Origin of the sequence: Nocardioides bigeumensis, from assembly GCF_039531755.1 — a bacterium.
GTDB classification, from domain to species: Bacteria; Actinomycetota; Actinomycetes; order Propionibacteriales; family Nocardioidaceae; genus Nocardioides; species Nocardioides bigeumensis.
Genome location: NZ_BAAAQQ010000013.1, coordinates 112,391 through 169,340 on the forward strand (window position 1 = coordinate 112,391; position 56,950 = coordinate 169,340).

51 protein-coding genes and 3 pseudogenes (2 of these 54 cut by a window edge) are annotated in these 56,950 nt (G+C 69.4%); 18 read left to right on the forward strand and 36 right to left on the reverse strand.

Annotated elements, in window-relative coordinates; all coding sequences use genetic code 11:
- The 4 genes from sqr to ABD295_RS14830 form a co-directional block, all read right to left on the reverse strand.
- Positions 1-401: the start of a type III sulfide quinone reductase, selenoprotein subtype gene (gene sqr, locus ABD295_RS14815; RefSeq protein ID WP_344304552.1), read on the reverse strand. The gene continues 883 nt to the left of window position 1, outside the view; 401 of the gene's 1,284 nt are visible here — the first part of the coding sequence; it begins with the start codon at positions 399-401; the stop codon falls past the left edge of the window.
- A 104-nt stretch (positions 402-505) separates the two neighbouring features.
- Entirely contained in the window at positions 506-1,714 is a 1,209-nt protein-coding gene (locus ABD295_RS14820) for a glycine-rich protein (protein ID WP_344304553.1), read from the reverse strand.
- 1,489 nt (positions 1,715-3,203) lie between these two features.
- On the reverse strand, positions 3,204-3,593 hold the full coding sequence (locus ABD295_RS21240) for an RsiG family protein (protein WP_425574084.1): 390 nt from the start codon (positions 3,591-3,593) through the stop codon (positions 3,204-3,206).
- A 144-nt stretch (positions 3,594-3,737) separates the two neighbouring features.
- Positions 3,738-5,828, reverse strand: coding sequence for a diguanylate cyclase (locus ABD295_RS14830; protein ID WP_344304555.1), 2,091 nt, complete (start codon positions 5,826-5,828; stop codon positions 3,738-3,740).
- A gap of 12 nt (positions 5,829-5,840) precedes the next feature.
- Here ABD295_RS14830 and ABD295_RS14835 point away from each other — a divergent pair, with 12 nt between their 5' ends.
- Complete coding sequence (locus ABD295_RS14835) at positions 5,841-6,461, forward strand: FliA/WhiG family RNA polymerase sigma factor (RefSeq protein WP_344304556.1); 621 nt, start codon at positions 5,841-5,843, stop codon at positions 6,459-6,461.
- Positions 6,462-6,468: 7 nt separating this feature from the next.
- On the opposite strand, the gene ABD295_RS14840 is transcribed toward ABD295_RS14835, so the two are convergent.
- The 6 genes from ABD295_RS14840 to ABD295_RS14865 form a co-directional block, all read right to left on the reverse strand.
- Complete coding sequence (locus ABD295_RS14840) at positions 6,469-7,005, reverse strand: hypothetical protein (protein WP_344304557.1); 537 nt, start codon at positions 7,003-7,005, stop codon at positions 6,469-6,471.
- 37 nt (positions 7,006-7,042) lie between these two features.
- On the reverse strand, positions 7,043-8,083 hold the full coding sequence (locus ABD295_RS14845; protein ID WP_344304558.1) for a COG1361 family protein: 1,041 nt from the start codon (positions 8,081-8,083) through the stop codon (positions 7,043-7,045).
- A gap of 10 nt (positions 8,084-8,093) precedes the next feature.
- The gene (locus tag ABD295_RS14850; RefSeq protein WP_344304559.1) at positions 8,094-8,615 is read right to left on the reverse strand and encodes a hypothetical protein; all 522 of its coding nucleotides are present in this window, start codon (positions 8,613-8,615) and stop codon (positions 8,094-8,096) included.
- Positions 8,616-8,790: 175 nt separating this feature from the next.
- On the reverse strand, positions 8,791-9,201 hold the full coding sequence (locus ABD295_RS14855; protein WP_344304560.1) for an ATP-binding protein: 411 nt from the start codon (positions 9,199-9,201) through the stop codon (positions 8,791-8,793).
- The gene (locus ABD295_RS14860) at positions 9,191-9,523 is read right to left on the reverse strand and encodes an STAS domain-containing protein (RefSeq protein ID WP_344304561.1); all 333 of its coding nucleotides are present in this window, start codon (positions 9,521-9,523) and stop codon (positions 9,191-9,193) included. The genes ABD295_RS14855 and ABD295_RS14860 overlap by 11 nt, the downstream gene beginning before the upstream one ends.
- A gap of 88 nt (positions 9,524-9,611) precedes the next feature.
- Positions 9,612-10,970 (reverse strand): PP2C family protein-serine/threonine phosphatase, encoded by a 1,359-nt coding sequence (locus ABD295_RS14865; protein ID WP_344304562.1) that lies wholly within the window; start codon positions 10,968-10,970, stop codon positions 9,612-9,614.
- Positions 10,971-11,330: 360 nt separating this feature from the next.
- Here ABD295_RS14865 and ABD295_RS14870 point away from each other — a divergent pair.
- The 3 genes and pseudogenes from ABD295_RS14870 to ABD295_RS14880 form a co-directional block, all read left to right on the forward strand.
- Positions 11,331-11,663, forward strand: a pseudogene (locus tag ABD295_RS14870) (PAS domain S-box protein); the annotation flags it as partial.
- The gene (locus ABD295_RS14875) at positions 11,637-14,165 is read left to right on the forward strand and encodes a sensor domain-containing protein (protein WP_344305453.1); all 2,529 of its coding nucleotides are present in this window, start codon (positions 11,637-11,639) and stop codon (positions 14,163-14,165) included. The pseudogene ABD295_RS14870 and the gene ABD295_RS14875, both read left to right, overlap by 27 nt.
- A gap of 25 nt (positions 14,166-14,190) precedes the next feature.
- Positions 14,191-14,565 (forward strand): hypothetical protein, encoded by a 375-nt coding sequence (locus tag ABD295_RS14880; protein ID WP_344304563.1) that lies wholly within the window; start codon positions 14,191-14,193, stop codon positions 14,563-14,565.
- 78 nt (positions 14,566-14,643) lie between these two features.
- Here the strand turns inward: ABD295_RS14880 and ABD295_RS14885 are convergent, their stop codons facing one another.
- From ABD295_RS14885 to ABD295_RS14900, 4 genes are all read right to left on the reverse strand, one after another.
- Positions 14,644-15,840, reverse strand: a complete 1,197-nt coding sequence (locus tag ABD295_RS14885) for a hypothetical protein (protein WP_344304564.1) — start codon at positions 15,838-15,840, stop codon at positions 14,644-14,646.
- 242 nt (positions 15,841-16,082) lie between these two features.
- A complete protein-coding gene (locus tag ABD295_RS14890) occupies positions 16,083-16,628 on the reverse strand; it encodes a hypothetical protein (protein WP_344304565.1) in 546 nt (181 codons plus the stop codon).
- Positions 16,629-16,677: 49 nt separating this feature from the next.
- On the reverse strand, positions 16,678-17,112 hold the full coding sequence (locus ABD295_RS14895) for a hypothetical protein (RefSeq protein WP_344304566.1): 435 nt from the start codon (positions 17,110-17,112) through the stop codon (positions 16,678-16,680).
- 160 nt (positions 17,113-17,272) lie between these two features.
- On the reverse strand, positions 17,273-17,764 hold the full coding sequence (locus ABD295_RS14900; RefSeq protein ID WP_344304568.1) for an RNA polymerase sigma factor: 492 nt from the start codon (positions 17,762-17,764) through the stop codon (positions 17,273-17,275).
- Positions 17,765-17,904: 140 nt separating this feature from the next.
- Here ABD295_RS14900 and ABD295_RS14905 point away from each other — a divergent pair, with 140 nt between their 5' ends.
- Positions 17,905-18,522 (forward strand): TetR/AcrR family transcriptional regulator, encoded by a 618-nt coding sequence (locus tag ABD295_RS14905; protein WP_344304569.1) that lies wholly within the window; start codon positions 17,905-17,907, stop codon positions 18,520-18,522.
- Positions 18,523-18,535: 13 nt separating this feature from the next.
- On the opposite strand, the gene ABD295_RS14910 is transcribed toward ABD295_RS14905, so the two are convergent.
- A complete protein-coding gene (locus ABD295_RS14910; RefSeq protein ID WP_344304570.1) occupies positions 18,536-19,162 on the reverse strand; it encodes a trimeric intracellular cation channel family protein in 627 nt (208 codons plus the stop codon).
- A gap of 102 nt (positions 19,163-19,264) precedes the next feature.
- On the opposite strand from ABD295_RS14910, the gene ABD295_RS14915 reads away from it, so the two are divergent.
- Positions 19,265-19,465: a universal stress protein gene (locus tag ABD295_RS14915; protein ID WP_344304571.1), complete on the forward strand. Its 201-nt coding sequence runs from the start codon at positions 19,265-19,267 to the stop codon at positions 19,463-19,465.
- Between the two features lie 376 nt (positions 19,466-19,841).
- Here the strand turns inward: ABD295_RS14915 and ABD295_RS14920 are convergent, their stop codons facing one another.
- From ABD295_RS14920 to ABD295_RS21250, 12 genes and pseudogenes are all read right to left on the reverse strand, one after another.
- On the reverse strand, positions 19,842-20,177 hold the full coding sequence (locus ABD295_RS14920) for a TraR/DksA family transcriptional regulator (protein ID WP_344304573.1): 336 nt from the start codon (positions 20,175-20,177) through the stop codon (positions 19,842-19,844).
- A 403-nt stretch (positions 20,178-20,580) separates the two neighbouring features.
- Positions 20,581-20,736 carry a hypothetical protein gene (locus ABD295_RS14925; protein ID WP_344304574.1) on the reverse strand — a complete coding sequence of 52 codons (156 nt, stop codon included), beginning with the start codon at positions 20,734-20,736 and terminating at the stop codon, positions 20,581-20,583.
- 127 nt (positions 20,737-20,863) lie between these two features.
- Positions 20,864-21,403, reverse strand: a complete 540-nt coding sequence (locus ABD295_RS14930; protein ID WP_344304575.1) for a hypothetical protein — start codon at positions 21,401-21,403, stop codon at positions 20,864-20,866.
- 299 nt (positions 21,404-21,702) lie between these two features.
- Complete coding sequence (locus ABD295_RS14935; RefSeq protein WP_344304576.1) at positions 21,703-22,848, reverse strand: cytochrome P450; 1,146 nt, start codon at positions 22,846-22,848, stop codon at positions 21,703-21,705.
- A gap of 11 nt (positions 22,849-22,859) precedes the next feature.
- Positions 22,860-23,366: a CBS domain-containing protein gene (locus ABD295_RS14940; protein WP_344304577.1), complete on the reverse strand. Its 507-nt coding sequence runs from the start codon at positions 23,364-23,366 to the stop codon at positions 22,860-22,862.
- Complete coding sequence (narI, locus tag ABD295_RS14945; RefSeq protein WP_344304579.1) at positions 23,363-24,091, reverse strand: respiratory nitrate reductase subunit gamma; 729 nt, start codon at positions 24,089-24,091, stop codon at positions 23,363-23,365. Before narI ends, ABD295_RS14940 begins: the two co-directional genes overlap by 4 nt.
- 2 nt (positions 24,092-24,093) lie before the next feature.
- Complete coding sequence (gene narJ / locus ABD295_RS14950) at positions 24,094-24,819, reverse strand: nitrate reductase molybdenum cofactor assembly chaperone (RefSeq protein WP_344304580.1); 726 nt, start codon at positions 24,817-24,819, stop codon at positions 24,094-24,096.
- Entirely contained in the window at positions 24,816-26,489 is a 1,674-nt protein-coding gene (narH, locus tag ABD295_RS14955; protein ID WP_344304581.1) for a nitrate reductase subunit beta, read from the reverse strand. The genes narJ and narH overlap by 4 nt, the downstream gene beginning before the upstream one ends.
- Positions 26,489-30,169 (reverse strand): nitrate reductase subunit alpha, encoded by a 3,681-nt coding sequence (locus ABD295_RS14960; RefSeq protein WP_344305454.1) that lies wholly within the window; start codon positions 30,167-30,169, stop codon positions 26,489-26,491. Before ABD295_RS14960 ends, narH begins: the two co-directional genes overlap by 1 nt.
- Positions 30,170-30,280: 111 nt before the next feature.
- On the reverse strand, positions 30,281-31,552 hold the full coding sequence (locus tag ABD295_RS14965; RefSeq protein WP_344304582.1) for a nitrate/nitrite transporter: 1,272 nt from the start codon (positions 31,550-31,552) through the stop codon (positions 30,281-30,283).
- A 73-nt stretch (positions 31,553-31,625) separates the two neighbouring features.
- Positions 31,626-31,889: pseudogene (locus tag ABD295_RS21245) on the reverse strand (DUF2249 domain-containing protein); the annotation flags it as partial.
- A 129-nt stretch (positions 31,890-32,018) separates the two neighbouring features.
- Positions 32,019-32,429, reverse strand: a pseudogene (locus ABD295_RS21250) (hemerythrin domain-containing protein); the annotation flags it as partial.
- Positions 32,430-32,524: 95 nt separating this feature from the next.
- Here ABD295_RS21250 and ABD295_RS14975 point away from each other — a divergent pair.
- From ABD295_RS14975 to ABD295_RS14985, 3 genes are all read left to right on the forward strand, one after another.
- A complete protein-coding gene (locus tag ABD295_RS14975; RefSeq protein ID WP_344304584.1) occupies positions 32,525-33,208 on the forward strand; it encodes a helix-turn-helix transcriptional regulator in 684 nt (227 codons plus the stop codon).
- Positions 33,209-33,294: 86 nt separating this feature from the next.
- A complete protein-coding gene (locus ABD295_RS14980; RefSeq protein ID WP_344304585.1) occupies positions 33,295-34,419 on the forward strand; it encodes a hypothetical protein in 1,125 nt (374 codons plus the stop codon).
- Positions 34,416-37,148, forward strand: coding sequence for a multicopper oxidase domain-containing protein (locus ABD295_RS14985; RefSeq protein ID WP_344304586.1), 2,733 nt, complete (start codon positions 34,416-34,418; stop codon positions 37,146-37,148). The genes ABD295_RS14980 and ABD295_RS14985 overlap by 4 nt, the downstream gene beginning before the upstream one ends.
- On the opposite strand, the gene ABD295_RS14990 is transcribed toward ABD295_RS14985, so the two are convergent.
- The 3 genes from ABD295_RS14990 to ABD295_RS15000 all read right to left on the reverse strand — a co-directional run bounded on the left by ABD295_RS14990 (position 37,138) and on the right by ABD295_RS15000 (position 42,022).
- Positions 37,138-38,220 (reverse strand): tellurite resistance/C4-dicarboxylate transporter family protein, encoded by a 1,083-nt coding sequence (locus ABD295_RS14990; RefSeq protein WP_344304587.1) that lies wholly within the window; start codon positions 38,218-38,220, stop codon positions 37,138-37,140. The two genes, ABD295_RS14985 and ABD295_RS14990, sit on opposite strands and share 11 nt — an antisense overlap.
- A gap of 824 nt (positions 38,221-39,044) precedes the next feature.
- Positions 39,045-39,506, reverse strand: coding sequence for a hypothetical protein (locus ABD295_RS14995; RefSeq protein ID WP_344304588.1), 462 nt, complete (start codon positions 39,504-39,506; stop codon positions 39,045-39,047).
- The gene (locus ABD295_RS15000) at positions 39,506-42,022 is read right to left on the reverse strand and encodes a molybdopterin oxidoreductase family protein (RefSeq protein ID WP_344304589.1); all 2,517 of its coding nucleotides are present in this window, start codon (positions 42,020-42,022) and stop codon (positions 39,506-39,508) included. Before ABD295_RS15000 ends, ABD295_RS14995 begins: the two co-directional genes overlap by 1 nt.
- A gap of 145 nt (positions 42,023-42,167) precedes the next feature.
- On the opposite strand from ABD295_RS15000, the gene ABD295_RS15005 reads away from it, so the two are divergent.
- From ABD295_RS15005 to ABD295_RS15015, 3 genes are read left to right on the forward strand one after another with little or no spacing between them, the layout of a single operon-like run.
- Entirely contained in the window at positions 42,168-42,635 is a 468-nt protein-coding gene (locus ABD295_RS15005; RefSeq protein ID WP_344304590.1) for a MarR family winged helix-turn-helix transcriptional regulator, read from the forward strand.
- Complete coding sequence (locus tag ABD295_RS15010; RefSeq protein ID WP_344304591.1) at positions 42,632-43,693, forward strand: glucose 1-dehydrogenase; 1,062 nt, start codon at positions 42,632-42,634, stop codon at positions 43,691-43,693. The genes ABD295_RS15005 and ABD295_RS15010 overlap by 4 nt, the downstream gene beginning before the upstream one ends.
- Positions 43,693-44,379 (forward strand): ZIP family metal transporter, encoded by a 687-nt coding sequence (locus ABD295_RS15015; RefSeq protein WP_344304592.1) that lies wholly within the window; start codon positions 43,693-43,695, stop codon positions 44,377-44,379. The genes ABD295_RS15010 and ABD295_RS15015 overlap by 1 nt, the downstream gene beginning before the upstream one ends.
- Positions 44,380-44,744: 365 nt before the next feature.
- Here the strand turns inward: ABD295_RS15015 and ychF are convergent, their stop codons facing one another.
- Entirely contained in the window at positions 44,745-45,821 is a 1,077-nt protein-coding gene (gene ychF / locus ABD295_RS15020; RefSeq protein ID WP_344304593.1) for a redox-regulated ATPase YchF, read from the reverse strand.
- 41 nt (positions 45,822-45,862) lie between these two features.
- Between ychF and ABD295_RS15025 the strand changes: the two genes are divergently transcribed.
- Complete coding sequence (locus ABD295_RS15025) at positions 45,863-46,366, forward strand: PH domain-containing protein (RefSeq protein WP_344304594.1); 504 nt, start codon at positions 45,863-45,865, stop codon at positions 46,364-46,366.
- Between the two features lie 20 nt (positions 46,367-46,386).
- Positions 46,387-47,913 carry a PH domain-containing protein gene (locus ABD295_RS15030; protein WP_344304595.1) on the forward strand — a complete coding sequence of 509 codons (1,527 nt, stop codon included), beginning with the start codon at positions 46,387-46,389 and terminating at the stop codon, positions 47,911-47,913.
- A 1-nt stretch (position 47,914) separates the two neighbouring features.
- On the opposite strand, the gene ABD295_RS15035 is transcribed toward ABD295_RS15030, so the two are convergent.
- The 5 genes from ABD295_RS15035 to ABD295_RS15055 all read right to left on the reverse strand — a co-directional run bounded on the left by ABD295_RS15035 (position 47,915) and on the right by ABD295_RS15055 (position 53,263).
- Entirely contained in the window at positions 47,915-48,727 is an 813-nt protein-coding gene (locus tag ABD295_RS15035) for a matrixin family metalloprotease (protein ID WP_344304596.1), read from the reverse strand.
- Positions 48,728-48,989: 262 nt separating this feature from the next.
- The gene (locus ABD295_RS15040) at positions 48,990-49,826 is read right to left on the reverse strand and encodes a M57 family metalloprotease (protein WP_344304597.1); all 837 of its coding nucleotides are present in this window, start codon (positions 49,824-49,826) and stop codon (positions 48,990-48,992) included.
- 258 nt (positions 49,827-50,084) lie between these two features.
- On the reverse strand, positions 50,085-51,152 hold the full coding sequence (locus ABD295_RS15045; RefSeq protein ID WP_344304598.1) for a beta propeller repeat protein: 1,068 nt from the start codon (positions 51,150-51,152) through the stop codon (positions 50,085-50,087).
- Positions 51,153-51,195: 43 nt separating this feature from the next.
- Positions 51,196-52,503 carry a calcium-binding protein gene (locus ABD295_RS15050; RefSeq protein WP_344304599.1) on the reverse strand — a complete coding sequence of 436 codons (1,308 nt, stop codon included), beginning with the start codon at positions 52,501-52,503 and terminating at the stop codon, positions 51,196-51,198.
- A 76-nt stretch (positions 52,504-52,579) separates the two neighbouring features.
- Positions 52,580-53,263 carry an O-methyltransferase gene (locus ABD295_RS15055; RefSeq protein WP_344304600.1) on the reverse strand — a complete coding sequence of 228 codons (684 nt, stop codon included), beginning with the start codon at positions 53,261-53,263 and terminating at the stop codon, positions 52,580-52,582.
- 48 nt (positions 53,264-53,311) lie between these two features.
- On the opposite strand from ABD295_RS15055, the gene ABD295_RS15060 reads away from it, so the two are divergent.
- From ABD295_RS15060 to ABD295_RS15075, 4 genes are all read left to right on the forward strand, one after another.
- A complete protein-coding gene (locus tag ABD295_RS15060; RefSeq protein WP_344304601.1) occupies positions 53,312-54,094 on the forward strand; it encodes an exodeoxyribonuclease III in 783 nt (260 codons plus the stop codon).
- Positions 54,084-55,604, forward strand: a complete 1,521-nt coding sequence (locus tag ABD295_RS15065; RefSeq protein ID WP_344304602.1) for a glycosyltransferase 87 family protein — start codon at positions 54,084-54,086, stop codon at positions 55,602-55,604. The genes ABD295_RS15060 and ABD295_RS15065 overlap by 11 nt, the downstream gene beginning before the upstream one ends.
- Before the next feature lie 90 nt (positions 55,605-55,694).
- A complete protein-coding gene (locus tag ABD295_RS15070; RefSeq protein ID WP_344304603.1) occupies positions 55,695-56,639 on the forward strand; it encodes a glycosyltransferase in 945 nt (314 codons plus the stop codon).
- Positions 56,629-56,950, forward strand: the beginning of a protein-coding gene (locus ABD295_RS15075; RefSeq protein WP_344304604.1) for a sulfotransferase. It continues 455 nt past the right edge of the window; only the first 322 of its 777 coding nucleotides appear in the window; it begins with the start codon at positions 56,629-56,631; its stop codon lies beyond the right edge, outside the window. Before ABD295_RS15070 ends, ABD295_RS15075 begins: the two co-directional genes overlap by 11 nt.

Consider the following 56,950-nt stretch of genomic DNA (forward strand, 5'->3'; position numbering starts at 1 on the left):
ATGCTGCGGCGCCACTCCGGACCCAGCATGCCGGGCGTCTGGTCGGGTCGCGGCGTGGTGCCGGTGGCGATGATCAGCTGGTCGTAGGGCAGCCGCTGGCCACCCTCGAGGACGACTGCGTTCTCCTCCGGTTCCACCTTGTCGACCGTGCCGATGACGAAGTCCACCCCATCGGGGAGGAACACGTGGCGCGACCTGACCACCTGGTCGTGGGAGTACCCGCCGAAGGGCACGAACAAGTACCCGGGCTGGTAGTGGTGCTCGTCGTCCCGGTCGACGACGGTGATCTGCCAGTCAGCACGATCAAGACGGTGCCGAAGCTTGTTGGCGATCATGGTCCCGGCCGTGCCGGCGCCCAGGATGACGATGTTCTTCCTGACGCTCTCGTGTGTTCCGCTCACACTTCGAAGCTAAACCCCGGGGGGTATTCGCAGACAGTGTCCAAGGTCCCACCCAGCCGGGACCAGTGCAGTCGCCTGGCACCTCAAGCAGCAGCGTCCGAGCGTCAGCGGCGAACGCGGAAGTGCACGCGCTCACGATCGCGCTGGCCAACGGTGTCGATCGCCACCAGGGTCAGCCGGTAGCGGCCGGGACGTAGCTTGGCGGGGTTGAGGTCCCGACGAAGGCGGTAGGAACCCGCACCGGTAGGCGCTGTGCCTCGCACGGCGTCGTACCGTCCGCAGACCTCGCCCTGGCAGACCTGACGGAGGCGGACGCGCACATCCACGGCCTCGGAGACCCGCCAGCGCAGCGTGACCTTGGTCCGCCTGTCGCTCGTGAACTTCCCGGGCTTGACCCGAACCTCGCTCAGCGCCGGAGCCGGGTCCTCAGGAGTCCCCTGTTGCACGATCGCGGCGAAGGTAGCCGTGACGGCACGCGCCTCGTCCAGTCGCATGGTGCACGGACCGGTGCCGGAGCAGTCGCCCGACCAGCCTGAGAAGGTCGCGCCGGAGGCGGGCGTGGCCGTCAGGGTGACGTCGGTGTTCTGGTCGAACATGGCGGTGCACCTGGTCCCGCAGTCGATTCCAGCGGGTGCGGACGTGACCGAACCCGCCCCCACGCGCGAGACGGTGAGCTTCTCCGAGGGCGTGAAGGTGACCGTCACCTGACCTTGGGCGGAGCGGACGCCGGTCTCGAAGAGCGTTCCGGCCGGACCGTGGCTGGAGCCGCCGCCGGCGGCTGCGCTGATCGCACCGGCACCGCCGTACCAGCCGCCGCCACCGCCGGAGGACGACACCATGCCGGCCTCGGAGTCGCGGCCGCCGCCCTGCCCGGCCAGGCCGTCCAGGGTGTTGTCGGTCGAGTTCTGCCCACCGGCGTCCGCGGTCGCGCCGCCGCCAGGGGTGCCGGTGCAAGGGCTACCGGAGGCGCCGTCCTCACCGGTCTCGCCGCCGTTGCCGCCCCAGTTGTCCGGGCCGAAGCACAGCGACGCAGCCCCGCCGCCGCCGCCGGCGACCAGGACGCGGTCGGCCAGGCCGAGGCCCCCGATGCGTACGTCGCTAGCCCCGCCGCCGGAGTGCCAGCCGTCACCGCCGCCGTTGAAGCTCGAGGGGATCCCTGGATGCTCGCCGGCGCCGCCAACGACGATGGTGATGACGTCGCCGGGGATCAGCGACAGGGTGGCGGTGGCGCGGCCGCCGAGTCCACCGTTGCCCTCGCCCCCACCCTGGGCGCCGTATAGATCGAAGGTCGCTTCGATCACTCCGTCGGGCACGGTCCACGACTGATTCGATCCGGTGTGATCGAAGGTCACGACTTGAGGCGTCGGAGCCACCGGCACCGCAGGGGAGGGCGCAGCGCTGACCAGGGTGATCCCGGCGCCGAGAAGGCTGGCTGCGAGCACGGTGTGAAGAGGTCGAGAGGGTGACACAGAGGCTCCTAGGTCGTGGTGGTGTCGCCCTGTGCCGCGGGTCTTGCTCGAGGACCGCTGATCGAGTGACGGAGCCCCGAAGGCAGTGGCCGGCATGGGCGGATGCAATTGCCTTTCGGAGCGGATGGACCGGGGGTCCGTCCGCAGTGACTCTCGGACTGGTCTTCGGCCGCGGGAGTCAGCGACTTGAGACGCTCGGCCGACGGGTTTCATCCATGCGTCCACTCCTGCCCTGGTCCGCGCCGGCTCCCCACACTCGACCGAGGCGATCTGCGCAGGCCCTCAAGTGGGCCTGTCGGACGACCGATGAGCAAGCCTGTGAGGTAGGCGGGAACTGACACTCTCCGATCTTGCATCCCGGAGGCAGAAGCCCAACCCATGACGGCCTCTGCCTCCGGGGCCCCGACTTGGCTCGGGATGGTTGGCTTCGTGCCACTCCAGGATCGGTGACGGCGAAGCCAGACCTCCTGTCACACCGGCGGCGCTGAGGTGGCTCAGCGTCACGCACGCCTCCGGGCGGCCACTCACCCGTTGCGTCGAGAAATCGAACCCGGCCCCCAGGTGGACGTCGGCTCGGCGACGTCCGGTCCTGGGGGCCGGGTGGGTTCGTTCGAGGACCTACGCCAATAGACACTCGAGAAACTCCCCCCTCTTGCACGAGGGCATCGGCTGTCCGAGGTGACGCCTTGAGGGCCAGCGCGTTCGCGGTCGTCACCGACAGCGACCTGCGGCGTCCTGATAGCTGGTCGCGCGCGAGCAGACAGATCCGGGAGACGCGGTGGACACCGCCTCGAGGACGAGAGTCCGAGGCGGGCCCGACGGGGGGCGGGCCCGCCTCCGAGGCGGAGCCTGCTGCGGGGGGCAGCTGAGGATCCTCTTCGGGATGGAGGTCGGGGGGAACCTGCCATTCTGGATCTCACCGAGCTCTTCGGAAGGCGTGCGGCACGACTTGAGGCTGCCGGTCGAATTGTCGAACGAGTGCCGCGGCTATCCGAGGTTGCCTCGGAGATGAGAGTCGGAGGCGGGCCCGACGGGGGGTACGGGCCCAGCCTCCGAGGCGGACCCTGCTGTTGACAGCTGAGGATCCTCTTCGAGATGGAGGTCGGGGGGAACCTGCCATCCTGAATCTCACCGAGTTCTTCGGCCTCCGCGCGGCACGACTTGAGGCTGCCGGCCGAATTGTCGAACAAGTGCCGTGCTTCGGTGCCACCCCAGCGGGAGGAGGACCAGTGCCGCTGCGGGATCTGCGGCTCATCTGTGGCCTGACCTCGAGACTCTGTGCTTGCCACGCTGCTCCCGCGCATCTGGCCAGGTAGGCGGACACCTGGCACTGTCAAGCGGAGGATGTCGTCTGCATCCTCGGGTAGCGCGGCCCACAGCTCGCACAGCTCGTCCAGATCCGGAAGGTCCCGAAGATCCATCTCCGCCTGGAGACGTGCATCAAGGAGCGCCGCGACCGGCCCGAGCCGGTGTCTCCCAACGCACGGACGAGGTCGTGCACGCTGAGCTCCTGCCCGGTCGTCACCTGCGCTTGGAGGACGTCGACGCGGCCGTGCACGAGCCGACGCCAGCAAGAGACGCGGTCCTCTTCGGCGCTGAGGGCCTCGCGGAAGACCCGGAGCTCAGCGAGCCCCAGCCCGCACAAGCCAGCTGACGTCACCGCCGACAGCACCGGGGGCGGCGTCGAGCGCCATGCTGTCCACGGTCCATGTGTCTGACTCACCTAGTGCCCGAGAGGGTGTGGTCGAAGTGCGCCGTCGGAGTCGAGACCGATGGTGCACGAGATCTCTTCCGGTCGGGGCCCGCAGGAGGCACCTCGACCCCGATCCCGTGCTGTCCTCGGTTGGTCGAGGCGACCAGTTGAGGGCTATTCGGATCGAAGTTGATCCCCGGGTCCCTGGCCCGCTTGGGCGCGAGCCAGCCTCGCGCCGATCGAGCGCAGCATGTCGGCGGCACACGGAGCAGCTGCGGTCAGGGCGTCAGCAAGCGCGTCGTACACGTCGCGGATCGCTCGAAGGTCTTCGCCCTGCTTGCCTGCGGCACGAACCTGACTCTCGACAAGGTCTCCCAGCACGGAAGCATCGTCACAGGCAACAGCCGCCGCGGCATGCCGGGCAACCCAGTCGAGGGCCTCGAGTGCGTCGTGACGCTGGCTCGAGGACGGCGCCGTCTGTTGACGCGAGCACCATAGCTCCACCGCGTCCTGCATGAGTTCCGGCGGCGGCCGTTCCAAGAGGATCGCTTCGTCATCGAGGGGTGCCGGGTCGGCGCCGAGATCCGGCACCCCACCCTCGTGCACGTACCTGGCCAGCTCGCTGACCTCGCGAAGCATCAGGCTCGCACCAAGCCTCTGGGCCCGATGTTGACTCGTGCCCCAGGCCGCACCGCCGACGATGACACGGATGCCGACTGCGCGCGCCTGCAGGATGCATCGATGGGCGCCAATGAGGTTGGTGGCCACGGTCACCGACAGTCCCAGCACAGCTGGCGTCAGGATGCGCAGACTTGCGCCCAGGTCGGCTGCGGGCATGCTTCCGCCCAGGACGACGATGTCCAGATCGGCGGACCTGGCGAGCTGAGCGGCCATCCGGACCGGCATCGAGTGCATCTCCCCTTCCGCGCAGGCCATGACGACACGGACCGCTGTCGGCGAACGTGGTGGTGGGGGCGAGAGCAGCGTCAACGCCTGCTCGGCGACCAGGGTCGCTGCATGCTCCTCGGCGATGCCCCAGTCACCGGTCGCCCAGCCGGCTCCGACGGCGCTCTGGGCTCGGCCGATGACGCCTTGCACAAGCGCCTGCTGGGACATCCCTTGCTCGGCACCTCGCGACAGGGCCCTGGAGGACTGAAGCGTGTCGGCGTTGACCAAACCCTTGAAGTAGGCCTCGAAGGTCTCGTTCACGAGCGAGCCGGACACCTGGCTCTCGTCGCTGTCGCGAGCGATCTCCACCCCCAGGCCACTCCGCTTCGCTCGGTACATCGCGCGGTCGGCCGCAGCCGCGGCTTGCGTGGGGCCGGCCTCGCCCACTGCGGCGACGCCGATCGAGACGCTGCTGATGTGTTGCTCGGCCTGCGCCCACGCCGCTGCCAGCCCGCTCATCCTGCGGTAGGCGGCGGAGATCTCGACGTCGCCCTCGATGATGACCAGGAACTCGTCTCCGCCGGCCCTGGCCACGAAGTCTCCCGGTCTGGTCCCGTCGCGGAGGTGCTTGCCGAACCGGCGCAACGTCGCGTCGCCCGCCAGGTGCCCGTACCGCTCGTTGATCCTCTTGAAACCATCGAGGTCCAGGATGCACACGACGGCGCCACTCTTCGCGGCTCCGAGTCGGGCAGCGATCCTGCCCTGGCTCACGACGCCGGTCAATGCGTCCTTCGCCCGGCCGGCGGCCATCTCGTCGGCGCGATCAGACGCGAGGGCAGCATCTCGGAGCAGTGCTGGGAGGTGCTCGACGATCGGGGCTCGCGACGGTGTCAGGGTCACGACATGCATGGGCTCGCCGACGCCCAGAGACACGTCGTCGGTCGGCTGGTCCGACGTCTCTGATGCGCCGTCTGGGGCCGCTGGCACCACCTCACCATCGAGCTCCGCGATCACGGCGTGCAAGATCTCGACCGTCTCCTCGCGGCTGGTGACCCGGAGAAACGCGCGGGTCGCGTTGAGAACGGCGAGCACAGCGTCTGGGTCGCTGAGCAGGTGGGAGTCGACAGGCCCGACGGGCTGGTGTCCGGAACGCGCCATGGGTCTCCCCTTCTCGTGAGATGGATCCACTGCCATCCTCGGTCGGGGCAGACTCAGAGTTGAGGTCCGCCGGAGAGCAGCCGCTGCTACGGTCGCAACAGGCGACCAACACGCGCCTCTCGGAGGATCTTCATGGACGTGGACAGCGACGTCGCTGACGTCTGGCGCCGGTTCAAGGCCACAGGTGACCGACACTTGCGGGACCGTCTGGTGGTCCATTACTCACCGCTGGTGAAGTACGTCGTCGGACGGGTGCGCGCCGGCCTGCCTGCCAGCGTGGATCAGGACGACCTCATCTCCGACGGGATGATGGGGCTGTTGGACGCGATCGACAAGTTCGACCTCGACCGCGGCCTCCTCTTCCAGACCTACGCCGTCCCTCGCGTGCGCGGAGCGATCGTCGACGGCCTGCGCTCCTCGGACTGGGTTCCCCGCCTCGTCCGCGAGAAGCTGCGTGACATCAACCTGGCCACGGCCACGCTCGAGCAGCGTCTGCACCGGAGGCCCCACGAGTCCGAGGTCGCCGACGAGCTCGGCATCGAGGTCAAGGAGCTCCGCAAGTGGTACAGCCAGAGCTCCTACGCCACGCTCGGGAGCTTCGACTCCGAGGGCGCGGACGATGAGGGGCTCCGAGCGACCGAGGGCCTGCCCGGGGAGCCCGAGGGTCTGCCGGCCGGTGTCCTGACGGCGATCCGGGACCTCCCCGAACGCGACCAGATCGTGATGGCCCTCTACTACTGGGAGCGCCTCTCGTTGGCCGAGATCGGTCAGGTCCTCGCTGTCAGCGAATCCCGGGTCAGTCAGCTGATGACGCGGGCGACCCTCGAAGTGCGACGGCGCCTCGTCGCCTGACCAACGGTCAAGAGACCGAATGGGTGATGGACCCGGCGTAGACACCGGCAGCCATCCCGGCGCCGATCGCGATGCTGATGGTCGGGTTCCAGCTCGCGGAGTTGTCGCCGGTGACTCCCGTGGCAGTCACGACCGGCGAGACCCCGGTCAGGTTGACGGGGTCGTTGGCGGCGTACGTCGCGGTGCCGGTCTTGTCGATCGTGCCCACGGTGTAGCCGACCGACGCGGCACCGATGGCTGGGCCGGACGGAGGGGTGAAGGCGGTCGAGATCGCCGTGGCCGTCCAGCCCGAGCCGGGCGGGGCACCGCGGGAGTCGGTGACCTGCACCAGGCCGAGCTGGCCGCTCACGGTGATCGCTCCCACCTCGTTGGACCGGGAAGCGATGCTTCCCGCGTCGGCCGGCGCGGTGATCGACAGGCCCCCGCCCACCAGCGTGATGCTGGCCTGGCTGATCGCCGTCTGGTCCGCGGTCGCGGCCGGGACGGACGCCAGGCTGAGCACGAGCGCGGTGAGCAGGATGAGGGGGACTCTGCGGTGGCTCATTGGTGACCTTCGTGAGGCGGGTGGACGAGGGCGCGGACTACACGTACGACGGCTCCTGCTCGAGCCCTGGCTCGTGCCTCGACGTGGAGACCGTGCTCCGCCGGCGGCGCCGACGCGAGGCCAGCCACGCCAGGACGAGCAGCACGAGGGCTGCGATTGCGCCACCGATCCACCACCACGGCCTCGAGTCGTCGGCGACGGCGACCGTCGGACCGGTGCCCGAGGTCGGGAAGGTCAAGGAAGCGTGGGCCTTCTCCGTGAGAAGACCGCTGGTCAGGGAGAGACGGGCATCCCATGGCCCGTTAGGCAGCTGCCCGTCCAGCTCGATGGTCACCGGCTCGACATCTCCCACGGCCAACGTCGTGCCCAGGCGGGCAGGGAACGGTCCGGCCGTCAGGCCGGCGGGCCCGTCGGCGAGCTTCAGCTCGCCATGGAGGTCCAGCGCGCGGCCGCCGGTGTTGCGGACCGTCGCTTGGACGACCGGGCTGCCGGTCGCGTCGCGCATCGCCGTGAAGGACTCGATCTCGAACGCAGAGGCGGGTGCGCCGCCCGGGCCGACGGAGAGGTAGACGCGGATGCCGACCCGGCTGACCTGGGTGATGCCGCCGCCGCCCTCGTCGCCGGAGCTCACCTGGGCCCACAGCACGGCGTACTGCTCACCGGGCGGTGCGTCGGACGGGACGTCGATCGTGACCTCGACCATCGATGTGGCCCCGTCGCGCAGGCGGAGGCTGGTGTCGCTGAGCGTGGTCCAGGTGGAGAGCTCGTTGGGGGTGTCGCCCTCGAGCCCCACGAACGAGCCGGCCTTGATCTCGGCCGCGGCTGCGTAGACCGCGATCGCGGACGCCTTGCCGGTGTCGTTGGAGACCTCGATGCGCCGCTCGATGGTCGTCCCCGGGTGGACGTGGTCGATGATGTAGACCCGCGCCCGCGGGTCGTCACGGGTGGCGACGGGCGCGTCCACGAGCCTGATCCCGACCCCTGCGGGATCGGGCTGGAGGGGGGAGCTGCCGATCGCACCGGCGGCCGGGAGCAGAAGCCCGGCCACCAGTGCGATCAGGATGAGCAGTCGACGCATGGAGAGTGACTCAGACGACCGAGGTGGTGACGGTGCCGGTGTAAGCACCCGCGAGGGCGCTTGCCGGCAGGGCCACCGTCAGGGTCGGGGTGTACGACGCGGTGTTGTTGCCGCTGGCCGAGGCCCCCGCGGCCACCGGAGCGACCGCCGTGATGGATGTGGTGCCTGCCGAGGTGGGAGTGACCGTGCCGGTGGACCCGGTGGCGGCACCGGAGTTGTAGGAGACTCCGGTGGAGACCGACCCGGCGCCGTCGACGAAGGTCGTCGAGGCGGCGGACATGACCCAGCCTGCGGTGCTGCCTCGGGTGTCGCTGACCCCGACAGCGCCGAGGGAGCCCGAGACCGAAGCGGCACCGGGGGCGCCGTCGGTCAGCGCTGCGCCGGCTGCGGCGGTGACGTCGAGGCTGCCGCCCTCGAGGGTGAACGTGGCCGTGGTGTCGCCCGTGTCAGCTGCCATGGCAGCCCCGGCGGGGAGGAGGGCGAGCACGGTGCTGGCGAGAACCAGGCTGCCGAGAGTGCGAGTGATCTTCATGGAGAGGTGTCCTGCTTTCTTGGGGGGGACCGATGGACATCGGCTTCGAGCGCCGGATTCGTGCCCGGCGCATGAGCTGACGGGCAACCGCTCCCCGTCTCTGGTGGCACTGTCGGCTGCACGTCCACCTCCCTTGAGAACGGCAGGCAGTGGACCAGACCAGACGTGCCGCGGCTCAGGAGAGCGTGCGCGCCATCCGCCAGCGGTTCGTCCCATGGATCCGCTCATGGACCAGGAAGTCCAGGACGCGCGATGCGAGTGCCAGGCCGCGGCCCCGCTCGGTCAGGCCCACTGGCATGTCGGGAACGCCTTCCCCCTTGGCCACGTAGGCCACCCCGTCGTCGGCGAGGACCGCCTCGATCCGGTCAGGCAGCACGGACAGGGTAAAGGTCCACTTGACCTGCCCCCTCGGACGGGCGTGCTCCACGACGTTGCCGGCGATCTCGATGACGGCGGTCTCGAACAACATCAGGTCGGAGTCGGAGACATGGGGGTGTTCCTCGCCGATGCTCTCGATCAGGTCGTGCAGCTCGTCGAGCCCCTCGGGGACGGCGAGCCCGAAGACGGTGTAGGTCTCACCAGCCATCGGAGGCCTCCGCGACGGACCGGTGGGGGGTGAGGACGCGGTCGAGGTTGGTCAGGTTGAGGACCGTGCGCACCTGCTCGGACGCGCCGGCGATCCTGAGGTCACCACCGGCGAGGCGCGCCACCTTGAGACCAGCGACCAGCGCGCCCAGCCCGGACGAGTCGACGAACGAGGTGTTCGTGAGGTCGACCACCACGCGCGAGGATCCCCCCTCCACCGTCGTGCCGACCGCGTCGCGCAGCGCGCGGGCCGAGGTCATGTTGAGACGCCCGGCGCAGGACAGCACCACCACCTGCCCTTGCATGCGCTTCTCGAGGTTCATCAGGCCACCAGCTCCTTCATCGGTTCCGTGCAGATCGGAAAACCGCCCCCTGGGTGACGACCACGTCGACGCTCACCCGGGATCCGTGTCACGAGGCGTCCCGTCGGACCACGAAGACGGTGATGTCGTCGTCGAGCGGCCCCTCCCCGCCGATCACGGCGAGCCGGTCCACCATCTCCTGGGCATCGCGGCCTTCGGCGCACAGCGCGACCCCTGCCTGGACCGCGCTCCAGACGTCGGGGAACAGGTCCAAGATCCCGTCACTGACCATGAGCAGCGTGTCGCCGACCTCGAGACGGTCCTGGTGGACTTGCCAGCGGTCACCCGGCACGGCACCGAGCGGGAGGTCCCGTGACGTGAGCATCCGGATCTCGCCACCGGCCTGGACGACCAGAGCGAGACCGTGCCCCGCGTCGACGTACTCCAGATCGCCCGTCGCCGGGAACAAGCGGGCAGCGAACATGGTGACGAAGGTCCCGGTGTGGCTGAGGTCCTCGTCCATGCTCGCAGCCGTCAGACCGACCGTCTCGCCGAGCCCGTTGAAGCGAGCCATCCCCCGCATCACCGCACGGACCCCTGCTGCGACCACGGCCGCGGTGAGTCCCTTGCCCATCACGTCGGCGAGCACCACTTGGACCGTCCCGCCGGGGAGTGCCTGCCAGTCGAAGAAGTCTCCTCCGACGTTGCGTGCCGGAGCAGTGCGACCTGCGAGCTCGTAGCCCGGAACGACGATCGGGTACGCGGGCAGCAGGCGGCGCTGCACCTCACGGGCCTGGGCCTGGTCGGAGTCGTGGATCAGCTCCTTCTCGACCCAGTCGGCGAGATCACGCAGCAGTCGTGACTCGTCCTCACTGACCTCACGAGGCTCGTCGTCGAAGACGCACAACGCCCCCACCGGAGTCCCGCCCGGGCCCGCGAGCGGCTCCCCGGCGTAGAACCTGAGGTGCGGGTCCCCGGTGACGGACGGCTTCATGGAGAACCGTGGGTCCAGCCGAGCATCCGGCACCACGAGAGAGGTGTCGTGCTGCACGGTCCAGTCACAGAACGAGTCGGACCTGGGCAGCTCGACAGCCGGCGTCCCCACGATGGCCAAGCTGGTCTGGGTCGTATCGTCGAGGAGGTTGACGGCGGCCATCTTGACGCCGAAGGCGCGTTGGGCGAGCTGGACCAAGCGGTGGAAGCGATCGTCTGCCGGATGGCTCGAAGCACGCAGCGCGTCGACCAGGAGGCGGTCAGCCTGCCTCGGAGGGCCAGTCGCACTCCCCTCGCCTGCCAGGACGTCCGAGACTGCCGGCACTGACGACGCTGCGAGGCCACCGGCAGACGCGCTCGACCCGGGCCCCCCGAGGGGGGTCTCGGCCTGGATGCGACTCATGGCAGTTGCCTTCGGCTGGAGGACCTGGTGGTGGGCTGTCACCCGCCAACGACGCCCGCGCGGGAACGTCATGTCATTCCTCGGGTGCGGGGACGACGTACTTGAGGTGTGCGCCCCATCGACCGATCGGTCGAACGGCCGACAAGGTCGGGGAGGCTTCGGCTGGCGGCAGCCTAGGCTTGAGGGAAGCTCTCAAGAACGCAACGAATCCATGCCCCCGGACGCTCAAGTGACGCCGAAGGGCGACCGATGACAGATGTGGCGGGTTGGGCCTCACGATCGGCGCCGCCGGACGTGGGGCGTCAGTCCGGACCTGCCCTCCCCGCACCCCCGCTTGCCTGCCGACCGTTTGGAGTACCTGATGCGTGTTCTCGTGGCCACTCGCGCCCGGCCGGCAGTTGGTGACACCACACGTCGGACCAGGCCCGGCGGCGCACGATGGTGAGCGAGGCGCGCGACATCTCGTGGACCGCGAACGAGCGTGGTCTGATCGAGTCCGTGTCGCCGGGCGCACGGGCTCATCTCGGCCAGCGCAAGGCAGGGCCCGTCCACCAGCCGGTCTTCGACCTCGTGCACCCCGGAGACCTACCCGCCTTCCGGAAACGGTGGACCAGCGTCAGCGGCGGCGTGGTGACCCGGGAGAGTCTTCAGTGTCGTCTGCTGCACACGAACCTGGGGTGGACCTGGATGCAGGTGACGCTGACGGACATGCGCGACAACCCTCACGTCCACGCACTGGTGTGCCACGCCCTGGAGATCACCTCAGCGCATCAGGTCACCGCGATCGAGCGTCGGCACGGTGCACGCTTCCGCGCGGTCTTCGACCAGTCCGCCGTGCCCCAGTTCCTCTGCGACCTGGAGGGCATCGTGACCGAGGTCAACGAAGCGTTCTCGGCACTGCTCGGCACTCGACGCGAGCAGCTGCTCGGTCGCCCGGTGCGCGACCTGATCCATTGCAGCGACGGTGGCCGTGTCAATCATGCTCTGGCGAGCCTGCTACAAGGGACGTCGGAGTCCACCCAGGTCCCCAGTGTCCTGCGCGATCGCCAGGATCGTCCTATTCCCGGGCTCGCGAGCGCACAGGTCCTGCGGGAGGAGAACGGGACCGTTGTCGGCGTCTCCGTGGTCCTCAACGACCTGTCCGAGCTCCAGGCAGCAGAAGGACGGCATCGGCAGCAGGAGCAGTTCTTCGCGACCATGTCGCAAAGGGCGTCGGACGTGGCCATCGTCGCCGATGCCACTGGACTGATGCTCTACACATCCCCTGGGATCACGAAGGTCTTGGGGTACACGCCCGAGGACATCTTGGACTCCGAGGGCTGGGACTTCATCCATCCCGACGACGTCCCGGCCATGCGCATCCAGTTCGCCCGCGTCGCGGAAGGTGGAGAGACCGAGACCGCCACCCTCCGGGTCCGCAACGCCAGCGGTGAGTGGAGGTGGATGGAGGAGACCATGCACAACTGCCTGGGCACTCCCGTCCAGGGGATCGTGTGCAACCTCCGCGACATCACCGAACGCGTGGCCGCCGAAGCTGATCTGAAAGCGTCGATGCTCCTCTACCGCACGATCGCGGAGACCGTGGATGAAGGTCTGTTGCTGTCCACACAGGACGGGACGACCGTCTACGTGAACGAGCGTCTGGGTGAGATCCTGGGTCTGGCGACCGATGCTATCTACGCGCAACGCTTGGACACCATCCTCGACGACCAGCACCTGCAGCTGAAGAGGGACCGCACGGCCGACGGGGCCGGGCGTGGTCCCCAGCGCTTCGAGCTGTCCTACGACCACCCCAACGGGGAGCAACGCACTCTGCAGGTCGTCGCTGCGCCCATCGACCTGTTCGCCGACGGGAGGGGCGGGTCGTTGGCGACTGTCTCCGACATCACCCGGACCAGGCAGCTCGAGAACGAGCTGCGCCGTGCTGCCCTCTACGACGGCCTGGCGGGGTTGCCGAACAGAACTCTGCTCATGGACCGCCTCAAGCATGCGCTGGCCCGGGAGTCCACCGGTACGGCGGTGCTCTTCGTGGACCTGGACCACTTCAAGCTCGTCAACGACACGCGCGGCCACGCCGTCGGCGATGACGTCCTGGTCCAGGTGGCTGCCCGACTCAGCACCTCGGTGCGCCCACAGGACACTGTCGCGCGCCTTGGTGGGGACGAGTTCGTCGTCGTCTGTGAGGACGTGGATGCGGACGCGGCTGCGTCCGTCTCCCAAGACCTGATCGCCGTCCTCAACAAGCCGTTCTCCCTTGCCACCGGACCGTTGCAGATCACCGCCTCCATCGGCGTGGCCATGTCGCCGCCCCGCTCGGCCGAGATCTTGGTGCGCAACGCCGACACCGCGATGTACGCCGCCAAGGTCGCCGGACGAGGCAGGGTGCAGCACTTCGACTCCAGGCTCGCGGCGCACACCGCCGAACGTCGGGAGCTCAGCGTCGCGCTCGACCTCGCACTCGCCAAGGACGAGCTCACCATGCACTACCAACCCGTGATCGAGCTCGACTCCGGTCGCGTGGTCGGGATGGAGGCACTGGCTCGGTGGGAGCGGGACGGGGGTGTCCAGGTCCCGCCAGACCGCTTCGTCGTGATCGCGGAGGAGACCGGCCTTGCTCACCGACTCGACCGCTGGGCCCTGAGGAACGCGCTCACCGGGGTCAGCCGTCTCCGAGCCGAGCACGCCGTGCATCCGGACTCGTTCGTGGCGGTGAACCTGTCTGCCAGGAACCTGAGCAACCCCGAGCTGGAGACGGACCTCTTGAAGTGGACCGAGAAGGCGAACCTGTCGCCCTGTCACGTGCTGCTCGAGATCACCGAGAGCGCGATCATGAGCGACGCCGCCGCCGCGGTCTCCCTCCTGCAACGCCTGCGGCACGTGGGCTTCCTCATCGCCGTCGACGACTTCGGCACCGGGCACAGCTCGCTCGCCTACCTGCGAAACCTCCCCCTCACGACCCTGAAGATCGATCGCAGCTTCGTCGCGTCCATCGGGGAGAACCGCAACGCCTTGGCGATCACGCGCTCCATCGTCGACCTGGCGACCGCCATGGGGTTCTCGGTGATCGCGGAGGGTGTCGAGACGGCTCAGCACGCCGAGATGCTCCGTGAGCTCGGCTGTCACTGGGCCCAAGGTTGGCTCTGGAGCCCGGCGGTGTCTGTGTCCGAGCTCCGCAGCGCACACACCATGGTGCGGCGCTACGACACGTCCTGCGCGGACCTCTTCCCACTCGGCCAGGCGCGCCAGGAAGCTCTTGACGGTCCATGATCCACCCCGGGCTAACCTGGCAGTCGTGACTTCCACGCTGGCGTGTCCGACCTGCGCCGAGACCCTTGCCAGACACGACGATGACAGCTTCCGCTGCCAAGAAGACCATCGCTACACGATCGTCGGACTGGCTCTCACCACCAACATCGCGGCCCTGCGTGCGCTGTGGATGGCCATCCGAGCGTTGGAGGACGACGCGGTCAGCCTCAACTACATGGCCGAGCACTTCGGCGACCAGCACGGAATGCGCGCGGACAAGCGACGAGACGAGGCCTCAGCAGCGCTGGATGCGGCCAAGGTGCTGCGGACACACGCCAAGCGGGCACAAGAGAGACTCGATGCGCTGCCCTCGCCCCCCTCGTCCACCCTGAGAGGCGGCGGCACGACCGGCCGAGATTGAGCCGCCGTCCTCGCCGAGCGTGAGCGAGCGGGCGCAGCAGGCGACCCGGCGAGTCGAGGGGGCTGGCCTCGGCAACGGCTAGTCCCAGTCCGGGAACGGCTCTTCTGAGCAAACGCTCGGGTCGGGCTTCATCGTCGGGTCCGCGATCCAGGGATTCCGGAGCTCGAACACGCATCGAGATGAGCCGGCGACGTCGTGTGTCGCTCCCCGGACGGCAATCACGCGATCGAACCATTCCGGACGGCTCCAGGCATCGAGGTCACCGACCAGCACCAGAGTGGGAACGCCGGGAGGCGGAGCCGGCTCGACTCGCTCCACTCCCCAGATCTCGCACGCCGCGGCATAGGGGCTGGCCTCGAACACGTCACGGTAGAGCGGGTCGGCGTCGACCCCGGTCCAACGGCCGCCGAGCTCCGGGCATGCCTGCGACAGGTAGGCGCCGAGGGCGAAGCCAGGCTTGGTGCAGATCGGTCGATGACCTAGACAGACGTCCGGTTCGGACGCGAGGACCGACGTCAGCGTGGGGTGCAGGCGACCGTCAGCAGCGCTCGTGATGATCCTCGGGAGGTCGGGCACGACATCGAACCCTCCGCCCAGGATTGCCCGCACCGCCCGTACGAACCGCGCCGCGCCGACCTCCACCGAGTCACCGGCCACGCTTGCCGAAAGGGGCCGACTTCCCATCCGTTCGAGCGCCTCGTGCCACCTGGTCTCCAGGCGGGGGTAGCGGCGAGCGCAGATCGGGTCGTCGGCGCACTCGGCGAACAGCGACCGCAAGCTCGAGCTGAAGCCGTTGCCGGCCAGAGCGAACGAGTCGGCCCCGCTCGGTGCCGGGGAGTCGACGACAGCGGCCCTGATCCGGTTGCCCGAGATGGACGCGTACGCATCGACCACTCGGGACAGCTCTCCATAGCTGATCGCGGCGTACCAGCGGTCGATCTCCAGCGCAGACCGAAGTGCGTCCACGTCAGCGACCAGGTCGTCGACACCGAAGGCCTCGAGGGGGACTCCGTCGCTCCTGAGCCGCTCATGGCAGCGCGCGACCCCTTCGGTGAACGCGGCAGTCACCGCTGCGTCGCTTTGCGACAGCGCAGGCCCGCCGGTACCTCCGACCTCTGGACACTCCAGCCCGATCCCGCCACCCACGCCGCGAGGCGCGAGGGCGATCACGGGAACGCCGAGGCGCTCAGCGAGCGCGTGCATGTCGCCGGGTGCTTGCATCGGCTCCCCGAAGTTGAACCCGACGCTCAGGACGACTTCGGACGGACTCGTCACGACCGAGGGCCAAACCTGGACCACTGAGAGTGGGATGGCGACCCCGTCCGGATCGTCCCACTCCACAGGGACAGTCATCGTCCCGCACCGATGCTGGGTGACGAGGGCAATCTCCACCGCGTCCGGACAGTCGTGCCACGCCAACCCCAGCACCGAGCGATCCGCGTCGTGTTCGCGTCGAACCTCGCCGGTGCAGCCTGCGATCAGCACAGCGCACCCGAGAGCAAGAGGCAGCCGCCACTTCATCGCGAGGTGAACTCCCCCTCGAAGACCAACCGCGAGATCAACACGTTCTCGGGGTCACCGGCCTCGGTCGTCTCGATCATCTCCAGCGAGAGCACTGGACCTTCCAGGCTCCACGCCCACGTCGTCACACAACCCGGGCACCCCGAGCTGTCACTGGTGATCACCCAGTTCCCAGCCTCGTCGTAGGCAGCCGTTCCTCCGTCACCCTGGGTCAGCGGTGCGTCACCGTCGTCGCTGAACTGTGCGTAGTCGTCACCATCGATGGTGAGCTCGACGTTGAGCTCGCCGTCGTCTCCCAAGAACTCGAGCGCGGTGTCTCGCGAGAGGCCGAGCCGATCGGCGTCGGGCATGGTCACCACCTTCGTGTAGGTGCCGTCGGGGATCGTGGCACCTCCGTCCTCCTGGTCGGTACCAGTGGCGGGGGAGGTCGAGGGGGTCGTGGCCACTTCCTCGGCGGGCTCGTCGGACGAGTCCCTCGTCCCGCAGGCGCCAGCCCCCACGGCAAGGACGAGAAGCGCTGTCGCGGTCCTTGAGACGTTCATGATTCCTCCCCGGCTCGACGCAATGCCTGACTCGACTTTCTGCCTGATCTCACTGTCGAGATGGCACTTCGGTTGACAGCGCCCATGAAGATCCTGTGAGGAAGGTGATCCGCGCGCGGCACGTGTCACTGACGGTGTCGAAGACGATCCGCTCTCCCCGTCGCACCCACCCGTAGACGCCCGTGCCGTCGTCCGCGCACGCGCCTCCGCTGAACAAGGCCGTGCGGAAGGAGCTCGCGTCAGCCGTGAAAACCAGACCGGTGGGGTTGCCGCCGTACCCTCTCGGTGGCGACATCTCCATGGTCCCGTTGCCCTGCAGGGACATGGTCCAGGTGCCGGCGAGCCACGAGGGTTCGGCGATGTCCGCGACGAGCGTGCCGCGCAGAGGGGGCGCGTCGCCAGTCGGCTCCCGAGCCGGGACGGCGGTCTGGTCATCGAGCGGCTGCAAGTCTCTTGGGCGCTCTCCATTCATCATGAGCGTCACGCCCACGAGCGACGCCGCGGTCGCGACCGATGCTGCCAAGACGATGGACCGGCCACGCCACCGGTGCGCACGCCCCCGTGACCTGACCGAGTCCAGGGCTCGTTCGACCTCAGGCTCGAAAGCAACCGCCTGCTCGTCGAACCCCGCCCGCAGCCTGTCGTCAAACGACATCGCCGTTGACCTCCTCGTCGAGTGCCCGAGCAAGACGCGACCGCGCCCGGAACAGGTGCTGCTTGACAGAGGACTCGGAGACCTCCAGCGTCCGCGCGATGTCGAACACCGACTCGTCGGCCCAGTAGTAGAGCACCACCGCCGCCCGTTGCATCGGACTGAGGCCTGCGACCGCGCGCGCGACATCCGGGAGCGGGACCGGTTCGGTACGGGTCTCGACCGCGAGACGCTCGCGCTGCCGGCGCATGCGCTCTCGCTTGACGTATTGCACTGCGAGCCGGATTGCGACGCGGCGTACCCACAAGTCCGGCCGTTCGTACCCCTGCACGGTCGACCAGTGCCGATAGAGCTGCACGAACGCGTCCTGCGCGATCTCCTCGGCCGCGGCTCGGTCGTGGACGATGAGCAAGACAGTGCGGGCGACCTTCGGGTAGGCGGCACGGAACCACCAGTCGTACTCATCGCCGACCTGGGCCCGCATCGTCAGCTCCTCCCGCGCGCCCTCTACACAGAGACGAGACTGGCACCCGGTTGACACGGGGCGAAAGGATTTCGTCTGGTTGTCCCTTCTCTGTCATAACGCTACGCTCTGCGTACTGTATTTCTGCTCTTTGGAGTGCGATGACGACCAAGCGCAAACCTGGCGCCGCCAGCGACACGAGCCGACCGGGGCCAGGCCGGCCGCGCAGCGAGCAGGCCGATCGAAGCATCCGGGACGCCGCCCTCGACCTCCTGCACGACGAGGGTCCGCGTGCCGTCACGGTCGAGGCCGTCGCCGAGCGGTCCGGAACAGCGAAGACGACGATCTACCGTCGATACGCCGACCGAGACGCACTGCTCCGCGACTCCCTGGCCTCGGTGATCGGTGATCCTGGGGTTCCGGCTGGGACCACGCCGCGTGAGAAGATCCGATGGGCGCTCGAGCGCACCTGGGGCCAGATGGAGGATGTCCTCGGCCCTGGCGGACTGGCCGCGGTGATTGGCGATACCGACCGGCGGTTCACCAAGTTGTTCCGCAGCGTGCTGACGCCGTGCACGGACGCGCTCATCACGTCGATCCGGGCTGGTATCGGCAGCGGAGAACTGCGCGACGACCTGGACGCCGACGCGACCGTCAGCCTCTTCCTGGGCGCCTACCTCGGGGAACTGATGCGACGCGGCCGCGTCGACGCCACGTTCGCCGAGCGATGCCTGGACCTGATGTGGGCCGCCATGACCGGGCGACCGCTCGCGAAATGACGTACGGTCCGGATCAGCCGTCGCCTCCTCTCCCGGGCACGTCCAGCCGGTAACGGACAGCCGCCATCCGGACCGCGAAGCAGATCAAAGCAGCTGCGAAGGCCACCGGTAGGGTCCGCAAGACGAATGCGTCACCCATTGCGACCAGCAGAGCCGCGAGCAGAGCGGGCACGACGTAAAGCTCACTTCGCAACACGATCGGCACCTGCCCCACCAGGACGTCGCGCAGGATGCCACCGCCGACCGCAGAGACGACACCCAGGATCACCGCTTGGGCCACGCCCGCATCCAGGCTGAGCGCCTTGAGGGTGCCTGTGACTGCGAACAGGCTCAACCCGGCCGCGTCGAGCACAACGATCGACTTCGTCACGCGCTCGAGCCCGGCGCGGAACCCGAACGCCATCAGGCCTCCGGACGCGGCGACCGCCAAGTAGCGCCAATCGCTGAACGTCGTCGGTGGCAGCACTCCCAGCAAGGTGTCTCGGACGATCCCGCCGCCCATGGCCGTGAACATCCCCAAGGTGACCGCACCCACGATGTCGAGCCGGACCACGCGCAGTGCCGTGAGCGCGCCATTGACGGCGAACGCGAGCGTCCCCACCAGGTCCAGGGCAAGGAACAACGACGTCGGGGACTCCATCAGGAGACTCTCGCATCCCGGGACTGAAGCGCTATGCGTAGCGTTTCCGCCGAGTAGTGGCGGGTTTTGCCCCCTCCAGCGCGACCTGGCTGTGTCGCCGCTGTGTCGGCGGCTCACCCCGATCTAGTGGTCACCACCCGCGTCGAGGACTGCCCGGCCGAGGTCACTCTGGTCGCGGCCTCGGAGTCTGCTGGCCTTGTCGTGGTCGGGACTCGGGGTCGTGGTGCGTTCGGAGGACTGCTGCTGGGCTCGGTCAGCCACGCGGTCATCCACGGCTCGTCGTGCGCCGTCGCGGTCGTGTGAGCCGCAATCCTCGAGGGCGAGCTCCGACCGCAGGGAGCCGAGCCAACCCCTCCGAGGCGGTTCTCGCGACCGGGTGGCTGTCTCGAGACTGCGGCAGCCACGCTCGTGAGAACGACGATGCCGAGCAGCACGATCGCGAACACCACGTAGCCGACGGCACTCATCGCACTGCCCTGCCGGAACCGGCGCGGACACCGCTAGCGGCCGACTGGTGAGGGCGGTGCCGGATCGCATCCAGTGCTCGAGCCTCTCGGATGGCCTTTACCTGTCCGACGACGTAGAGCAGAGCGATCTGGAACGCGACCGCGGCCGCAGCGGCGGCGGCGAACAGCCACGCGCTCCTCATGAGTCCTCTCCTCCCTTTAGTGCCCGCTGCTCAGCGCCGGGCGCAGCCGATGCAGGTTGCCGACCACGGCCTGATCTCGAGTCGTTCTGTCGGGATTGACCGTCCGCAGCCTGGGCAGGTGCCGAAGGTCCCGTCCGAGATCCGTTGCCGGGCCCGTGCGATGTCTTCGAGGACCTCCGACAGGGATTCACGCTGGGCCAGGACGACATGGTCAGTCACGTCATCGGGCAGGTCGGCGAGTTGTTGCTGACGATTACGGCTCGCCTCAGCGAGCACGCGGTCGAACTCGCCCAGCGGGCCTTCGGGTGCCGACCGCGTGCTCGGACGAGGCGTGGTGGTCACGGTTGCCGGGGTGGGTGCGTTCATCGTGGTTCTCCTTCTCGGGGGACTGGTCAGAGGGCGTGTGCCGACGGTGCCGTTGAGGGTTCTCCTCGGTTCGGATCGCGTCGAGCCGGTTTGCCTTGCGGGCGAACCAGACGGCGGCGAAGAGGCCGACCCAGCTGGACGCCAACGAGTGAGCGGTGTCGTACGACATGTGTGGACCTCCTCGGACGGCCACCGACGGTGGCGCGCCCGCATCGATCGAGCCTGCTGGTGCAGGGCCACCGGATGAAGGCGACCGACACGAAGTCGCACTCGCGACAGGGTGGTACCCCTGCTGGACGTCTTGGCGGGCTCGGAAGGCGTTGCGGTCCTGAGTGCGCGGTTGGACGTCAAGGTGTGCAGGAGCGGCGGTGCGGCTGGTGCCGTCACCGCTGCGCCGCGAGGCTCAGCCCGGCGGTGCGCGATCGACGCTGCGGCGCAGCACGTCGAGGCCACGGATGCCTCGAGCGACCTCGCTGAGCTCCAGCGCCAGCAGCACCGGACCCGACGGCACGTGCGACGGTCCGACCGTCGTCACGCGCTCATCAAAGTCCGGGGTCATGCTCGGACCATAGCACCGCGGATCGCGGTTCGGGCCGGCTCTGCTGAGCGCTGGCAGTTGCGTGGGTCAGCTTGGTCGTCCGGACGTCATGGAGATGCCTCGCTCTACTGGGGATGGCGGCTTCGGCCTACCTTCGTTCGGCCCGGCCATCGGGGTTGTCGAGTCTGCGAATCGGGCTGTGGAGCGACGTCGAGCGGTCGTGTAGTGGTTCGGTGCGAGCACCCATGTCGGCGCGCCGAATCAGGCTCGAAACGAGGTCGTGCGCATCCGTGATCGTCCTGTCGAGGATCCGTGTGCCGGTATCCACCTGGCCGGCTTCGAACGACCACTTGGCTGCTGCCATGCCTTGTACCAGTGAGTCGTTGATCTCTATCGCCTCACGGTGGAGTATCGCGGCGGCTTCAAGTCGCCGATGCTCCTCCTGTGCCCGCCGTTCCCTGTCTGTCGCGTGCCCGAGGAGCACGCCCAACAGCAGGAGCGGCAGCACCCGGGAGGCCCACCCGGTCGGGCTGAGGTGAACGCTGTGGCTCATCGCCCACAGCACGGTGAGGCCGACGGCGAGCAGCCCGGCGACCGTGCCGGCCCTCAGGCCATATGCCAGGGCGACCAGGGCGATCGGCAAGGCGTAGAGCATCGAGTACGCATCGACTGGGGAGCCGAAGGACATGCGCAGACCGAACACGCCAGCGAACAGACTCCCTGCGACGGCAAGCGCAAGGGGTGGGTGACGTCGGAACCACGGGTCACTCGGCGTGACCGCTGCCGATGGCATCGAAGGGGCACTCATAGCCCCCAGGCTGCGTCACTTCGCACCTTCGGCCTCGGGCCAAAGGTCCTCGCTGGCCCCGCCGGGAGACCCTAACCATGCTCGCGCTAGCCATTTCCTGGGCGGTCCGACAGAGGACGCGCCGTGTGCTCTGCAAGCTCGAGGGGTGCAGCCGATACTTGCCTGGGTGTCCCGCGGTGTCAGCGAAGCACGATCGGGACGCGCACCCAACCGCCCACCGGCGGTGTCTCCCGGACCGCCGGGCGGTCTGGCGCGAGACCGATCCAGCTGGTTCTGCCGATGAGCTCCTCGAGCATCACGCGCAGTTCCATGAGCGTCAGCGCCCGCCCGGGACAGACATGGGGCCCGATGCCGAAGACCAGGTTCGCGTCGGCATTCCTTGCGGGGTCGTAGCGGTCGGGGTCGCCGAAGACGAGCGGGTCCCGGTTCGCTGCGGCCCAGTTCAGGACAAGCCGTTCGTCCTTCGCTATCTCCGCGCCGCCGAGGTTGACGGCTCGGGTGGCGACGCGACGGTTGGACACGAACGGGTCGTCAATGCGAAGGATCTCTTCGACCGCTGCGGCCAGGGCCGCGCGATCATTCGCCGCGACGAGCGTCCGCACGTCTCGCTGGAGGTGCGGGTTCGTCGCGAGGAAGTGGACGATGACACCGACCGAGGTCGCCAGTGATCCGAGGTCGCCTGCGGTCCAGTTCCGCAGGATGGAGACGATCTCCTCGGTGGTCAGTGGCCGACCTTCCACGGTGTCGTTGAGCAGTTCGCTGGTGACATCGGCGATCGGTGTGCCGCGCCTGGTCTCGAGCAGTGCGCGGATCATCTGGTCGAACCGCTCGGCCACCTCCGCAGTCCTGTCGCGGTCTCCGGACCTCGTGGCGGCGTGGTTGTCGCGGATCCACGCGACCAGTTCATCCTCGAGATCAGCGGGCCAGCCGAGCCAGGTGGATTGCGAGCGCACCGCGTACGGCGTCCCGATCTGGGCAATGGTCTTCACGGTCACCCCGCGGGGCAGGGCGTCGATGATGGCAGCGGCGTGCCCTCGACATTGCGGCTCTTCCCGCGCCACGCGCTCCTCGGTCAGGTACCGGTCGACCACGGCGCGGTAGACGGCATGGTCGGTGCCATCGAGGCTGTTGGGGATGGACCTACGGGCACTGACGTTGCTGGAGAACGCCTCTGCGTCTGTCGCGGCTGCGACGACCTCTGCGTGTCTGAGCGCCACCCAGTGGCTCTCCTGGCGGGCTACCGCGCATCTGGCGCGCAGCGCGTCGTAGGTGGATCGCTGATCCTCCCAGTTGTGGCCACTGTCGATCTCGGCGGGGTCTCCCATGCTCGTCCGACTCAGTCCGCGGCTTGTCGTGACAGAACTCGTGACCGGGCGCGTGATGCGACGTCCTCGTCTGAGCAAAACCCCGTCCGGCTGCGCTTGAAGCACATCAGCCCGAGCAGGGTGCCGTCGAGGTCGACCACCGCCAGCCGCCGCAGGCCACGTGCGATCAGGAGTTCTCGGGCGGCGTCGGCAGACGTCGCCGAGGGCACGGTTCGATTCCGGAGTCTCGACCACGGCAGTGCGGGGCCACTCCCCTCGCCGCTCCCCTGGTCACTTCTCTGGATGGGGGGCGGCAGGTCGGTGCGCACCAGGGTGCCGACCAAGGTGCTGCCCTCGGTCAGCAGCACCATGTGGACGTGGTCGTCGGTGAGGGCGGCACGTGCCTCGTCGACGGTGGCCCGGGCATCGAGGACCTTCGGATGGCGGATCATGACGTCGCTTGCGCAGAGGTCCGGCCCGCCCGGTGCGGGCCGGTCGACCACGCGTTCGGTCAGGGAGGCTGACGTCGGGCCGTTCATTGGGAGATGCGATCCCAGCCGCGTCGGGGGCGGTGGCTGCCGAGCTGGTCGTCACGGCTGCGGTAGACGATGTAGGGCCGCGTCACGTAGCCCAGCGGTGCGCTGAACACGTGCACGAGGCGAGTGAACGGCCACAGCGCGAACAGCCCGAAGGCCACCAATGCGTGCAGCTGGAAGCCGAGCGGCGCGTCGGCCATCAACGAGGCGTCGGGTTGGAAGGCCAGGAAGGATCGGTACCAGACCGATACACCCTCGCGATAGTTGTACTCCCCGCCGATGGTCATGATCGAGCCGGCGATGGTGTTCCACATGCCCAGCACGATCACCACGGCCAGGAAGGCATACATGACCTTGTCCATCACGGTGGTCGCGGAGAAGACGGGGCCGACGGTGCGGCGCCGGTAGATCAGGATGACCATGCCGACGACCGCCATGATGCCGGCCAACAGGCCGCCGGTGACGGCCACCACGTGGTAAGCCTCGTGGCTGATGCCGACTGCGTCAGTCCACGACTGAGGTACCAGCAGCCCGATGATGTGCCCGCCGACGACGCCGAGCATGCCGAAGTGGAACAGGGGGCTGCCGATCCGCAGGAGCTTGTTCTCGTAGAGCTGGGAGGAGCGCGTGGTCCAACCGAACTTGTCGTAGCGGTAACGCCAGAAGTGTCCGACGACGAAGGTGGTCAGGCAGAGGTAGGGGACGATCACCCACAAGAAGGTGTCCATGGTCAGCGGGCTCCCGTCGGGTGGGCGGGGAACGAGGGCATCGGCAGGGGGATCGGCGAGGCGGGCACGGCCGGTCCCGGGTCGAAGCCGGGGATGGCGTACGGCGTGAGGCCGACCTCCTCCTCCGGCGGGCCCTCGGCGGCGAGCCGGCGGACCGCCTCGACCTCGTCGCCGCGCAGCGCCGGGAGCGTCCCCGTCACGGCCTCGACGACGCCGGCCCACGGCGACTCCAGGTCGCGCAGCGACATCCGCAGCAGCTCCAGCCCGGCGCGGTGGTCGAGCATCAATTGCCGCCCCGTCGTCTGGTCGCCGGTGGCGGCGAACTCCAGCACCACGCACAGGTGGTCGGGGAGCTCCTCGTCGGTGACTTCGAAGCCGGCGGCGAGGTAGGCCTGTTTGAAGCGCAGGAGCGCCATCCCGCGCTTGCGGGTGTCGCCGTGGGCGAAATAGGTGAGGAACAGGTTGCACCGCCGCCGGGTGTCGAAGGTTTCGACATACTCCGCCTGCAGGTCGGCCAACGGCGTGCGCTCCACGTGGTCGGCGAACCGGCGAAGCAGGTCACCGAGCCGGTCGGGCAGCTCCCGGGACGCCGAACGGACCATCGCCACGTGGTCGAGCAGCTCCTCGGAGGGGTAGTCGAGCAGCAGGGAGGCGGCCTGCCACGCGATCGTGAGCTGTTCGGCGCTGAGGGCCGCCTGCTGCCGAGACCGCGTGGCCGCGCCCCTCACTGCTCGCCTCCTGGTCCGTTGTGCTGCTCGTCGCCCTTGGGCGGGAACAGCCCGGGCGGTGCGCCCTTGCCGTCCCAGTTGAGCAGGTTGACCCGCGCGGCCTTGTTGCTTGGCGAGGCGATCGTGTCGGAGGTCTGCCGGTCCTTGAGCATCCGAAAGTTCTCGACCGCGAGCGGGGTCTGACTGCCGGAGCCCTCACCGAAGATCTCGGGGTTGCCGCCGCCGTACTCCGACACCGAGCACTCGGTGGCGATCTCCTCGAGCGAGTGCGCCTGCTCGGCGTGCGCCGGAGGGATCACGTAACGTTCGTCGTACTTGGCGATCGCGAGCAGGCGGTACATGTCGTGCATCTCCTCCTCGCTCATCCCGACGGCCGCCGGGATCGACGCGTCGGGGTCGCGACCCATGTTGATGTCGCGCATGTAGGAGCGCATCGCGGCGAGCTTCTTGAGCACCCCATCGACCGGGACCGTGTCACCGGCCGTGAACAGCTCGGCGAGGTACTCGACCGGGATCCGCAGCGCGTCGATCGCCGCGAACAGGTTGCCGGTGTCCTCGGCATCCTCACCAGTGTCGCGCACCACGTCGATCACCGGCGACAGCGGCGGGATGTACCAGACCATCGGCATCGTGCGGTACTCCGGGTGCAGCGGCAGCGCGACCTTGAAGACGTTGATCAGCGCGTTGATCGGTGACCGCTGGGCGGCGTCGATCCAGTCCCGAGGGATGCCGTCGCGCTCGGCGGCACGGACCACCTCGGGGTCGTTCGGGTCCAGCAGCAGCGAGCGCTGGGCCTCGTAGAGGTCGTGGTCGTTGGCCACCGAGGCCGCCTCGAGCACCCGGTCGGCGTCGTAGAGGATCAGGCCGATGTAGCGCAGCCTGCCGACGCAGGTCTCCGCACAGACCGTCGGCAGGCCGACCTCGATACGCGGGAAGCAGAACGTGCACTTCTCGGCCTTGCCGGTCTTGTGGTTGAAGTACACCTTCTTGTACGGACAGCCGGACACGCACATTCGCCAGCCCCGGCACCGGTCCTGGTCGACCAGCACGATGCCGTCCTCGGCGCGCTTGTAGATCGCCCCGGAGGGGCACGACGCGGCGCACGAGGGGTTCAGGCAGTGCTCGCAGATCCGGGGCAGGTAGAACATGAAGGTCTGCTCGAACTCGAACTTCACCTTCTCCGCGATCTTGGCCAGCATCGGATCGTGCTTCTCGGTCGCCGCCGACCCGCCGAGGTTGTCGTCCCAGTTCGAGGACCACTCGATCTTCATGTCCTTGCCCGAGATCAGCGACTTCGGCCGCGCGACCGGGGTGTGCTCCTGTGCCGGCGCATCGGTGAGCGTGGCGTAGTCGTAGGTCCAGGGCTCGTAGTAGTCCTTGATCGAGGGCAGCTTGGGGTTGGAGAAGATGGTGGCGAGCTTCTTCCACCGTCCGCCCGCCTTGAGGGTGAGCCGGCCCCGCTTGTTGAGCGCCCAGCCGCCCTGCCACTCCTCCTGGTCCTCGTAGCGGCGCGGGTAGCCCTGACCGGGCCGGGTCTCGACGTTGTTGAACCAGACGTACTCGGTGCCGGTCCGGTTGGTCCACGCCTGCTTGCAGGTCACCGAGCAGGTGTGGCAGCCGATGCACTTGTCGAGGTTCATCACCATCGCCATCTGGGCCATGACCTTCATCAGTAGGTCACCTCCTGCGAACGCTTGCGGATGACAGTGACCTCGTCGCGCTGGTTGCCGGTGGGGCCGAGGTAGTTGAACGCGAAGGACAGCTGGGCGTAGCCGCCGATCAGGTGGCTGGGCTTGACCAGGATGCGGGTCAGCGAGTTGTGGATGCCGCCGCGCTTGCCGGACGTCTCAGCGATCGGTACGTCGATGAGCCGGTCCTGGGCGTGGTGCATGTACACGGTCCCCTCCGGCATGCGGTGGGAGACGATCGCGCGGGCGACGACGACGCCGTTGCGGTTGACCGCTTCGATCCAGTCGTTGTCCTCGACGCCCACCTTGGCGGCGTCCTGGTCGCTCATCCAGATCGTCTGGCCGCCACGCGAGAGCGACAGCATGAACAGGTTGTCCTGGTACTCCGAGTGGATCGACCACTTGTTGTGCGGGGTCAGGTAGCGCACGGTCACTCCCAGCTCCCCCACGTCGCCGACATCCGGCTCGCTGAAGAGCGCGCCCATGTTGAGCGGCGGCCGGTAGACCGGCAGGCCCTCTCCGAGCTCGGTCATCCAGTCGTGGTCGAGGTAGAAGTGCTGCCGCCCGGTCAGCGTGTGCCACGGCTTGAGCCGCTCGACGTTGATGGTGAACGGTGAGTAGCGCCGGCCGCCTGCCTCGGACCCCGACCACTCCGGTGAGGTGATCACCGGCACCGGCGCGGCCTGGGTGTCGGCGAAGGTGATCTGCTTGCCCTCGTGCTCGGCCGCCAGGTCGTGCAGCAGGTGGCCTGTGCGCTTCTCCAGGGTCTTGAAGCCCTGGGTCGCGAGGTGGCCGTTGGTGGTGCCCGACAGCGCGAGGATCGCCTCGCAGGCGTGGATGTCCCGCTTCAGCGACGGACGCCCGTTGGCCGCCCCGCCGCGGATCGCGCCGTTCTTGTGCAGCAGGTAGTCGACGGACGCCGTGACGTCGTAGGCGACACCCTTCGTCAGCGTGCCGAGCTTCTCCATCAGCGGCCCGAGTGCCTGCATCTGCGCGCCGACGGCGCCGTAGTCGCGCTCGACCTCCACGATCTTCGGCATCGTCACCCCGGGGACCGGCTCGCACTCGCCGTGCTTCCAGTCCCGGACCACCCCGTGCGGGTTGGCCATCGCGTCGGGGGTGTCGTGCAGCAGCGGAACCGCCACGACGTCCTTGCGGGTGCCGAGGTGGATCGCGGCGAGCTCGCTGAATTTCGTCGCGATCGTCTGCCAGGCGTCCCAGTCGGTGCGGGTCTGCCACGGCGGCGCGATCGCCGGGTTGAACGAGTGCACGAACGGGTGCATGTCGGTGGTGTTGAGGTCGTGCTTCTCGTACCAGGTGGCCGCGGGCAGCACGACGTCGGAGAAGATCGTGGTGCTGGTCTGCCGGAAGTCCAGCGTGAGCAGCAAGTCGAGCTTCCCCTCGGGTGCCTCCTCGTGCCAGTCGACCTCCTGGGGCCGCTGGCTCTCCGACGCCTCGGTCGCGCGCAGCGAGCTGTCGGTGCCGAGCAGGTGCTTGAGGAAGTACTCGTTGCCCTTGCCCGACGAACCGAGCAGGTTGGCCCGCCAGATCGCCAGTACCCGCGGGAAGTTCTCGGGCGAGTCCGGGTCCTCTGCGGCGAACCGCAGCTCCCCCGACTTGAGCTGGTTCACGACGTGCTCGGCCACCGGACGACCGGCCTCGGCCGCCTCGTCGGCGAGGTCGAGGGGGTTGCGGTCGAAGGTGGGGTAGGACGGCATCCAGCCCATCCGCGCGCTCTTGGCGATCACGTCGGCGGTGCTCATCCCGGCCAGCAGGCCGGCACCGGTCTTCGCCGAGACCGTGTCAGCTCCGAACGTGTCGTAGCGGAACTGGTCGGTGTGCAGGTACCAGTACGCGGTGTGGATCATCTGCCGCGGCGGCCGCTTCCAGTCCAGGCCGAACGCGAGCTGCGCCCATCCGGTGACCGGGCGGCACTTCTCCTGCCCGACGTAGTGCGCCCAGCCGCCGCCGTTGACACCCTGGCAGCCGGTGAGCGTGGTCAGCCCGAGGAAGCCCCGGTAGATCGTGTCGGAGTGGAACCAGTGGTTGGTCCCGGCGCCCATCAGGATCATTGCGCGGCCCTTGGATTCCTCGGCGTTGGCCGCGAACTCGCGGGCGATCCGGGCCGCCGCGGACGCGGGGACGCCGGTGATCGGTTCTTGCCATGCTGGCGTGTACGGCGCGGTCGCGTCCTCGTACGACGAGGCGTAGCCGCCGCCGAGACCGTCCCGCGCGACGCCGTACTGGGCGAGCATCAGGTCGAACACCGTGGTCACCAGGGCGTCCCCGACCCGGCGTACCGGGACCTCGCGGGTCAGCGAGCCCGGCGCGCCGTCGACGTTGTCGAACCGGGGCAGCTCGACCAGCGCGGTGTCCGCGCCGGGAGCGAGCAGGGTCAGTCGCGGATCGACGTCGCCGAGGTCGAGGTTCCAGCTGCCGACCCCGGCCTCGCCGAACCGGTCGCCCAGCGACCCGTTCGGCACGACCAGGCCATCGGTACGGGCATCGACCAGCACGGTCTTGAAGTGTGCGTTCTCCTCGCCCGCGTGGTTGGGCAGGTCGGCGGCGGTGAGGAACTTCCCGGCCCGGTATCGGCCGTCGGCGGCCGGTTGGAGAGCGACCAGGTACGGCAGGTCGGTGTACTTCTTGGTGTAGTCCGCGAAGTAGGGCGTGGTCTTGTCGACGAAGAACTCCTTGAGCACGACGTGACCCATCGCCATCGCCAGCGCCCCGTCGGTGCCGGGCTTGATCGCGAGCCACTCGTCGGCGAACTTCACGTTGTCGGCATAGTCGGGCGAGACGACGACGACCTTCTGGCCGCGGTAGCGCGCCTCGGTCATCCAGTGCGCGTCGGGCGTGCGCGTGACCGGCACGTTGGATCCCCACATGATGAGGTAGCCGGCGTCCCACCAGTCGCCGGACTCCGGCACGTCGGTCTGGTCTCCGAAGACCTGGGGCGAGGCGACCGGCAGGTCGGCGTACCAGTCGTAGAAGCTCAGCATCGAGCCGCCGACCAGCGAGGTGAACCGAGCTCCGGAGGCGTGCGAGACCATCGACATCGCGGGGATCGGCGAGAACCCGGCGACCCGGTCGGGCCCCCACTTCTGGATCGTGTGGACGTAGGCGGCCGCGACCATCTCGGTCGCTTCCTCCCACGTGGCGCGGACCAGTCCGCCCTTGCCGCGCGCGGATTTGTACGCCCTGGCGCGCAGCGGGTTGTCGACGATGTGTGCCCAGGCGGCGACGGGGTCGCCGTGCTGGACCTTGGCCTCGCGGTACATCTGCAGCAGCACGCCGCGCACGTAGGGGTAGCGGATCCGCGTGGGCGAGTAGGTGTACCAGGAGAACGCCGCCCCGCGGGGACAGCCGCGAGGTTCGTACTCCGGCTTGTCCGGCCCCACCGACGGGTAGTCGGTCTGCTGGGTCTCCCAGGTGATGATCCCGTCCTTGACGTAGACCTTCCACGAGCAGGATCCGGTGCAGTTGACGCCGTGGGTGGAGCGCACCACCTTGTCGTGGCTCCACCGATCCCGGTAGAAGTCGTCGGCCTGGCGGCCACCCTTCTTGCTCAGCGTCCGCAGGTCGTCAGAGACCGTGCCCTTGGTGAAGAAGCGTCTGGTCCGCACCAGGGCGTCGCTGATCCCTCCGTCCAGGCCGACCACCCGGTGCCCGTCCTGGTGCCCGTCCTGGTGCCCGTCCTGTTGTTCTTCGGGCTGGACCTCTGTGCTCACTGGTTCATCCTGACGTCGGGGATGGAGGGTCTTCGATGGACGTTATCGAGAAGCCGGGCTCGGTCGGGGTGGGACGGCGTCGTGCGCGCGTTCGGTGCGACGCACCACGGTCAGGGTCAAGATCAAGGTCAGCACCGCCGTCACTGACAGCATCCACAGGCCGATCGCGTAGGAGTCGGTGCGGCCGTAGACGTAGCCCATGATCAGCGGCGGCACGAACCCGCCGAGCCCGCCTGCGGCGCCCACCAGACCGGTCACCCCGCCAACCCGGGAGGGATCGGTGACCTTCGCGATCAGCGCAAACGTGGCGCCGCTGCCGGAACCGAGGGCGGAGGCCATGGCCAGGAACGCGACCGTCCCGACGTGCTCGAGCAGGGGGTGGGTCGCGGCGACCCCCGCCCCCACCGCCACGACGGCGAACCCGCCGGCAAGGACCGGGATCGGCCCGATCCGGTCCGAGAGCCATCCCCCGACCGGGCGCATGATCACCGCGACCACCACGAAGCCGGCCATCCGGTTCGCCGCGTCGGCCGGGGTGAGCGCGTAGTCGGTCTTGAGGTAGGCCGGCAAGTACACCGAGAACGCGACGTATCCGCCGAAGGCGACCGCGTAGAGCGCGCATGCCTGCCAGGTGATCGGAAGCCGGGCGTTGGCCGAGAGCCGGGTCAACAGTGACGTGGTCGGGATGGTGCGGCCCGGCGCATCGCGCAGGATGAGCCAGGCGGCGATCGCGTAGACCGCGAGCACTGTCGCGGTGATCAGGAACGGCGCCTTGGAGCCCACGTTGGTGAAGAGCTTCACGGTGGTCAGGGCGCTGATCGCGGTCCCGCCCATGCCCGCTCCGAAGATGCCGATCGCGAGGCCACGGCGCTCCGGGGGGAACCAGGCGTTCACGAACGGCACCCCGACCGCGAAAGCGGTTCCGGCGATGCCGAGGAAGAACCCACCGACCAGCAGGAGTGCGTAGGAGTCGAGGGCGAAGAAGGCGATGAACAGGATCGGGACGATGGTCAGGCTCGAGACGATCGGGAACATCACCCGTCCGCCGTACCGATCGGTCAGGGCACCGACGACGACCCGGCCCAGCGAGCCAACGATGACGGGGACGGCCACCATGAGTGCGACGTCGGACTCGCTCAGGGTCCCGAGAGTGCCCTTGTCGCGGAACAGCGGGCCGAGCGGGCTGATCAGCGCCCAGGCCCAGAAGTTGACAGCGAACCCGAGGGTCACCATGGCCAGCATCAGCCACGGCGAGACGACCGGCTCGCGGGCACGACCGTCGGCGGGTGTCGATTCCTCCATCGGTGCCGTCATGCTCGTCGTCCTCCCGAGCTCGTCGTGGCTTTCACCCTTGCGGATGTTGCTCGTGTTGCCAATGGCTTCAGTCTCACGCATCGGTCCGCGCCAGGGTGAGTCGCCATGCCTCGGGGCCGCGCTCGGTGTAGGCCACCGCGAAGGCTCCTGGCCAGCGTTGGTTGATCTGGTCGAGCAGCGGCAGCGGGTCATGGGGTGCGACCAGCTCCAGGCCGGCGCCCGGCCGGACGGACTCCAACGCCCCGAAGATGGTCGCGTGTCGGATCGCGTGTGGGATCGAGCGTACGTCCAGCTCGGGATATCCAGGGCCGTCGACCTCGCCACAGGAGCAGGTGTGGCCACCGCACCCGGTGTCGAGGGGATCGCCGCCCGCGGTGGCGGTCTCGGCCGCCTCCCCGAGCAGCTGGTGCATGCCACCGAGCAGGTCATGCAGCGAGACGCCGGGGGTCGCGGCCAGCAGCGGCACCACCAGGTCGTTCTCCTTGGTCAGGTGGGAGTCGAAGATCGCACGCAGTGCCGCGGCCGACCCGGCGGCTCGCAGCAGGTCCGCCGAGTCCGCCACTTCGCGCACCAGTCCAGTGATGACGCCGTGCTCGCCGAGCATCGCTTCGACGAGCAGGCGTCCTTCGATGGTTGCCTGCGCGGCCGGGTACAGCGCCTGCTCCTCGGCCAGGGCGTGCGGTACGAGTTCGCGCTCGCACCAATCCACCAGGTCCCGGCGGGCCTGCTCGGCTGCGGCAGGGCCGCCTGCGGTCGCGGCGGTGAACAGTGTCTCGGTGTGCAGGTTCAGGGCGCCGGCCAGGGCGGCGTGGTGCTGCTTGACCGCCTCGGCGGCGTGGGCGTCTTCCTGATTCGAGGCGATGACGAGTTCGGACATTCTGGGGTCTCCTTGAGTGGCTGCTTTGGCGCGTCGGCGCTGATTTTATTACACTTTGCTCCGTGGAAAATAATCGGCCCTCGACACCCTCGCAGATGACGTCGGGATACGGTCCCCGTCCAGGCGCTGGCCGCGCTCGCGCGCCGCTGTCCAGGTCGCGGTCGGCGCTGCTGGAGACACTCCGGGTGCAGACCGAGCCGACGACCCTCGCGGCGCTGGTGGCTATCTCCGGCCTGCATGCCAACACGGTCCGCGAACACCTCGACGCGTTGGTGCGCCAGGGCCTCGCTCACCGCCACCCCGCGGCGCCGGCTGGCCGCGGACGGCCCGCCTGGCTCTATGAGGCCGCCGGCAGCGACGTGGCCGCTGCCCCTGAGTACGCCGGGCTCGCCGCGGCGCTGGCAGCGGCGATCCACCGGACCAGCGCATCACCGAGCGAGGACGCGGTCGCCGCCGGGCGGGAGTGGGGGCATGAGCTCGCACGCGAGCGCGGCGCCGGGCCGGCACCGAGCGCGGTCGCGGCCAGGCGGGAGGTGGTCTCCCTGCTCGACGACGTCGGGTTCGCTCCCCAGGCCGACGCCCGCAGCTCGGTTGTTCGGCTGACCCGCTGCCCGTTGCTGGAGGCGGCCCACCAGTACCCGGATGTCGTCTGCGGCGTGCACCTCGGGCTCGCCCAAGGCGCACTCGAGGAGTACGGCGCGGACCCCGACGGCACCGAGCTGCTGCCGTTCGCGGAGCCCGGCGCTTGCCGCCTGCACCTGATGCGGCGCACCCGATGAGTACCACCACCACCCGCCAGCCCAGCCCCAGTAGCCCTGGTAGCGACCTCGGCGCCGGCCACGCTCCTCGCGTTCAGGCGTCGCTGGTGCCTCGGGTCGCGTTGCTGCTTCCCGCCGGGATCGCCCTGCTGGCTGGTCTGGACGCCGCGCTGATGCTCCTTGACCTGCCTGCCCCGGTGCGCGTTGACCGGCTGCCCGAGGTGCACGGCATGCTCATGGTCCTGGGCTTCGTGGGCACCTTGATCGCGCTCGAACGAGCCGTTGCCTTGCGCCGCGGCTTCGGCTTCGTCGCCCCTGCGCTGCTAGGCCTGGGCGCCCTGGTGCTGCTCTCGCCGGCACCGCTCGTGGTCGGCCGAGGTCTGCTCGCGGCCGGTGCCGCCGCGCTGGTCTGCCTGTACCTGCCGCTGTGGCGTCGACAGCGCGACGACGCGGTCCTGGTCCAGACCCTCGGAGCGGTGCTCGCCCTCGGTGCCGCCGTGCTGTGGCTGGGCGGGACCGACGTGCCGGACCTGGCGCCGTGGCTGGTCGGGTTCGTCGTGCTGACCATCGCCGGTGAGCGGCTCGAGCTCGCCCGGATCGCGATGGACCCTTCGGCCGGCAGCATCCTGGTGCTCCTCGCTTCGGGGCTGCTGGCCGGGATCGTGGCCGCCTTGCTGTGGCCGCGGCCGGGCACGGCGCTGCTCGGAGCGGCACTACTCATCCTGACCGGATGGCTCGCCACCCACGACGTCGCCCGACGCACCATCCACGCCCCCAGCCACAACTCCAGCCACAACTCGAGCCACAACTCGGGCCACAACTCGGGCCACAAGGGAGGGCTCCCCCGCTACATGGCCGGCTGCATGCTGGCTGGGTACTGCTGGCTCGGCGTCGCCGGTGGCATCTGGATGCTCGGCGGTCCGGCGACCGACGGCGTGCGCTACGACGCGGTGCTGCACGCGGTGTTCCTCGGGTTCACGCTGTCGATGATCATGGCCCACGCTCCGGTGATCCTGCCTGCGGTGCTGCGCCGGCCTCTGCCCTACCACCCGGCCCTCATCGCGCCGGCCGTGCTCCTGCACGGCTCCTTGGCGTTGCGGCTGTGGGTGGGCGACGCCCTCGGCAGCCACGGCGCCTGGGTCACCGGCGGCGTCCTCAACATCGTGGCCGTGCTGTCGTTCGTTGCCGTCGCGGTGGGATGCGCGATCCGCGGCACCCGGAGCCCGGCATGAGCAGCCCTCGTGAGCGGGCCCGCGTTGAGCAGGCCGGTGGTGAGCAGGCGGTGGTGAGCAGGCAGGGCAGCCGAGGCTTCTGGCCGCTGCGCGACCTGCCGGTGCTGGTCTGGTTGACGGCCACGGTCGTGGTGGCACTCGTGCACCCGTTCGTACCGGCGCCACGCTGGCTGATGATCCACCTGCTCATGCTCGGTGCGGTCAGCCACGCCATCCTGGTCTGGAGCCGGTACTTCACCGACGCGCTGCTGCACTCGGCCCACGAGGACCGCCGCGGCCAGAACCGGCGGCTGCTGCTGCTCAACGGTGGCGTCATCGCTGTCGTGATCGGCGTCCCCTCCGCTGTCTGGCCCCTCACTCTGCTCGGTGCGACCGCAGTCGGCTCCGCGGTCCTGTGGCACGGCTGGACGATCCTGCGCCGGCTGCGTGCGGCCCTGCCGGCCCGGTTCGGACCCTCGGTGCGCTACTACGTGGCCGCAGCCTGCTTCCTGCCCGTCGGCGCCGGCCTGGGCACCGCGCTCGCCCGCGGCCTCACCGATCCCTGGCACACCCGGCTGGTCGTCGCGCACGCGGCGGTGAACCTGCTCGGCTGGGTCGGTCTCACCGTGGTCGGCACGCTGGTCACCCTGTGGCCGACCATGCTGCGCACCAGGATCGCCGCGGGCGCCGAGCGGGCCGCGGCCCGGGCGCTCCCGGTGCTGGTCTGCTCGGTGCTGGTGACCGCGAGCGGCGCGTCCGCGGGCCTGCGTCCACTCGCCGCGATCGGGATCGCCGGATACGTGACCGGGCTGCTGCTCACCGCACCGGCGTTCGTCGACGCCCTGCGCCGCAAACCGCCCGCCGAGTTCCCGGCCTGGTCGGTCCTGGCCGGGCTGACCTGGCTGGTCGTCACCCTGATCACTCTCGGTGCGGGCATCGGCGCCGCGTCCTCCTGGCCTCGGGTCCATGAGGTGTTCGGCTGGCTGACGCCGTTCCTGGCCGCGGGCTTCGCTGCCCAGGTACTCCTCGGGGCCTTGTCCTACCTGGTCCCGGTCGCCCTCGGTGGAGGGCCGACGACGGTCCGGGCGGCGAACGAGGTCCTGGACCGCGGCGCACCGCTGCGTCTGGTGGTGACCAACGCCGGCCTGCTGCTGTGCGCACTGCCCGTGCCCAGCACCGTCCGGGTGCTCGCCTCGATCCTCGTCCTGGTCGCCCTCGCCTCCACGCTGCCGTTGCTGCTTCTCGCCGTGCGGGCCTCGCGTTCCGCGAAGGCGCACCCGACGAGTGCCCGAGAGAGCCGGCGAGTTCCGCTCGGCCGACCTGCTGGCCAGGTCTCCGGCCTCGCCGCGACCGGAGTCGCCCTCGTGGTCATGGCGGTTGCCGCGGGCGTCGCAGTCGACCCGGCCGCCATCGGCGGCAACACCGCCTCGGCCGCGGCCGGTGTCACCGCAACCGGCAAGACCACCACCGTCGAGGTCGCGGCGCACGACATGCGCTTCACCCCGGCCACCATCTCGGTGCCGGCCGGCAACCGACTGGAAATCGTGCTCACCAACACCGACGGGGAGGACGTGCACGACCTCGTCCTCGAGACCGGCGCCAACAGCGGCCGACTCTCCCCCGGTCAGACCGCACGCGTAGAGGTCGGAGTGGTGGGCCGCGACCTCGACGGCTGGTGCTCGGTCATCGGCCACAAGCAGATGGGCATGGTCCTCACCGTCCACGTCACCGGCGCCGTTGACGCGCCTGACACGGAAGCCGGGTCGTCCGGGGGTCACGCCGGCCACCAGCACGGGCCAGGCGGGAACGACGGCGACCCGTCCCACGCCGATACCGACGAGACCGGCGATACCGAGCCCACCTCGGCTACGGACAACCTGGATCTGATGGCCGATCCGTCACCGGGCTGGGCGGACCACGACGCTGCCTTGCCGCCGTTGCCGACGTTGCCGAGAAGCCGTGTGCACCGGCGTACGTTCGTGGTCCGAGACGTCGTACGCGAGGTCGCCCCGGGGGTCACCCAGCGACTGTGGACCTACGGCGGCACCGCCCCGGGTCCGGTGCTGCACGGGCGGGTCGGAGACCGGTTCGAGATCACCCTGACCAACGACGGGTCGGTCGGTCACTCGATCGACTTCCACGCCGGGGCACTCGCCCCGCAGCGTCCGATGCGCACCCTCGCACCCGGTCAGTCACTGACCTACCGGTTCCGCGCCACGCGCGCGGGGGTGTGGATGTACCACTGCTCCACCATGCCGATGTCGGCCCACATCGCCAACGGTCTCTTCGGCGCGGTCGTCATCGAGCCACCGCACCTGCCTCGAGTGGACCGCAGCTACCTGCTGGTGCAGTCCGAGCTGTACCTCGGCAACCAGGGCGGGGAGGTCGACGTCACCAAGCTGGCCGCCGAGGACCCGGACCTGGTCGTGTTCAACGGCTTCGCCAACCAGTACGACCACGCCCCTCTGACCGCGCGAGTCGGGGAACGGGTCCGGGTGTGGGTCCTCGACGCCGGCCCCAACCGTCCGACCTCGTTCCACGTGGTCGGTGGCCAGTTCGACACCACCTACGCCGAGGGCACCTACCTGCTGCGACGCGGCAACGGCGGGGCCCAGAGCCTCGGACTGCAGCCCGCCCAAGGTGGGTTCGTCGAGCTCAGCTTCCCCGAACCCGGTGACTACCCGTTCGTCTCGCACCTGATGATCGACGCCGAACGCGGCGCCCACGGGCTGTTCCGGGTCAGCCCTTGACCTTGGCCTCCAGCGGAGGCGGGTGCGGGCTGGTGGGAGCGACGACGGTTCGGAACAGGTGCACAAGCATGCTCGCAAAGACCAGGACGCACGCAGAGAACGCCACCCAGAGCTCGGCGCGGCCCACTGCCTCCACCACCGGCAAGTGGTCGGCCCGGCCCAGGTAGATCCCGGCAACGGCGTACATGCCGAGCGGAAAGATGATGCTCCACAGCGTCGCCTCATACCGCAGCGGCACCCGGCGCCGGACGTGACGCCACCAGCCTGCCGCGACCAGCACCGGAATCAACCAGGTTGCGAACGCCCACAACACCACGGCCAGTCCCGCGATCAGGTCCCGGGTGACCGCGACCATCGGCGCATCGGCCATCTCCACGATCCGGGCGCCGGCGAGCACGGTGACGGCCAGGGCGCCCATCGAGACCCAGTACGGCGGGGTCAGCTCCTCGGGGCCGAACTCGTACAGCATCAGCCGCAGCGAGACCAGTATCCCGGTCGCGCCGTACAGGAACACTCCGACCGACCACGACATGATCGCCAGCACCGCGAGCTCGCGTCGCACGGGGTCGAAGACCGGTTCGATGGTGGCCGCCGCCACCGCGACGGACTGGCTGGCCACCACCCAGATGAACCAGGCGCCGTTGGCGGTAGCCAGCACGGGGCGTTCTTGGCGACCCAGCACTGCGGTCCAGGGCACCACGTAGCCGAGGGCCAGCCAGGCGACACCCGCGAGGACGAGCAGCACCGCGGTCGCCTCGTGCAGGCCAGCAAGCCCCAGTCGGACCCCGAGCACATTGGTGCCGGCAACGAATGTGAAGAACCCGAACCCCCGGCGCGGATCGGTGAACTCCTCGACCACCGCGCTCCGGTAGGCGACCAGCCGCCAGCCGGTCAACGCCAACAGCACGACGAACGCTGAGCAGCACACGCCCAACAGCACCGCGGACAAGATGTAGTAGCGCTCAAGGTGCATCCCGACCGACAGGATGCCCGTGGCCATCACGAGCGCGAAGTAGCCAGGCGTCAGCCCCTCGACAGCACGGCCGACGCGATCACGGAGTCCATCCGCCACGCTCGGAGTTTCGCACGCAGGGGTGCTCGCTGATCGGGACGCAGCTCCGCACTAGCCTCGATCTGCGAGACGACCGACCGCGGGACGTGCGTTCATCGCAGTCAGATGGCGTCCTCGGGGATCACTGAGGAGCGGACCAGGTCGGCGGGACTGAAGACGTTCGCGCTCGACTCCGGCGGTCCGCACGGAAGGCGCCACGTGTGTGAAGTCATCGGATTCGCACGGCTACGGTCAGAAGAACGACCGAGTCTTCGACCGCTTCGAGCGCGTGGCGGGAGTCGGGGATGACGATCAGGTCTCCGGGTGATCCGTTCCATCGATCCTTCCCGGCCACGAGAGTGACGCGACCGTGGAGAACCTGAAGGGTGGCTTCGCCGGGGCTTTCGTGCTCGTCGAGGTTGCTCCCCGCTCGGAGGGCGACGAGCGTCTGGCGCAGTACACGTTCGTGGCCCCCATAGATCGTGTGAGCGCTGCGCCCGCTGGACGAAGTCGAGGCCGTTTCAAGATGGTGACGAACAAGTGCCGTGAGCGACTCTTTTTGCATGGGATCTCCTCATTGCTGAATGCATCGGTCTACTACGAACTGTGGTCACGCCGGGCGACGGGTTTGGTCGAAGTCGCTACGGGCGCCTGGTCGGCAGAGCTTCCGTCACACGATCTGCTACGGCAACGCTGTCCCGGTCGACAGTGTGGTGTACCCAGACCTCGGTGATGCAGTTAGCCGATACAGACGTGCATGCAGATCAGGTGCTCGGGACGGTCGCCAAGCATCAGGTGCACAACTCCTCCCTAGGAGATCGATGATCAACTGGCTCAACGCGACGTCACGGGGCGACGAGGAGCGCTTGGGGTGCCGCGACCTTCATCCGGGTGGTGAGCCAGGTGAGCTGGCGGGAGGTCTGAGCGTTGGAGCTGGTGGCGACTTGGAGCAGCTCGTGGTCACGCAGCCCTTGCGCTCCCTGGGCGATCACGGTCCAGGTCGTCTGGACCAGGATGGCCAGGACGTGAAGGTCCTGCAGGTCGCGCACCAGCCCGATCTCGCCTTTCCGGGCCTCGACGAGCCCCGCGACGTGCAACCGTGCGGGTTCGTCGACGTCGGCCTCGCCGTAGCGCGCGATCACGGGCGCGAGGGCACGCCGGTTGTCGTCGGCCCAGCCGGCCAGCAGGTGGCAGGTGTGGAACACGTCGGCCACGCGCGCGTGGCCCTGCGCGACCGTGCGGAACGACTCGGCGAGGGTCCGCTCGCTGTGGTCCGCGAGCCCGATGTACGTCGTAAGGTGCGGCATCAATGGTCCTCGCGCGATGGGTCGAGCGGGTAGCTCGGGATGTCGGTCAGCACGGTGCTCGACGTGGCGCCGCCCCCACTGGTGGGGACGGGTCTGCGACGCGGCCCCCGGTCGACGGCGGGGGCCGACGCGGTGGTGGTCGGGGCCGGGGCGGGGGCGTCCCCAGCGCGGAGACGGGTCACCTGGCAGGCAGCGGTCTTGAAGGTCGGTTGCTTCGACACCGGGTCCCACACGGTCATGGTGAGCTCGTTGGCGAGCCGGTGGTCGGCGTCGTCATGTCCCCCTCCCCCGTCCTTCGCGCTCGGCTCGTAGTGGCCGTAGTGGAACGGGGCGAACACCGCGCCCTGCATGACGTCGCCGACCCGCGCGCAGACCTCGATCGCCCCGCGCGGGGACTCCACGCGGACCCAGTCCCCCTCGGCGATGCCGCGATCGTCCGCGTCGGTCGGCGAGATCTCGACCCACGCGTCGGGTGCGGCGCGGTTGAGGTCCCCGGAGCGGCCTGTCTTGGTGCGCGTGTGGAAGTGGTACACGGTGCGGCCGGTGGTGTAGCGCAGCGGGTAGTCGGCCGACGGCTCCTCGTGCGGAGGCGTGTATGGCGCTCCCTTGAGGAAGGCGCGGCCGGCGGGTCGTAGCGCGCGGTGCTCGGTCTCGGTGACGGTGCCGCCGGTGGCGAGGTCGTGGCCGTAGGTCTCGCAGTAGTCGGTGTCGGTGGGGAAGACGCCGTCGGCGTAGAGGCGGTCCGTGCCGTCGGGGTGCTCGTCGTTGACCGGCCACGGGATCCCGGTGGGACCGCGGAGCTTGTCGTAGGACAGACCGGTGTAGTCGACCGGCCTGCCTCCGGTCACGGCCTTCCAGGCGTCGAACGCCTCCTCGGGCGTGCGCCACTCGATGAGCGGGCGGCCTGAGCTGGTGGTGAACCCCATCGCGTCGGCATACATCACGAAGATGTCCAGGTCGCTGCGAGCCTCGCCCGGTGGGTCCACGGCCTTCTCCGAGAGGTGGACCGTCCGGTTGACGTTGGTGAAGCATCCGGTCTTCTCCCCCCACCCGGCGGCCGGGAGCACGACGTCCGCGAGCTCGGCGGTCTCGGTGAGGAAGAGGTCCTGCACGACCACGAAGCATTGTTCGCCACCGAGGATCCGTCGGATCCGCGCCGACTCCGGCATCGACACGGCCGGGTTGGTTGCCGATATCCAAAGGAACTCTATGGAGCCGGTCTCGACGTAGGAGAAGATCTGCATGGCGTGGGTCGGCGGCGCCCAGTGCGGGATGACCATGGGGTCGACGTCCCACGCGGCGGCCAGCTCCTGCACGTGCCTGGGGTTGTCCCAATTGCGGAACCCCGGGAGGTCGCCGTCGGCGCCGCACTCGCGGTTGTTCTGCGCGGTGGGCTGACCGTTCATCTGCAGCACCCCCGCACCGGGCCGCCCGATCATCGCGCGCAAGAGGTGGAGGTTGTGCACGGCGACGGAGGCGGCGGTGGCCTGGTGGGACTGGTAGAAGCCCTGCAGCACCGTCGACAGCACGTTGTCGCTCTCGCCGAAGATGCGGGCGGCGCGGCGCAGGTCGTCCGCGTCGACTCCACACACCGCGGCGACGTGCTCCGGCGTGCACGGCTCGACGACTTGGCGGAGGTCGTCCACGCCGATCGTGTGGGCGCCCACCCATGCGTCGTCGACCCACTCGTTGGCGAACAGCTCGCGGGTCAGCCCGTTCATCAGGGCGAGGTTGGTGCCTGCTCTGGGCGCGAGGTGGACCCCGCCCGTGCGCTCCGCCTCGAGCGCTACCAGGGTCCGGCGAGGGTCGACGCACACGATCCTTGGGGGGTCCTCGGCCCGGGTGCGGTCGAGGATGCGGGCCCACAGCACGGTCTGGGTCTCCGGCATGTTGTGGCCGTAGAGGAAGATCGCGTCGCAGTGCTCGATGTCGGTGTACGACCCCGGCTGACCATCGGCGCCGAACGACTCCTTGAACGCCGCTGCACTGGTGGCGGTGCAAAGACGGGTGTTCCCGTCCATGTGAGGTGTCCCGAGGCCTGCCTTCCCGATGACGGCGAGGGCGTAATACTCCTCGAGGAACAACTGGCCCGAGGTGTAGAACCCGTGGCTCAGCGGCCCCTTCTCCTCCAGCAGTGACGTCGATCGGTGCACGATGCGGTCCATGGCGGTCTGCCAGTCGGTCTCGACCAGCCGGCCGCCCTCGCGCACCAGCGGCCGGGTCAGCCGGTCACCGGCACTGGCCCACGGCGTCGACCCGTACAGACCCTTGGGGCCCAGCCGTCCGTGGTTGACCACGTCGGTCGCACGGCCACGCACACCCACCATCCGGCCGTCGCGCACGGCGATGTCGACACCGCAGCCGTTGCTGCACAGCAGGCAGGCGGACTGCACCCACCTGTCGACGTCTCCTTCGCGCACGCCTTCGTCGAGGTACTGGTCGACGCGGGCCGGCCAGACGGTGCCCCGTGAGTGCGGCGTGCGGGTCCCGTAGATGTCGGCGATCCGGTCGCTCACGTCGACGCTCCTCTGCACCTCGCCCAATTATATGCTGTGCCGCATATACTTGGAGTGTGACACGGTCGCGAAGCCTCCTGCAGCCCCGCAGGGGTGTGGCGCGTGGTGCCTCGCTCGACGGCCCACCCAGGAGGAACGGAGCACTATGACCGACGCAGAAGCCGCCGCCACGGCGTTCATGACCGCCAGCCGGGCACTGCTGGGGATGTCGCTGAGGTCCGTCGCGGCGGCCCCGGTCCCGTTGACGGTCCCGCAGCACCGACTGCTCGTCCTCGTGTCCGCCGATGGGCCGCGCCGGATCGGGGCCCTGGCCGACGACCTGGGGGTCGACCAGTCCAACGCAAGCCGGCTGGTCGCCCGCCTCGCCGAGCAGGGTCTCGTGCAGCGGGTGACCGACCCGACCGACCGTCGGGCCTCGGTCGTGGAGGCGACGACGGCCGGGTTGCGCGTGCTGGACGCTGTCAGCGAGCACCGGCTGCGCGAGCTGCGCGTCGTCGTCGACGCGATGCCGCCGAAGACGTGGCGGCCCGCCATCCAGGTGCTGCGCGCGTTCAACGCGGCAGCCCATGAGACCGAGGCCGTCGCGACAGCCACCGACGGGCAGGACCGATGAGAGCACTGACCGTCGAGCCCGGCACGCCCGGGTCGCTGCGCCTGGACGAGCTACCCGACCCCGCGCCGGGCGACGGCGAGCTCCTCGTGCGCGGGCTCGCGATCGGGGTCTGCGGCACGGACAAGGAGATCACTCGCGGCGACTACGGCTGGGCACCGCCCGGACACCAGCGCCTCGTGCTGGGCCACGAGTCCCTCGGTCGTGTCGAGCAGGCGCCCCTCGGCAGCTCGTTCGGCCGCGGGGACCTCGTCATCGGCGTCGTACGCCGCCCCGATCCCGAGCCGTGCGGGGCCTGCGCGGTCGGCGAGTGGGACATGTGCCGCAACGGCCGCTATACCGAGCGTGGCATCAAGGAGCTGCCCGGTTTCGGCAGCGAGTGGTGGACGGTCCCCGAGCAGTACGCAGTGCGCGTGGACGACGCCCTCGGACTGGCGGGGGTCCTCACCGAACCGACCAGCGTCGTCGCCAAGGCGTGGGAGCAGGTGGTCCGCGTCGGCGAGCGTGCTTGGTTCGACCCCCGCAGGGTGCTCGTCACCGGCGCGGGACCGATCGGGCTGCTGGCAGCGATGATCGGCGTGCAGCGCGGCCTCGACGTGCACGTCCTGGACCGAGTCACCGACGGGGTCAAGCCCGACCTTGTCCGCGACCTCGGCGCGACCTACCACCACACGAGCGTCGACCAGGTCGTCGCCCGGGCGCGACCCGACGTGGTCATCGAGGCGACCGGCGCAGGGTCGGTCGTCTTGGACACGATCGCCGGAACCGCGTCCTACGGCATCGTCTGCCTGACCGGGGTGTCCCCGCGCGGACGCACGCTGAGCCTGGACGCCAGCGGCCTCAACCGCACTCTCGTGCTCGAGAACGATGCGGTCATCGGATCCGTGAACGCCAACCTGCGCCACTACCAGGCCGCCGCCACGGCCCTAGCCGCCGCTGACAGCGAGTGGCTGCACCGGCTGATCACCACGACCGTCCCGCTCGACGACGCGCTCTCTGCCTTCGAAGGCCCCGGAGAGGACGTCAAGGTCGTCATCACCCTGGACGAGGACCTCACCTGATGTGGACGACCGTCCTCTACGCCACCGGCGCCTCCCTGCCGTTGCTCGTCGGTGCCGTCGTCGGCGTTCGGTGGCAGCCACCGCCGCGCCTGGTGGCGTCCGTGCTCGCCTTCGCGGCTGGGGCGCTCATCGTGTCCGCGTCCTTCGAGCTGTTCGAGCCCGCCTACGAAGGAGGCGGTGCGTGGCGGGCCGGGTTGTCGTTCGGGGCAGGTGCGCTGGTCTTCGTGCTCGCCGACACGTGGCTGGACCGCCGCACCTCGGGAAGTGCCGCAGGCCTGGCGCTGCTCGCCGGGGTCACGCTCGACGGGATCCCGGAGAACACCGCCCTCGGGGTCTCTCTCAACGGCACGGCCAGCCTCGCGTTGCTCGTCGCCGTCTTCGTCAGCAACTTCCCCGAGGCCCTGACCGGCGCGCGCAGCATGGTCGACCGCGGACGCAGCCCGAGGCTCGTCGTCGGCGTCTGGTGCGCCGCGACCGTGCTGCTCGCCGGGTCGGTGTTCGCCGGCCGTTACCTCTTCGCCGGGCTCGACCCAGCAGCACTTGCCTATCCCCTCGCCTTTGCCGGTGGCGCGGTACTCGCCTCGGTCATCGACACGTTGGCCCCCGAGGCCTTCGGCGAGGGCGGCCCGGCCATCGCGCTGGCCAGCGCAGCCGGGTTCGTGACGGGCTTCCTGCTCAGCCTATGACGCAGATTCCTCACCCGCGCGGGACCCGCCACACCGAGTCCTTCCTCTACGCCGGGTGGCGAGCGCGCTGGTGCGCGACTACGTCGAGCGACTCCGACGCGGCGAGCGGATCCCGCGCGCGGCGCTTGCCGAGCGCGAGGACTAGGTGGTCACGCTGTCGCCGAGGGGCACTCATCGCGCGAGATCGCCGCGGCGCTGGTGATCAGCGTGAAGACCGTCGAGAAGCACCTGCGCGACCGTGATTGCCAAGCTCGGGATGCGCGACGCACCGAGCTCACGCGGTACGCCGTCCGGGCCGGCCTGATCGCGCCCTGAGCCTGCTCCTCGCGTTCAAGGGGACGACGGCAGCGCGCAACCGCGCCTACTCACACGTTGAAGCGGAACTCCACGACGTCGCCGTCCTGCATGACGTAGTCCTTGCCCTCCATGCGGACCTTGCCGGCCTCGCGAGCCTTCTGGAGCGAACCGAGGGCGACGAGGTCGTCGTACGACACGATCTCGGCCTTGATGAAGCCCTTCTGGAAGTCCGTGTGGATCACGCCTGCGGCCTCGGGGGCGGTGGCGCCCTTGCGGACCGTCCAGGCGCGGGTCTCCTTGGGGCCGGCGGTGAGGTAGGTCTGCAGGCCGAGGGTGTCGAAGCCGACTCGGGCGAGGACGTCGAGCCCGGGCTCGTCGACGCCCATCTCCGCCAGCATCTCGCGGGCCTCGTCGTCATCACCCAGCTCGACCAGCTCGGCCTCGAACTTCGCGTCGAGGAAGATCGCCTCGGCCGGCGCGACGAGCTCGCGCATCTTGTCCTTGAGAGCCTCGTCGGCGAGCTCGTCGGCGTCGCAGTTGAAGACGTAGAGGTAGGGCTTGGCGGTGAGCAGGGACAGCTCGCGGATCAGGTCGCGGTCGATCGTCGTCGCGATGATCGGGGTGCCGGCCTCGAGCGCCTCGAGCGCCTCCTTGGCCGCGGCGAGCACCGGGCCGAGCTCCTTCTTGCCGCGGGCCTCCTTCTCCAGCCGCGGGATCGCCTTCTCGACCGTCTGCAGGTCGGCGAGCACGAGCTCGGTCGAGATGGTGGACAGGTCGGAGGCGGGGTCGACCTTGCCGTCGACGTGGGTGACGTCCTCGTCGCGGAAGACCCGCGTCACCTGGCAGATGGCGGCCGACTCGCGGATGTGCGCGAGGAACTTGTTGCCCAGGCCCTCGCCCTCCGATGCGCCGCGCACGATGCCCGCGATGTCCACGAACTCCACGGTCGCGGGCAGGATCTTGGCCGACCCGTGGATCTCGGCCAGCTTGGCCAGCCGGTCGTCGGGGACGCCCACGACGCCGACGTTCGGCTCGATCGTGGCGAACGGGTAGTTCGCGGCGAGGACGTCGTTCTTGGTCAGCGCGTTGAAGAGCGTCGACTTGCCCGCGTTGGGCAGTCCGACGATGCCGATGGTGAGAGCCACGTGGCGTAACTGTACGAGGGCGGAGCCGTAGGGTCGTCATCGTGAGCAGCCGTCCCGCGATCGACGCCGCGCTCCGCGAGCCCGCCCACCAGGTCTCGCCGCGTGCGATCGGTTACTGGCGCGTCGGGGCCGGCATCAACCTGACCTTCTGGGTGGTCGCGGCGATCGTCTGGTACCTCCTCTCCCCCCACCCGTGGTGGGCGGTCCTCATTGCCGTGGCGGTCGTGGCCGTCTCGGCGGCGTACGCCGTCGTGATGCCGACCTTGCGCTATCGCATCCACCGCTGGGAGGTGACGCCCGACGCCATCTTCACCAGGTCCGGCTGGCTCTCCCGCGAGCAGCGGATCGCACCACTGAACCGCGTCCAGACGGTGGACTCCCACCAGGGCGCGCTGATGCGGGTCTTCGGGTTGAGCTCGATCACCATCACCACGGCCTCGGCGGCCGGACCCATCAGCATCGACTGCCTCGACCACGAGGTCGCGCGTCGCGTCGTGGGCGAGCTCACGGAGATCACTTCCGCCGCCGAGGGCGACGCGACGTGACCCAACCGATGACCCAACCGATGACCCAGCCGACCCCCGACGAGGGTTGGCAGCGGCTCGACGCGCGAATGCTGCTGGTCCACCCGGTGAAGGTGCTCCGGCAGTTCCTCGTGCCCGCGGTCATCGGCATCGTCGGCGTGCGCAGCAGCAGCGGCGACTGGCCGTTGTGGATGCTGCCCGTCGCCGGGGTCGGCGCGGTGTTGATCGGCTCGCTGCCCTGGTTGACGACCCGCTTCAGGATCACCGACACGCAGTTCCAGCTGCACTCGGGCCTGGTCAACAAGACGCAGCTCACCGCTCCCCTCGACCGGATCCGCAGCGTCGACCTCGAGTCCTCCCTGCTGCACCGCCTGCTCGGCCTCGCGAAGGTCGAGATCGGGACCGGCGTGGACGACACACGGATCAACCTCGACGCGCTCGCAGCGCCGCAGTCGCAGGAGCTGCGGCGCGTGCTCCTTGCCCGCCGGTCGGCCGCGCTCGCCGAGGACCCTGCGGACGACGCCGTGCGTCTCCAGGACGTCCTCGCCGACGGGCACCCCGAGACCGTGCTCGTGCGGATCGACTGGGCCTGGCTCCGCTTCGCGCCGTTCAGCCTGTCCAGGCTGGCCGTGGTCGCCGGTGCCGTGGGTGTCCTGAGCCAGTTCGGCGACTCGCTGCCGTTCCTCGACCAGGACAGCCTCGAGAGCGGCTGGAACTGGGTGGTTGGCTTCGCGATCTGGTTGGTGGTGCTGGTGGCGCTGGTCGCCGGTGCGCTCGCCTGGACCGCCATCTCGGTGGCGGGCTACGCGCTGCAGTGGTGGGACTTCGTGCTGGCCCGCGAGCCCGGGCGGCGCCCCGGCCAGCTGGGCAACCTGCGCCTCACCGCCGGTCTCTTCACCACTCGCTCGACCACGGTCGAGGAGGCCAGGATCCGTGGTGTCGAGCTCGACGAGCCCGTGCTGCTGCGCGTGGTCGGCGGCGCAGAGCTGTCGACGCTGGCGACCGGAGTCGGTGAGAGCGGCGTGACGAAGGTCCTCCCACCGTGCCCGGTCGAGGTCGCCACCGGCGTGGGCGGCGCCCTCCTGGAGGACGACGCCCCGCTGCGCCTCCCCCTCGTCCCTCACGGACCCGCGGCCCGGCGCCGCTGCCACGTCCGCGAGCAGTGGGGGACCCTGGTCTTCACCGCGGCCGCCATCGCGGCGACCGCCGTGCTCGACCTGGGCTGGTGGCTGCCGGTGCTGGTGTTCGCGCTCTGCGCCGTCACCGGGGCGCTCACCGCCGAGGCTGAGTACGCCCACCTCGGGCACGCGATGACGCGCGGGCACCTGGTGGCGGGCTCAGGCAGCTGGACCCGCACGAGGACCGCCCTCGAGATCGAGGGCGTCATCGGCTGGGTCGTCCAGCAGAACCTCTTCCAGCGCCGGGCAGGCCTGGCCACGCTGGTCGCGACGACGGCCGCAGGAGCGGAGAAGGTCGTCGTGCGCGACGTGCCCGAGCGTCTCGGCGTCGCTCTCGCGAACGCCGCGACGCCCGGGCTGTTGTCGCCGTTCCTGGATCAGGACCGCTAGGTCACGGACCGTAGAGCAGGGCCGCGCCCTGACGGTCGGTGGCGGTCATGCTCAGGTCGCTCGAGGAGCCGTTGCACTGGGGGTAGTGCATGATCGACGCCCGGTCGTAGGGCGTCAGCGCGCGCCAGTTGTTGTCCTCGAAGCAGGTGCCGGCCTCGGGCCGGGTGTGCTCGTGGCGGAAGCCGAGGATGTGGCCGAGCTCGTGGGCCAGGATGTTGGACGGCGTCCACGATCCGCTGGTCTGCAGGGACCTGGCGTTGACCAGGACGTTGCGGGCGCTCTTGGGATAGCTCGGGAAGAACGCACGGGCGATGTACTGCTGCGTCCTGGTCGGCTCGACCGAGAAGACGACGCTGTTGTTGCGCGTCGTGCAGTTGGCGTCCTGCGCCGGCACGTAGGTGAAGTCGACGTTGGCCGCCGCCTCCCACTGCGCGGCACCGGCGGCCATCGCGTTGACCACGGCGGCGTAGTCACGGCTGAACTTCGTGCTCACGCAGTAGGTCAGCAGGTTCTGTCCGTTGTTCGTCCAGGCGTCGTCCACGCCGCCCACCGTGTTGACGATCAGCTCCTGCTCGAAGCCGACCATCGAGCGGTAGTACGCCTTCAGTGCCTTCTTGTCGAGGACCGGTTCGTCCCCGTTGACGACGTAGACGCCGGTCTTGTCCTGGAACGTCGACTTCTCGAACTCCTTGAACGTCGGCACCTTGCGGTCCTTGGCCGTGCTGGCCTCCGCAGTGGTGGTCGTCGACCCGAGGGTCAGCGCGAGCAAGGCCGCCGAGACGGCGGCGATCCCGAGAGTGCGCATGCGCTTCATGCATTTCCTCCTGATGAAGCGGCCCCGAACAGATACAGCCACGAGATGGCGTAGGAGACCGTCGGGCGACGGGGGGGCCGCAGGGGAAAGTCAAACCACCACTACGAAAGTGTCGCTATCCGGCGGTGGTAACGAAACGATAACGATAGTGACCGTTCGGTCGGTTGGTGGACAGGCCGAGGCCCCCACCCGCCGCGACGGCGGGTGGGGGCGTCGGTCGGGTGCGCCGGGCCCTAGGCGGCCCTCGTCCCGGACGCGGTCGTCACCCGCCGTACAGGTACGCCGCGCCCTGCGCGTCGTACCCCGAGAACCGCAGGTCCGAGGACCCGCCGTTGCACTGCGGGTAGTGCATGATCGAGACGCTGTCGTAGGGCGTCAGGGCGTACCAGTTGTTGTCCTCGAAGCAGGTGCCGGCCTCGGGTCGGGTGTGCTCGTGGCGGAAGCCCAGCGTGTGGCCGAGCTCGTGGCCGAGGATGTTGCCCGGCGTCCAGGAGCCGCTGCTCTGCAGCGAGACCGCGTTGACCAGCACGTTGCGCTGGCTGTCGGGGCTGCTCGGGAAGAACGCCCGGGCGATGTACTGGTTGGTCGAGGTCGGCTCGACGGAGAACAGCACGGTGTTGTTGCCGGTCCAGCAGTTGCCGTCCTGCGTCGACACGTGCGTGAAGTTCACGTTGGCGGCGCTCTCCCAGAGCGCTGCGCCCTGGTTCATCGCGTTGACGACGACGTTGTAGTTGGAGCCGAAGGCCGTGCTCACGCAGTAGGTGAGGTTGTTGGCCCGGGAGGAGCTCCACGCGTCGAGGTAGCCCCCGACGGTGTTGACGATGAGCGAATGGTCCCAACCCCGCATCATCCGGTAGTACGCCTTGAGCTCCTTCTTCGTCTTGACCGGCTCGTCGCCGTTGACGATCCAAGGCCCGCCCTTCTCCTTGAAGGTGTCGGCCTTGAACTCCTTGAAGGAGGGGATGCGATCGGTCGATGCTTTCGCCTCGGCGACGTCGGCCCCCTGATCAGCGCCGGCCGGGGCTGCCGTGAGGCCGGCGCCGAGGACCACAAGACCGGCCACTGCCGCTCCGATCTGACAGATACGACTGCGCAACATGCGCCACTTCTTCCTGTTGGGTGTGGGTGGATTCGTTTGCGTGGTGCATCTGTCGACCCGCGACCCAACGCAGCGACACGCCTCGGCACGGCGCGCGGGTCTTGTCGGACCCTGCCGGTGAGGCACTGCTGTGGAGCTTCTTCCGCGACGAGAGCCGCGGCCCGAGAGATGGTGCGAACGTAACAAGAAACCCACCCCGACCTTGGTCGGGGTGGGCCCTGCGGAGGTCGTGCGTCGACCACCCGTCCGGGTGGTTCTTCAGTGGCGCAGGATCGCCACCGCTCCCTCGGCGCCCGAGGCCCAGCAGCTGCCGTCGGCGGCGCACATCACGGCGTCGAAGGAGCCTTTGTCGAAGGGCTTCCACGTCTTGCCACCGTCGTGGGTGACGTCACTGCCGGTGGGTCCGACCGCGACCGCCACCGGCTTCCTGCCGGGCAGCCAAGCCACACCGGAGCGGTAGCCGCCGAGGTCGCCGCCTCGCGTCCAGCGCAGGCGGGCGCCGTACGCCGACATCCGCTCGCCGTTGTCCGGGTCGGTGAAGTCGCCGCCGACGGCCAGCCCCTGCTTGGCGTCCTTGAACGCGAGCGAGAAGACGCCGCCGGCCTCGGCGGCCGGGATCGGGCTCCTCTTCACCTTCCACGTCGTGCCCCAGTCCTTCGAGAAGAAGATCCGGCTGGCGCCACCGCCGCTGGCGAAGTAGGCGTGCTTCTCGCCCGCGGTGACCAGGCAGGTGCCGCTCGCCGCGAAGCCGAACTCGCCCTCGACCGCCTTCGGCATCCCCTTGCGCGGCAAGACCGACCAGGTGAGGCCGCCGTCCTCGGTCCTGGCGATGCGGAACTTGCCGTCGACCGGGTCGCTCATCGCGAGGCCGTGGACGCCGTCGGCGTACATCGCCATGCAGTCGTAGAACGCGGCCTGGTCGCGGTTGGTGAACGTGCGCGCCCAGGTCGCACCGCCGTCGGTGGTCCGGTAGATCCGCGACTGGCGGCCCGGCCCGATCGCGAGGACCTGCGCGGTGTTCGCGTCGACGGCCTCGACGTCCCGGAAGAGCAGCGGCTTCTTCAGCTCCGGCCCGACCTTGTCCCAGGTCTTGCCGGCGTCGGTCGTGCGCCACACGCCGCCCTCGCTGCCGCCGACCCACGCGGTGGTCGCGTCGACCGCCGCGAGCCCGCGGAAGCCCTGCTTGGTCTTGATGTCCACGTGCTTCCAGGAGGGCGGTGACATGTGCTGGGCTCTCACCTCGTCAGATTGGCCGGCCGCGGTCGCGGACACGGTCGGCGCGATGAGAAGGGTCAGTGCCGTCAGGATCCCGAGTCTGAGTCGCATCCGCCCACCCTGGCCCGATCGCCTCGGGCCTGTCCAGCACCGCTCAGCCGGTCTTGACCTTGAAGGTCTTCTTCGACGGAGTCGCGTCCTTGAGCCCACCGGCCACCGCCCGCACCGACAGCTTGTGCTTGCCCGGATCGAGCTTCTTGGTCTTCACCGTGTACGGCGACGTGCAGGCCTTCCACGCCTTCTTGTCCAGCCTGCACTCGAAGGTCGCACCCGCCGACGGTGACGAGAACTTGAACTTCCCCTTGCCGGGCTTCGTCACCGAGTCCGGACCCTTCACCACGCCCGTCGTCGGCGCCACGGGAGCAGGCGGGGCAGGCGGCACCGCAACCGGCGGCAGCTGCACCGCCTCACAAGCCACCACCACATCGACGGCATCGGCGACCACCGTGTCGTTACCTGCCCCGCAGTCGACCCGGTCGGCCACCCCGTCGCGCGCCTGGACCGTGTCGTCACCATCACCGGCCTCTAGCAGGTCGACACCGCCGTTGCCGGTCAGCGTGTCCTGGTCCGCGCCGCCGAGGAGCGTGTCGTCGAAGGCGCCGCCGACGATCGTGTCGTTGCTGGCGAAGCCCCGCACGTGCTGGCGACCGGGGAACGCCGAACCGTCGAAGACGTGCGTGCCCTGGCGCATCAGCGTCAAGTAGAGCTGCTCGAAGCCGGTCATCGTGCTGGTGGGCAGCGTCGTCCCGTCGACGGTGAACGTGACACCGTTCGCGGTCACGACGATCGTCGCGTCCACACCGACGACGCCCTTGTCGAAGTCCCACTCCCAGGTGTCCGTCCCCGACCCGCCGTCGACGCCTCCGGCGGTGAGCGAGTTCACGAACCGGTCGTCACCAGGACCTCCGGAGCCGACGCCGTTGGACTGCAGCTCGACGATCGTGTCGTCGCCGAGGCCGCCACCCGACGTGAGACCGCCGATCAGGAGGTCGGATCCTTCGCCACCCGAGATCGTGTCGAGCGTGTCTGCGCGGATCAGGTCTCCCAAGGGCGATCCGTAGACGGTGTCCGCCGCGGGCGTCTGTGTGAAGAGGTCCTCGTCGGCGCGGATCGTGACCTGGGTGAGCACGGGGAACGCGGCCGACGTGACCTCGGACAGGTCGATGGTGTCGGTGCCCCCGTTGCCGATCACCGTCAACGACTCCAGCGTGCTGCACGGACTCCCGGGGGCAGCGGCACCCGAGGCGCTCAGGTTGCCCGTCTGGCAGAAGGGCGTCACCGTGTCGCCGTTGTTGTCGCTCTGGACCGTGCCGCCCGACACGGAGACGGTGGCAGCTGCCGGGCTCGCGGTGGCGACGACGAGGACGGCGGCCGCTGCTGCAGGGGACCAAAGTCGCTTCATGGCGCGACTTTCCCCGGGACCGAAGTGCCGGTCAACGATCACTTGGCGGCGGTATGGACCACCCAGGAGCGACGCCTCAGCGGCGCACGGCCATGGTCATCCCGTCGCTGATCGGCAAGATCACGCTGTCGAACCGGTCGTCGGCGGTCAGGCGGTCGTTGAACTGCTGGATCACCGCGGTGGTCTCGTCGTCATCGGCGGCCTCGAGCACCCTCCCCGACCACAGCGTGTTGTCGACCAGGAGCAGGCCACCGGGACGCATCAGGGGCGCGACGGCGTCGACGTACGACTGGTAGCCGCCCTTGTCGGCGTCGATGAAGACCAGGTCGAAGGGGTCGAAGGGGTCGAAGGGGTCGTCGGCGGAGAGTGTGGCCAGCGTCTCGATCGCGGGCGCGATCCGCAGGTCGATCAGGTCGGCCACCCCCGCGGCGGACCAGGCGTCCCGAGCGATCGCGGTGTACTCCTCGCTCACGTCGCAGCACACCAGCGAGCCTCCATCGGCGAGCCCGCGCGCGATGCAGGTCGAGGAGTAACCGGTGAACGTGCCGATCTCAAGGGCTCGGCGCGCGCCGACCGCCCGGGTCAGCACGGTGAGCACCGACCCCTGGTACGCCGACACCTGCATGGTCGCGGCGCCCCCCGTCTCCTCGCGGGTCCTCTCGATCAGTGCGGCGAGGACCGGGTCGGGCTGCGGAGCGCGGGCGGAGATGTACGCCGCCATGTCGGGCGACAGCCACTGGGGACGGGACTTGGAGCTCATGAGGGCACGTTAGCCCGGCCAGTGGGCGCTGTGGCTAGTCTCGGTGCCGTGCGGATCGCGACCTGGAACGTCAACTCCCTCAGGTCGCGCATCGACCGGGTCGAGGCACTCGTCCAGCGCCACGACGTCGACGTGCTGGCCCTCCAGGAGACCAAGGCCCGCGAGGACCAGCTGCCGTTGATGGGCCTCCAGGCCCTCGGCTACGACGTCGCCGTCGCCGGCACCAACCAGTGGAACGGCGTGGCCATCATCAGCAGGGTCGGCCTGGAGGACGTGCAGGTCGGCTTCGACGGGATGCCGGGGTACGGCGAGCCGGTCGCCGCCGAGTCGCGAGCGATCGGCGCCGTGTGCGGCGGCGTCCGCGTGTGGTCGGTGTACGTGCCCAACGGGCGCAAGCCCGACGACCCGCACTACCACTACAAGCTCGAGTGGCTGCGCACGTTGCGTGCGGAGGCTCAGCAGTGGCTCGACGCCGACGCCGTGATCGTCGGCGACTGGAACGTCGCGCCCCGCGACGAGGACGTCTTCGACATGGCGCAGTTCGCCAAGTCGACCCACGTGACGCCCCCCGAACGTGCTGCGTTCCAGGCGTTCCTGGACGACGGCTGGGTGGACGTCGTGCGTCCGCACACGCCCGGCCCGGACGTCTACACCTACTGGGACTACTACCGGCAGCGCTTCGAGCGCAACCGGGGACTGCGCATCGACTTCATCCTGGGCTCGCCGTCGGCGGCCGCGCGCGTTCACCATGCGTTCATCGACATCGACGAACGTGCCGGACACGGCGCTTCGGACCACGCTCCCGTCATCGCCGACCTCGATGGAGGCTGACGCCCCCCAAGGCGCGCGGCGAAGGTTCGACCCGGTCGGCCCGCTCGTCGCCGTCGCCGCCCTCGTGCTGTTCGCCCTGCACCGGTTCGAAGGCCTGCTGACCCGCGACCTTGCCCTCTACTCCTACGCCGGCCAGCAGGTGGCCGACGGCGTGCCGCCCTACGAGGGCGTGATGAACCGCTCGGGTCCCTTCGCCCACCTGGTCCCGGGCCTCGGCGCCGCCCTGGCCCGGCTCGTCGGCGGCGAAACGGGCGCCGACGACCTCTTCGGCCAGCGCGTGCTGTTCCTGGTCCTGTCGGCGCTCTGCGTGTGGGTGGCCTACCTCCTCGGCCGCGACCTGTACGACGGCAGCAGGTCGGCCGGGCTCACCGCCGCCGCGCTGCTGGTCTGCATCCCGGCCGTGATCACCTACGCCACCGGCGGCCCACGCGAGAAGACCACGATGATGCTGCTCCTCGAGCTGGCACTGCTCGCGGCCGTGCACCGCCGGTGGTGGTGGGCCGGCGCGTTCGTGGCGCTCACGACGCTCACCTGGCAGCCCGTCTTCTTCCCCGCCCTGGCCGCCGTCGTGCTCGCGGCGGTACTGGCCCCGCGCGGGTCTCGCTGGCGCAGCGTCGCTGCGATCGTGGGAGGCGGCGGGGCCGCGACGGCACTGACGGTCCTCTACTTCGTGCTCGTCGGCGCGGTCGACGACTTCCTCGACGGGTTCGTCCGCATCCACCTGACCTACACCTACCAGCCCGGCCTCTACGACGACCTCGAGAACCAGTGGGAGGGCATCGTCGAGGGCTTCGGGCGGAGCCTCGACTTCGTGCTCGCCGGCCTCGTCCTCCTCGTGCTCCTCGCTCCCATGGAGCTCGCGCTGCGACGCCGGCGTACTTCCGAGCAGGCGCGGACTCGCGTGGCGTTCGCGGTGGCGACGGTCGTCGGCGTCGCGTGGAGCTGGCGGGTCTTCAACGGGTACGCCGACGCCCTGATGCTGGTGCCGTTCGCGGCGCTCGGCCTGGCGGGCCTGGTGTCGCTCGTGGCGACGTACGCCACCTGGCGCGCGTCCGCGGTCCTGGCGACCGCGTGGGTGCTGATCGCGGGCTACCTGGGTCAGGACTGGTCCCGGCACGAAGGCGAGCGGATGCTGCCCAAGCAGGAGGAGGAGGTGGCGGCGGCCTTCGCCGTCCTGCCGGACGACGCGACCGTGATCTCGGTCGAGGCGCCGCAGGTGCTCGTGCTCACCGGCCGCACCAACCCCACCCAGCACCAGATGTTCCGGCTCGGCCTCGAGGAGTACGTGGAAGACACCTGGCCCGGCGGGCTCGCGGGGTACGCCGACTACATCCGCGACGAGGCGCCGACCGTCGTCACCGTCGGCCCCGGTGCCCGCTACGACTGGTTGCTCGAGGGGCTCGGCGACGACTACACGCAGGTCGGCTCGAGTCCCGGCTGGTGGTGGTTCGCGCGCACGGACCTGGGTCCGGAGACCCTCGACGGGCTGGCGGCAGCGGTGCGCGGCTGACGCGTGTGGGTCTCGACTGATCGCGCAGTGGTGGTCGAGCCGAGTCGAGACCTCGCTGCTCGACCGCCGGCCTGTGACACGATCCGTGACGTGACCGATCCACGAGCGCACAGCTACTCGGTCGTCATCCCCGTGTACAACAGCGAGCAGGTCGTGGAGACCACCATCGACGACGTCGTCGGCGTCTTCGCCGCCCACGGCCTCCCGCTGCAGCTGGTGCTGGTCAACGACGGCAGTCGCGACCACAGCTGGGAGGTCGTCTCCGCGAAGGTCCGGAAGATCCCCGGGGCGGTCGCGGTGAACCTGCTCAAGAACTACGGCCAGCACCACGCCAACCTCGCCGGTCTGCGCGAGACCACCGGCGACTACGTCGTGACCATGGACGACGACGGTCAGAACCCCGCCGACCAGGTGCCGCTGCTCATCGACGCGGCGCTCGCCGGCGGGCACGACGTGGTGTTCGGCAGGTACGAGCAGAAGCAGGCGCCGCCGTACAGGCGCATCGGCAGCGGCCTGATCGGCCTCGTGAACCGCCGGATCTTCAACCAGCCGGCCGACCTGACGGTCTCCAACTTCCGCATCCTGCGGCGCGACGTGGTCGATCGGATCTGCGCGTCGCAGACCGCGCACCCCTACGTCACGGGCCAGGCGCTCCTCTACTCCAGCCACCGCGGCAACGTCACCGTCCGGCACGCGGCGCGGGCCTCCGGCAGCAGCAACTACGGCGCCCGACGGATCCTTCGCCTGGTCCTGACGATCCTCTTCAGCTATTCCTCGTGGCCGCTGCGGGCTCTGGCGGCCATGGGCTTCGGGGTCGCCGCCCTCAGCTTCGTGCTCGGCGGGATCTACCTCGTGAAGGGTCTCGTCGACGACACCCAGGTCGAGGGCTGGACGACGATCGTCGTCCTGCTGGCCATCTTCAACGGCTTCACGATCGGCATGCTCTCGATGCTCGGTGAGTACGTCGTCCGCACCCTCAACGCCGTCAGCGCACCCGACACCTACCACGTGCGAGAACGCGTCCATGGGGAGTGACTGCGCGTCCGGGCGGCACTTCGTCGTGATCGGCGCGCAGCGCAGCGGCACGACGTACCTGCGCACCCTGCTCGACGAGCACCCGCAGATCGCCATGTCCGAGCCCGCCTCACCGGAGCCGAAGGTCTTCCTGCGCGACGACGTCGTCGGCCACGGCTGGTACGACGCGACGTACTTCTCCGGCGCAGCGGACGGCACCCGGCTCGGTGAGAAGAGCACCAGCTATCTCGAGGTGCCGGAGGTGATCGAGCGAGTCAGGACGGTCCTCGGGCCGGCGACCCAGGTGATCGCGCAGCTGCGCGACCCGGTGG

What these genes read in the sequence shown, in the direction of transcription:
- ABD295_RS14830 (WP_344304555.1), bottom strand. Translation starts at nt 5,828, where the DNA reads ATGGACCACCAGACGGTCCCGCAAGTGTCGGTCACCTGTGGCCTTGAA.
- ABD295_RS14840 (WP_344304557.1), bottom strand. Translation starts at nt 7,005, where the DNA reads ATGAGCCACCGCAGAGTCCCCCTCATCCTGCTCACCGCGCTCGTGCTC.
- ABD295_RS14845 (WP_344304558.1), bottom strand. Translation starts at nt 8,083, where the DNA reads ATGCGTCGACTGCTCATCCTGATCGCACTGGTGGCCGGGCTTCTGCTC.
- ABD295_RS14850 (WP_344304559.1), bottom strand. Translation starts at nt 8,615, where the DNA reads ATGAAGATCACTCGCACTCTCGGCAGCCTGGTTCTCGCCAGCACCGTG.
- ABD295_RS14855 (WP_344304560.1), bottom strand. Translation starts at nt 9,201, where the DNA reads ATGGCTGGTGAGACCTACACCGTCTTCGGGCTCGCCGTCCCCGAGGGG.
- ABD295_RS14860 (WP_344304561.1), bottom strand. Translation starts at nt 9,523, where the DNA reads ATGAACCTCGAGAAGCGCATGCAAGGGCAGGTGGTGGTGCTGTCCTGC.
- ABD295_RS14865 (WP_344304562.1), bottom strand. Translation starts at nt 10,970, where the DNA reads ATGACGTTCCCGCGCGGGCGTCGTTGGCGGGTGACAGCCCACCACCAG.
- ABD295_RS14890 (WP_344304565.1), bottom strand. Translation starts at nt 16,628, where the DNA reads ATGAACGTCTCAAGGACCGCGACAGCGCTTCTCGTCCTTGCCGTGGGG.
- ABD295_RS14900 (WP_344304568.1), bottom strand. Translation starts at nt 17,764, where the DNA reads ATGCGGGCCCAGGTCGGCGATGAGTACGACTGGTGGTTCCGTGCCGCC.
- ABD295_RS14905 (WP_344304569.1), top strand. Translation starts at nt 17,905, where the DNA reads ATGACGACCAAGCGCAAACCTGGCGCCGCCAGCGACACGAGCCGACCG.
- ABD295_RS14910 (WP_344304570.1), bottom strand. Translation starts at nt 19,162, where the DNA reads ATGGAGTCCCCGACGTCGTTGTTCCTTGCCCTGGACCTGGTGGGGACG.
- ABD295_RS14920 (WP_344304573.1), bottom strand. Translation starts at nt 20,177, where the DNA reads ATGAACGCACCCACCCCGGCAACCGTGACCACCACGCCTCGTCCGAGC.
- ABD295_RS14925 (WP_344304574.1), bottom strand. Translation starts at nt 20,736, where the DNA reads ATGACCCCGGACTTTGATGAGCGCGTGACGACGGTCGGACCGTCGCAC.
- ABD295_RS14930 (WP_344304575.1), bottom strand. Translation starts at nt 21,403, where the DNA reads ATGTCCTTCGGCTCCCCAGTCGATGCGTACTCGATGCTCTACGCCTTG.
- ABD295_RS14935 (WP_344304576.1), bottom strand. Translation starts at nt 22,848, where the DNA reads ATGGGAGACCCCGCCGAGATCGACAGTGGCCACAACTGGGAGGATCAG.
- ABD295_RS14940 (WP_344304577.1), bottom strand. Translation starts at nt 23,366, where the DNA reads ATGAACGGCCCGACGTCAGCCTCCCTGACCGAACGCGTGGTCGACCGG.
- narI (WP_344304579.1), bottom strand. Translation starts at nt 24,091, where the DNA reads ATGGACACCTTCTTGTGGGTGATCGTCCCCTACCTCTGCCTGACCACC.
- narH (WP_344304581.1), bottom strand. Translation starts at nt 26,489, where the DNA reads ATGAAGGTCATGGCCCAGATGGCGATGGTGATGAACCTCGACAAGTGC.
- ABD295_RS14965 (WP_344304582.1), bottom strand. Translation starts at nt 31,552, where the DNA reads ATGACGGCACCGATGGAGGAATCGACACCCGCCGACGGTCGTGCCCGC.
- ABD295_RS14975 (WP_344304584.1), top strand. Translation starts at nt 32,525, where the DNA reads ATGACGTCGGGATACGGTCCCCGTCCAGGCGCTGGCCGCGCTCGCGCG.
- ABD295_RS14985 (WP_344304586.1), top strand. Translation starts at nt 34,416, where the DNA reads ATGAGCAGCCCTCGTGAGCGGGCCCGCGTTGAGCAGGCCGGTGGTGAG.
- ABD295_RS14995 (WP_344304588.1), bottom strand. Translation starts at nt 39,506, where the DNA reads ATGCCGCACCTTACGACGTACATCGGGCTCGCGGACCACAGCGAGCGG.
- ABD295_RS15005 (WP_344304590.1), top strand. Translation starts at nt 42,168, where the DNA reads ATGACCGACGCAGAAGCCGCCGCCACGGCGTTCATGACCGCCAGCCGG.
- ABD295_RS15010 (WP_344304591.1), top strand. Translation starts at nt 42,632, where the DNA reads ATGAGAGCACTGACCGTCGAGCCCGGCACGCCCGGGTCGCTGCGCCTG.
- ABD295_RS15015 (WP_344304592.1), top strand. Translation starts at nt 43,693, where the DNA reads ATGTGGACGACCGTCCTCTACGCCACCGGCGCCTCCCTGCCGTTGCTC.
- ABD295_RS15030 (WP_344304595.1), top strand. Translation starts at nt 46,387, where the DNA reads ATGACCCAGCCGACCCCCGACGAGGGTTGGCAGCGGCTCGACGCGCGA.
- ABD295_RS15035 (WP_344304596.1), bottom strand. Translation starts at nt 48,727, where the DNA reads ATGAAGCGCATGCGCACTCTCGGGATCGCCGCCGTCTCGGCGGCCTTG.
- ABD295_RS15040 (WP_344304597.1), bottom strand. Translation starts at nt 49,826, where the DNA reads ATGTTGCGCAGTCGTATCTGTCAGATCGGAGCGGCAGTGGCCGGTCTT.
- ABD295_RS15045 (WP_344304598.1), bottom strand. Translation starts at nt 51,152, where the DNA reads ATGCGACTCAGACTCGGGATCCTGACGGCACTGACCCTTCTCATCGCG.
- ABD295_RS15050 (WP_344304599.1), bottom strand. Translation starts at nt 52,503, where the DNA reads ATGAAGCGACTTTGGTCCCCTGCAGCAGCGGCCGCCGTCCTCGTCGTC.
- ABD295_RS15055 (WP_344304600.1), bottom strand. Translation starts at nt 53,263, where the DNA reads ATGAGCTCCAAGTCCCGTCCCCAGTGGCTGTCGCCCGACATGGCGGCG.
- ABD295_RS15065 (WP_344304602.1), top strand. Translation starts at nt 54,084, where the DNA reads ATGGAGGCTGACGCCCCCCAAGGCGCGCGGCGAAGGTTCGACCCGGTC.